This window comes from Hydrogenophaga sp. (genome assembly GCF_035481345.1).
In the GTDB taxonomy this organism is placed as follows: Bacteria; Pseudomonadota; Gammaproteobacteria; order Burkholderiales; family Burkholderiaceae_C; genus Hydrogenophaga.
Window position 1 is genome coordinate 1 of sequence record NZ_DATIGV010000005.1, and the last position, 55,008, is coordinate 55,008.

The 55,008-nt window shown below is 68.7% G+C and carries 54 protein-coding genes, 1 other RNA gene and 1 pseudogene (1 of these 56 only partly in view); 22 read left to right on the forward strand and 34 right to left on the reverse strand.

Annotation, left to right across the window (positions count from 1 at the left end; translation table 11 throughout):
- Positions 1–85 precede the first annotated feature (85 nt).
- Positions 86–523, forward strand: coding sequence for a hypothetical protein (locus tag VLG41_RS00170; protein ID WP_325347378.1), 438 nt, complete (start codon positions 86–88; stop codon positions 521–523).
- Between the two features lie 4 nt (positions 524–527).
- On the opposite strand, the gene VLG41_RS00175 is transcribed toward VLG41_RS00170, so the two are convergent.
- Positions 528–761, reverse strand: coding sequence for a hypothetical protein (locus VLG41_RS00175; protein WP_325347379.1), 234 nt, complete (start codon positions 759–761; stop codon positions 528–530).
- Positions 762–847: 86 nt separating this feature from the next.
- Positions 848–1,405 (reverse strand): NADPH-dependent FMN reductase, encoded by a 558-nt coding sequence (locus VLG41_RS00180; RefSeq protein WP_325347380.1) that lies wholly within the window; start codon positions 1,403–1,405, stop codon positions 848–850.
- A 188-nt stretch (positions 1,406–1,593) separates the two neighbouring features.
- Between VLG41_RS00180 and VLG41_RS00185 the strand changes: the two genes are divergently transcribed.
- From VLG41_RS00185 to VLG41_RS00195, 3 genes are read left to right on the forward strand one after another with little or no spacing between them, the layout of a single operon-like run.
- A complete protein-coding gene (locus tag VLG41_RS00185) occupies positions 1,594–1,704 on the forward strand; it encodes a DUF1272 domain-containing protein (protein WP_325347381.1) in 111 nt (36 codons plus the stop codon).
- Positions 1,705–1,717: 13 nt separating this feature from the next.
- Positions 1,718–2,113, forward strand: a complete 396-nt coding sequence (locus VLG41_RS00190) for a VOC family protein (protein ID WP_325347382.1) — start codon at positions 1,718–1,720, stop codon at positions 2,111–2,113.
- A gap of 24 nt (positions 2,114–2,137) precedes the next feature.
- On the forward strand, positions 2,138–2,803 hold the full coding sequence (locus VLG41_RS00195) for a LysE family translocator (protein ID WP_325347383.1): 666 nt from the start codon (positions 2,138–2,140) through the stop codon (positions 2,801–2,803).
- 71 nt (positions 2,804–2,874) lie between these two features.
- Here the strand turns inward: VLG41_RS00195 and crcB are convergent, their stop codons facing one another.
- From crcB to VLG41_RS00220, 5 genes are all read right to left on the reverse strand, one after another.
- Positions 2,875–3,240 carry a fluoride efflux transporter CrcB gene (crcB, locus tag VLG41_RS00200; protein WP_325347384.1) on the reverse strand — a complete coding sequence of 122 codons (366 nt, stop codon included), beginning with the start codon at positions 3,238–3,240 and terminating at the stop codon, positions 2,875–2,877.
- Positions 3,241–3,242: 2 nt separating this feature from the next.
- On the reverse strand, positions 3,243–4,235 hold the full coding sequence (locus tag VLG41_RS00205) for a recombination-associated protein RdgC (RefSeq protein WP_325347385.1): 993 nt from the start codon (positions 4,233–4,235) through the stop codon (positions 3,243–3,245).
- Positions 4,236–4,308: 73 nt separating this feature from the next.
- Positions 4,309–5,604: a TRAP transporter large permease subunit gene (locus VLG41_RS00210; RefSeq protein ID WP_325347386.1), complete on the reverse strand. Its 1,296-nt coding sequence runs from the start codon at positions 5,602–5,604 to the stop codon at positions 4,309–4,311.
- On the reverse strand, positions 5,597–6,100 hold the full coding sequence (locus VLG41_RS00215; RefSeq protein WP_325347387.1) for a TRAP transporter small permease: 504 nt from the start codon (positions 6,098–6,100) through the stop codon (positions 5,597–5,599). The genes VLG41_RS00210 and VLG41_RS00215 overlap by 8 nt, the downstream gene beginning before the upstream one ends.
- The gene (locus tag VLG41_RS00220; RefSeq protein WP_325347388.1) at positions 6,101–7,066 is read right to left on the reverse strand and encodes a TRAP transporter substrate-binding protein; all 966 of its coding nucleotides are present in this window, start codon (positions 7,064–7,066) and stop codon (positions 6,101–6,103) included.
- Between the two features lie 91 nt (positions 7,067–7,157).
- Here VLG41_RS00220 and VLG41_RS00225 point away from each other — a divergent pair, with 91 nt between their 5' ends.
- From VLG41_RS00225 to VLG41_RS00250, 6 genes are all read left to right on the forward strand, one after another.
- The gene (locus VLG41_RS00225; protein WP_325347389.1) at positions 7,158–8,129 is read left to right on the forward strand and encodes a LysR family transcriptional regulator; all 972 of its coding nucleotides are present in this window, start codon (positions 7,158–7,160) and stop codon (positions 8,127–8,129) included.
- Between the two features lie 131 nt (positions 8,130–8,260).
- Positions 8,261–9,061 carry a putative hydro-lyase gene (locus VLG41_RS00230; RefSeq protein WP_414652405.1) on the forward strand — a complete coding sequence of 267 codons (801 nt, stop codon included), beginning with the start codon at positions 8,261–8,263 and terminating at the stop codon, positions 9,059–9,061.
- Positions 9,062–9,063: 2 nt separating this feature from the next.
- Complete coding sequence (locus VLG41_RS00235; RefSeq protein ID WP_325347390.1) at positions 9,064–10,032, forward strand: TRAP transporter substrate-binding protein; 969 nt, start codon at positions 9,064–9,066, stop codon at positions 10,030–10,032.
- A 102-nt stretch (positions 10,033–10,134) separates the two neighbouring features.
- Positions 10,135–10,641 (forward strand): TRAP transporter small permease, encoded by a 507-nt coding sequence (locus VLG41_RS00240; RefSeq protein WP_325347391.1) that lies wholly within the window; start codon positions 10,135–10,137, stop codon positions 10,639–10,641.
- Positions 10,642–10,663: 22 nt separating this feature from the next.
- The gene (locus tag VLG41_RS00245) at positions 10,664–11,962 is read left to right on the forward strand and encodes a TRAP transporter large permease subunit (protein ID WP_325347392.1); all 1,299 of its coding nucleotides are present in this window, start codon (positions 10,664–10,666) and stop codon (positions 11,960–11,962) included.
- Positions 11,963–12,068: 106 nt separating this feature from the next.
- A complete protein-coding gene (locus VLG41_RS00250) occupies positions 12,069–15,659 on the forward strand; it encodes a hydantoinase B/oxoprolinase family protein (RefSeq protein WP_325347393.1) in 3,591 nt (1,196 codons plus the stop codon).
- Between the two features lie 65 nt (positions 15,660–15,724).
- Here VLG41_RS00250 and VLG41_RS00255 read toward each other — a convergent pair whose 3' ends face one another.
- From VLG41_RS00255 to gyrA, 10 genes are all read right to left on the reverse strand, one after another.
- Positions 15,725–16,180, reverse strand: coding sequence for a VirK family protein (locus VLG41_RS00255; RefSeq protein WP_325347394.1), 456 nt, complete (start codon positions 16,178–16,180; stop codon positions 15,725–15,727).
- Positions 16,181–16,318: 138 nt separating this feature from the next.
- Entirely contained in the window at positions 16,319–17,464 is a 1,146-nt protein-coding gene (gene lapB, locus VLG41_RS00260; RefSeq protein ID WP_325347395.1) for a lipopolysaccharide assembly protein LapB, read from the reverse strand.
- Complete coding sequence (locus VLG41_RS00265; protein WP_325347396.1) at positions 17,454–17,750, reverse strand: LapA family protein; 297 nt, start codon at positions 17,748–17,750, stop codon at positions 17,454–17,456. Before VLG41_RS00265 ends, lapB begins: the two co-directional genes overlap by 11 nt.
- A 44-nt stretch (positions 17,751–17,794) precedes the next feature.
- Complete coding sequence (locus VLG41_RS00270) at positions 17,795–18,118, reverse strand: integration host factor subunit beta (RefSeq protein ID WP_009517676.1); 324 nt, start codon at positions 18,116–18,118, stop codon at positions 17,795–17,797.
- 12 nt (positions 18,119–18,130) lie between these two features.
- Complete coding sequence (gene rpsA, locus VLG41_RS00275) at positions 18,131–19,816, reverse strand: 30S ribosomal protein S1 (RefSeq protein WP_325347397.1); 1,686 nt, start codon at positions 19,814–19,816, stop codon at positions 18,131–18,133.
- Between the two features lie 181 nt (positions 19,817–19,997).
- Positions 19,998–22,124, reverse strand: a complete 2,127-nt coding sequence (locus tag VLG41_RS00280) for a bifunctional 3-phosphoshikimate 1-carboxyvinyltransferase/cytidylate kinase (RefSeq protein ID WP_325347398.1) — start codon at positions 22,122–22,124, stop codon at positions 19,998–20,000.
- A 14-nt stretch (positions 22,125–22,138) separates the two neighbouring features.
- Positions 22,139–23,017 carry a prephenate dehydrogenase gene (locus VLG41_RS00285; protein ID WP_325347399.1) on the reverse strand — a complete coding sequence of 293 codons (879 nt, stop codon included), beginning with the start codon at positions 23,015–23,017 and terminating at the stop codon, positions 22,139–22,141.
- Complete coding sequence (gene pheA, locus VLG41_RS00290) at positions 23,017–24,117, reverse strand: prephenate dehydratase (RefSeq protein WP_325347400.1); 1,101 nt, start codon at positions 24,115–24,117, stop codon at positions 23,017–23,019. Before pheA ends, VLG41_RS00285 begins: the two co-directional genes overlap by 1 nt.
- A gap of 5 nt (positions 24,118–24,122) precedes the next feature.
- Complete coding sequence (gene serC / locus VLG41_RS00295; RefSeq protein WP_325347401.1) at positions 24,123–25,214, reverse strand: 3-phosphoserine/phosphohydroxythreonine transaminase; 1,092 nt, start codon at positions 25,212–25,214, stop codon at positions 24,123–24,125.
- Positions 25,214–27,850: a DNA gyrase subunit A gene (gyrA, locus tag VLG41_RS00300; RefSeq protein ID WP_325347402.1), complete on the reverse strand. Its 2,637-nt coding sequence runs from the start codon at positions 27,848–27,850 to the stop codon at positions 25,214–25,216. Before gyrA ends, serC begins: the two co-directional genes overlap by 1 nt.
- A 262-nt stretch (positions 27,851–28,112) precedes the next feature.
- Here gyrA and ompA point away from each other — a divergent pair, with 262 nt between their 5' ends.
- The 4 genes from ompA (at position 28,113) to ssrA (ending at position 30,639) form a co-directional block, all read left to right on the forward strand.
- Positions 28,113–28,760: an outer membrane protein OmpA gene (gene ompA, locus VLG41_RS00305; protein ID WP_325347403.1), complete on the forward strand. Its 648-nt coding sequence runs from the start codon at positions 28,113–28,115 to the stop codon at positions 28,758–28,760.
- Between the two features lie 68 nt (positions 28,761–28,828).
- Positions 28,829–29,536, forward strand: a complete 708-nt coding sequence (gene ubiG / locus VLG41_RS00310) for a bifunctional 2-polyprenyl-6-hydroxyphenol methylase/3-demethylubiquinol 3-O-methyltransferase UbiG (RefSeq protein WP_325347404.1) — start codon at positions 28,829–28,831, stop codon at positions 29,534–29,536.
- Between the two features lie 6 nt (positions 29,537–29,542).
- Positions 29,543–30,214, forward strand: coding sequence for an HAD-IA family hydrolase (locus VLG41_RS00315; protein ID WP_325347428.1), 672 nt, complete (start codon positions 29,543–29,545; stop codon positions 30,212–30,214).
- Positions 30,215–30,228: 14 nt separating this feature from the next.
- Positions 30,229–30,639, forward strand: a transfer-messenger RNA (tmRNA) gene (ssrA, locus tag VLG41_RS00320).
- Here the strand turns inward: ssrA and VLG41_RS00325 are convergent.
- From VLG41_RS00325 to VLG41_RS00335, 3 genes are all read right to left on the reverse strand, one after another.
- A complete protein-coding gene (locus VLG41_RS00325; protein WP_325347405.1) occupies positions 30,618–31,265 on the reverse strand; it encodes a DUF2062 domain-containing protein in 648 nt (215 codons plus the stop codon). The two genes, ssrA and VLG41_RS00325, sit on opposite strands and share 22 nt — an antisense overlap.
- A gap of 62 nt (positions 31,266–31,327) precedes the next feature.
- The gene (locus VLG41_RS00330) at positions 31,328–32,062 is read right to left on the reverse strand and encodes a hypothetical protein (protein WP_325347406.1); all 735 of its coding nucleotides are present in this window, start codon (positions 32,060–32,062) and stop codon (positions 31,328–31,330) included.
- Between the two features lie 210 nt (positions 32,063–32,272).
- A complete protein-coding gene (locus VLG41_RS00335; protein ID WP_325347407.1) occupies positions 32,273–33,100 on the reverse strand; it encodes an alpha/beta hydrolase in 828 nt (275 codons plus the stop codon).
- A gap of 61 nt (positions 33,101–33,161) precedes the next feature.
- Here VLG41_RS00335 and VLG41_RS00340 point away from each other — a divergent pair.
- The 6 genes and pseudogenes from VLG41_RS00340 to ntrC form a co-directional block, all read left to right on the forward strand.
- Positions 33,162–33,794, forward strand: a pseudogene (locus VLG41_RS00340) (EI24 domain-containing protein); the annotation flags it as partial.
- Positions 33,795–34,019: 225 nt separating this feature from the next.
- The gene (locus VLG41_RS00345; protein WP_325347429.1) at positions 34,020–34,835 is read left to right on the forward strand and encodes a competence/damage-inducible protein A; all 816 of its coding nucleotides are present in this window, start codon (positions 34,020–34,022) and stop codon (positions 34,833–34,835) included.
- Positions 34,836–35,004: 169 nt separating this feature from the next.
- On the forward strand, positions 35,005–36,420 hold the full coding sequence (gene glnA / locus VLG41_RS00350) for a type I glutamate--ammonia ligase (protein ID WP_325347408.1): 1,416 nt from the start codon (positions 35,005–35,007) through the stop codon (positions 36,418–36,420).
- 175 nt (positions 36,421–36,595) lie between these two features.
- Positions 36,596–37,081, forward strand: a complete 486-nt coding sequence (locus VLG41_RS00355) for a hypothetical protein (RefSeq protein ID WP_325347430.1) — start codon at positions 36,596–36,598, stop codon at positions 37,079–37,081.
- 60 nt (positions 37,082–37,141) lie between these two features.
- Positions 37,142–38,275: a nitrogen regulation protein NR(II) gene (glnL, locus tag VLG41_RS00360; protein WP_325347409.1), complete on the forward strand. Its 1,134-nt coding sequence runs from the start codon at positions 37,142–37,144 to the stop codon at positions 38,273–38,275.
- 43 nt (positions 38,276–38,318) lie between these two features.
- Positions 38,319–39,878, forward strand: a complete 1,560-nt coding sequence (ntrC, locus tag VLG41_RS00365; protein ID WP_325347410.1) for a nitrogen regulation protein NR(I) — start codon at positions 38,319–38,321, stop codon at positions 39,876–39,878.
- 15 nt (positions 39,879–39,893) lie between these two features.
- Here the strand turns inward: ntrC and xth are convergent, their stop codons facing one another.
- Genes xth through VLG41_RS00400 form a run of 7 tightly spaced genes read right to left on the reverse strand, consistent with a single transcriptional unit; the run spans position 39,894 to position 45,749 of the window.
- A complete protein-coding gene (xth, locus tag VLG41_RS00370; RefSeq protein ID WP_325347411.1) occupies positions 39,894–40,670 on the reverse strand; it encodes an exodeoxyribonuclease III in 777 nt (258 codons plus the stop codon).
- Between the two features lie 8 nt (positions 40,671–40,678).
- Positions 40,679–41,170 carry a dihydrofolate reductase gene (locus VLG41_RS00375; RefSeq protein WP_325347412.1) on the reverse strand — a complete coding sequence of 164 codons (492 nt, stop codon included), beginning with the start codon at positions 41,168–41,170 and terminating at the stop codon, positions 40,679–40,681.
- Positions 41,171–41,175: 5 nt separating this feature from the next.
- Complete coding sequence (locus VLG41_RS00380) at positions 41,176–42,084, reverse strand: DMT family transporter (protein ID WP_325347413.1); 909 nt, start codon at positions 42,082–42,084, stop codon at positions 41,176–41,178.
- Between the two features lie 7 nt (positions 42,085–42,091).
- Positions 42,092–42,907 (reverse strand): thymidylate synthase, encoded by an 816-nt coding sequence (locus VLG41_RS00385; RefSeq protein ID WP_325347414.1) that lies wholly within the window; start codon positions 42,905–42,907, stop codon positions 42,092–42,094.
- Positions 42,908–42,961: 54 nt separating this feature from the next.
- Positions 42,962–43,888, reverse strand: coding sequence for a lytic transglycosylase domain-containing protein (locus VLG41_RS00390; RefSeq protein WP_325347415.1), 927 nt, complete (start codon positions 43,886–43,888; stop codon positions 42,962–42,964).
- Positions 43,885–45,306 carry an FAD-binding oxidoreductase gene (locus VLG41_RS00395; protein ID WP_325347416.1) on the reverse strand — a complete coding sequence of 474 codons (1,422 nt, stop codon included), beginning with the start codon at positions 45,304–45,306 and terminating at the stop codon, positions 43,885–43,887. The genes VLG41_RS00390 and VLG41_RS00395 overlap by 4 nt, the downstream gene beginning before the upstream one ends.
- Positions 45,303–45,749, reverse strand: coding sequence for a DUF2069 domain-containing protein (locus VLG41_RS00400; protein ID WP_325347417.1), 447 nt, complete (start codon positions 45,747–45,749; stop codon positions 45,303–45,305). Before VLG41_RS00400 ends, VLG41_RS00395 begins: the two co-directional genes overlap by 4 nt.
- Positions 45,750–45,787: 38 nt before the next feature.
- On the opposite strand from VLG41_RS00400, the gene VLG41_RS00405 reads away from it, so the two are divergent.
- Complete coding sequence (locus VLG41_RS00405) at positions 45,788–47,029, forward strand: YihY family inner membrane protein (RefSeq protein WP_325347418.1); 1,242 nt, start codon at positions 45,788–45,790, stop codon at positions 47,027–47,029.
- 6 nt (positions 47,030–47,035) lie between these two features.
- On the opposite strand, the gene VLG41_RS00410 is transcribed toward VLG41_RS00405, so the two are convergent.
- From VLG41_RS00410 to VLG41_RS00435, 6 genes are all read right to left on the reverse strand, one after another.
- The gene (locus VLG41_RS00410; RefSeq protein WP_325347419.1) at positions 47,036–48,124 is read right to left on the reverse strand and encodes a M48 family metalloprotease; all 1,089 of its coding nucleotides are present in this window, start codon (positions 48,122–48,124) and stop codon (positions 47,036–47,038) included.
- On the reverse strand, positions 48,121–48,582 hold the full coding sequence (locus VLG41_RS00415) for a hypothetical protein (protein ID WP_325347420.1): 462 nt from the start codon (positions 48,580–48,582) through the stop codon (positions 48,121–48,123). Before VLG41_RS00415 ends, VLG41_RS00410 begins: the two co-directional genes overlap by 4 nt.
- 14 nt (positions 48,583–48,596) lie before the next feature.
- On the reverse strand, positions 48,597–50,246 hold the full coding sequence (locus tag VLG41_RS00420; protein ID WP_325347421.1) for a hypothetical protein: 1,650 nt from the start codon (positions 50,244–50,246) through the stop codon (positions 48,597–48,599).
- A gap of 204 nt (positions 50,247–50,450) precedes the next feature.
- The gene (locus VLG41_RS00425; protein ID WP_325347422.1) at positions 50,451–51,728 is read right to left on the reverse strand and encodes a cytochrome P450; all 1,278 of its coding nucleotides are present in this window, start codon (positions 51,726–51,728) and stop codon (positions 50,451–50,453) included.
- A complete protein-coding gene (locus VLG41_RS00430; RefSeq protein ID WP_325347423.1) occupies positions 51,725–52,543 on the reverse strand; it encodes an alpha/beta hydrolase in 819 nt (272 codons plus the stop codon). The genes VLG41_RS00425 and VLG41_RS00430 overlap by 4 nt, the downstream gene beginning before the upstream one ends.
- Before the next feature lies 1 nt (position 52,544).
- Positions 52,545–53,855: an O-acetylhomoserine aminocarboxypropyltransferase gene (locus VLG41_RS00435; protein WP_325347424.1), complete on the reverse strand. Its 1,311-nt coding sequence runs from the start codon at positions 53,853–53,855 to the stop codon at positions 52,545–52,547.
- Positions 53,856–53,946: 91 nt separating this feature from the next.
- Between VLG41_RS00435 and VLG41_RS00440 the strand changes: the two genes are divergently transcribed.
- The gene (locus tag VLG41_RS00440; protein ID WP_325347425.1) at positions 53,947–54,426 is read left to right on the forward strand and encodes a CBS domain-containing protein; all 480 of its coding nucleotides are present in this window, start codon (positions 53,947–53,949) and stop codon (positions 54,424–54,426) included.
- A 100-nt stretch (positions 54,427–54,526) separates the two neighbouring features.
- On the opposite strand, the gene VLG41_RS00445 is transcribed toward VLG41_RS00440, so the two are convergent.
- Positions 54,527–55,008: the 3' portion of a polyhydroxyalkanoate depolymerase gene (locus tag VLG41_RS00445; RefSeq protein WP_325347426.1), read on the reverse strand. 730 nt of this gene lie beyond the right edge of the window; only the last 482 of its 1,212 coding nucleotides appear in the window; its start codon lies beyond the right edge, outside the window; its stop codon occupies positions 54,527–54,529.

Sequence of the window (55,008 nt, forward strand, 5' to 3'; positions counted from 1 at the left end):
GAGGCGCCCGGGAACACCGATTGCAGGGCATGGGACCCATGCGCCCGGCCTCCGCCGGGCGGCGGGGTCGTGCAGGAGATTGCCCATGCCATCGAAAGACCAGAAAGCGAAAGAGGACGTGCGCCTGTCCGGCGAGGCCCGTTCGCCGAAGGACAAGGTGCCCACCTACCAGGAGGCCCTGGACGAGGCGCTGGAGAACACCTTCCCCGCCAGCGACCCGGTGGCGGCCAGCGCGGCGGCACAACCGCGCGAGCCGCACGCCACGCCCCGTGACGACAGCGACTGGGCCCTGGAGCCCGGTGCCGGTGATCCGGTGAAGGCCGCGGCGTCCGATGCGCCTGCCGCCTCGACGCGCGAACCCCAAAGCGACGAAGCGCGCCGCCTGCGCCAGCAGTCGCGCGACGCCCTCGACAACGTGCGCGAAGGCCATGAGCGCGCGATCGACGATTCGCCGGCCCGTCCCTCGCCCGATCGGGTGAGGGCGCCAGGCAAGGGCTCGGCCGGACGCTCGAAATCGCGTTGAGGGATCAGGTCCGGTCCTGCAGTTCGGTCACGCCCGACTCGCGGGCGCAGTGGGCGCAGCAGAAGATGCGCTCGCCGTCCTGGACGCCGTGGCCGATGATGCGGCACTGGCAGTGGGCGCAGGTGGGCGCGCAGGCGTGGATGGCGCACTCGAAGCTGTCCACCGTGACGGTCTTGTCCTGCGTGACGATCTGGAAAGATCGGTCGTAGTTGTTGCCGCAAACGTCGCATCGGGCCATGGGGTTCTCCTGAAAGGCTTGTCGATCGCCTCAGCGGCAATCGACATACCCAACCCTGCGCGAGTGCCCGGCGGTGATCGCCTGCTTCAGGAAGACTGGTGCGCAGCGACGAAGTCCGCGAAGGCCTTCATGTACTTGCGCAGGAACTCTTCGGTGCTCGCGTCGGTGCAGGCGCCGTCCTCGGTGAACAGGCCCTTCTTGAACTGCAGGTAGACCTCGGGCTGCAGCAGTTGGGGCACGTCCAGGTAGTTGAGCACGGCGCGCAGGTGGGCCTGCCCCAGGGCCGTGCCGATGGCGCCCACCGAGGCCCCGACCACGCCCGCCGGCTTGCGCGCGAAGGCGTTCTTTCCGTACGGCCGCGAGCCCCAGTCGATGGCGTTCTTGAGCACGCCCGGGATGGAGCGGTTGTACTCGGGCGTCAGGAAGAGCAGGGCGTCCACGTCGGCGACGGCCTGCTTGAAGGCCGTGGCCACGGGCGGAAAGTTCGCGTCCAGGTCGTAGCTGTAGAAGGGCAGGTCCTTGATGGGGATCTCGGTCATGGCGAGCTCGGCCGGTGCGAGCTTGACCAGGGCCTTGGCGAGCTGGCGGTTGATGGACGCGCTGGCGATGCTGCCGATGATGTAGCCGATCTTGTGCTGGGCCATTGGGTTTCTCCTGTGGTGTGCCGGGACGGGCCATTGTTGGCCGATGGACAAACCCGACCGGACGATGGGGGCACGGGGCGTTCCCGATTCCCTCATCCGCGCGTGGTCGCCGTGCGGTCGCGGCGATGCTTCTTGCTCGCAGACCTCCTACACTGGCCGCTCCGTCCGCGACCTGCCGAGGCCCACCCATGCGCCAACTGCGCCCCCACTGCGAGTGCTGCAACACCGACCTGCCGCCCGATGCCCGCAAAGCCCGCATCGGCTCTTTCAAGCCGCAGGGCTGCGCGGCGTCGGCCTGAACGGGATCGCGCCATGTTCTCCCACATCCACCTGGGTGTCAGCGACTTCGACCGTGCGTTGGCGTTCTACCGCCAGCTGATGCCCGTGCTCGGCGTGCGCGAGCGCTTCTGCGAGCCCGAGCGCCCCTGGGCGGGCTGGCAGTCCGAGCCGGGGCCACGCCCGCTGTTCCTCATTGGCCGGCCACACGACGCGCAAGCCCACGCCGTCGGCAATGGGCAGATGGCGGCCTTCCTGGCTGACAGTCGCGACACCGTGGACCGTGCGCACGCCGTGGCGCTGGCCAGTGGCGGCCGCTGCGAAGGCCCGCCGGGCCCGCGCCCCGAGTACCACGCCCACTACTATGGCGCCTACTTCCGTGACACGGAGGGCAACAAGCTCTGCGTGGTCTGCCATCAACCACCCGCCTGAACGCCACCCCTCAAGGAGACGCCCATGCCCGACTTCCTTCCCCCCTTGCCGCTGCTGCTGGCCTTCGTCGCCGCCGCGCTGGTGCTGGCCATCACGCCCGGGCCGGCCGTGCTCTACATCGTCACCCGCACGCTGTCGCAAGGCCGCACCGCCGGGCTGGCCTCGGTGGCCGGCGTGGCGCTGGGCAACCTGATGAACGCGGCGGTGGCCTCGCTGGGCCTGGCGGTGGTGCTGCTGGCGTCGGAGCTGGCGTTCGCGCTGATCCGTTACGCGGGCGCGGCCTACCTGGTGTGGCTGGGTGTGCAGGCGCTGCGCGCGCCACGCGCCAGCGCCACGCCGGACGCGCCCACCGCCGTGGCGGCGTGGCGCGTGTTCCGCGAGGGCGCGGTCGTGGCCTTGCTCAACCCCAAGACCACGCTGTTCTTTGCGGCCTTCCTGCCGCAGTTCATCGACCCGGCGCGGGGTGCTACCGCGCAGGCGCTGAGCCTGAGCGCGCTGTTCGTGGGCATCGCCGCCTGCAGCGACATCGCCTACGTGCTGCTGTCGCGCGCCGTGGCGCGCCGCTGGCGGCCGGGCCGCGCGGGCGTGCGCTGGGGGCGCTACGCCACGGCGGGGATCTATTTCAGCCTGGGTGCCTTGGCGGCGTGGACACCATCGTCGACGTCGAAGGCACCGCGGGTTTCACCGTGACACCCGAAGGCGGGCGGCACGCACGAGACCCACTTCGACGGTCGGGCGAAGTGAGCCCGGCCCCGGACGCCTCAGCCCAGCGTCTTGAGCCCCAGCCAGGTGAGCAGCAGCGAACCGAGCAGGTGCAGTGAGGCCACGCCCAGGGCCAGCGCCAGGCGCCCCTGCTGCAGCAGCGTGATCACCTCGACGGAGAAGGTGGAGAAGGTGGTGAGCGCCCCCAGCAGGCCGGTGACGATGGCCAGGCGCCACACCGGGTCGAGGTGCGGGTTGGCGTGGAACACCGCGACGGCCAGGCCGATGGCGTAGGCGCCGATCCAGTTGGCCGCCAGCGTGCCCCAGGGCAGCAGGCTGTGCGGCTGGCTCAGCCACAGGCCCAGGCGCCAGCGCAGCAAGGCGCCGATGCAGGCGCCCAGGCTGATGGCGAGCACCGAGGCCATGTTCAGAACGGTGCGCCTGCGTCGGCGTTGGCCGCGCTGGCATCAGGCACCGGTGCGGCGCCGGTCGGCGCGGGTTCGTGGCCGGGCACCTGGCCCGGCTGCAGTTCGCCACCCAGCGCGGCGATCAGGGCGTCCAGCACGCCGCGCAGTTCGCCGGTGCCGATGGCGACGTTGCTGTCGAAGGTTTCGTCGTCGTTCGACGGGCGGTCCTCGAACACGCCTTCCAGGAAGTTGATCTTCTTGAGCGCCATGCTTTCGGTGAGCGTGAAGCCGACGCGGCCTTCCCAATTGAGCGCCAGGCGAACGGGCAGCTTGCCTTCGGCGATGTGGCGGCGCACCTCGTCATTGAAGAGGTGGTGGCGCGTGAACTTCACCACCGACTTCTCTTCGTCGCTGGAGCGCAGCTCGCAGTCGCGCTCCACGGCCAGGCCCTCGGGCCATTCTTCGGCGTCGGTGACGCTGAGCCATTGGGTCATGGCGGTCTGGGGCGTCACCTGGGTGTTGAAGAGCGTGACCACCAGGCCGTCGAAGGCGCGCACGAGCGCGGTGATGAGGTCGTCGACCTTGCCCTGGCTGCTGGCGTCGGTGGCCAGCCAGCCGCGCTCGGGATCGATCCAGACCCACAGGCTCTGCTGGCGCGCGAAGGCCTGGGGCAGCAGCGAGAGCAGGGCGTCCTCGCGCAGGGTCTTGGTTTCCTTCTTGCCGGGCTTGCGGCCGGTGGTGGCCTCGATGTGGTCGGCGGCTTCCTGTGCCTTGCGGCGCACCACGGCGCCGGGCACGGACTTGGTCTCGATCTGCAGCTTGAGGATGCGCTGCCCGGCGATGGCTTCCACCAGCGGGCCATGGGCTTCGCCGCGCGGCTCCACCCAGCCGACGGATTTGTCCTGCGTGGCGGGGCAGGGCACGAAACGCGCGGCGTCGAGGGCCTTCTCCATCGCATCGAGGCTGGGCGCCCAGCCGGGGCCGATGCGGTAGAGCGTGAGGTTCTTGAACACGAAAGGGATCTCCGGAAAAACAAACCCCGCTCGCTTTCAGGGCGGCGGGGTGGTCATCTTAGCGGGGTCGTGCCTACATCTTTGACGGCATCCAGGTGACGAGCCCGGGGAACCAATAGAGCATCAGCACCGCGATCACCATGATGAGGAAGTACGGCAGGCAGGCCACCGCGATCCAGGTGATCTCGCGCCGCGTCATGCCTTGCAGCACGAAGAGGTTGAAGCCCACGGGCGGGGTGATCTGCGCCATCTCCACCACGATGACGATGAAGACGCCGAACCAGATGAGGTCGATGCCGGCGGCGGTGACGGTGGGCAGGATCACGCCCATGGTGAGCACGATCATGGAGATGCCGTCGAGGAAGCAGCCGAGCACGATGTAGAACACGGCCAGGGCGATGAGCAGCATGCCTGGCGTGAGGCCCAGGCCGCCGACCCACTCGGCCAGGTGGCGCGGCAGGCCGATGTAGCCCATGGACAGCGTGAGGAAGGCCGCGCCCGCGAGGATCAGCGCGATCATGCAGTACAGGCGCGTGGCGCCCAGCAGCGAGTCGCGAAAGCTCGCCCAGTTGAGCGAACCCTGCGAGGCCGACAGGATGAGCGCGCCCACCACGCCGATGGCCGCCGCCTCAGTGGCGGTGGCGATGCCGCTGTAGATGGCGCCAATGACGCTGCCGATGAGCAGCACCACCGGAATGAGGTGGCGCGCCTCGCGCAGCTTCTCGCCGAAGCTCAGGCTGGCGTCGGCGCTGGGCACCTTGGCGGGGTTCATCAGCGCCCACACCATGATCGAGCCACTGAACAGGGCCGCGAGCAGGATGCCCGGGATGACGCCCGCGACGAAGAGCTTGGCGATGGAGACCTCGGCCGCGACGCCGTAGACGATCATGATGATGGAGGGCGGGATCAGCAGGCCCAGGGTGCTGGCGCCGCCGAGCGAACCCACGATCTTCTCGGGCGGGTAGCCGCGGCGCGTGAGCTCGGGGATGGTCATCTTGCCGATGGTGGCGCAGGTGGCCGCCGACGAACCCGACACCGCCGCGAAGATGGTGCTGCCCAGGATGTTGGTGTGCAGCAGCCGCCCCGGCAGCGCGTTCACCCAGGGCGCCAGGCCCTTGAACATGCTCTCCGAGAGCTTGGTGCGAAAGAGGATCTCGCCCATCCACACGAAGAGCGGCAGCGCGGTGAGCGTCCAGCTGCTGGCCGAGCCCCAGATGGTGAGCGCCATGGCGTCGCCCGCGGGGCGCGAGGAGAACAGCTCCATGCCGATCCAGGCCACGCCGGCGAGCGTGAGCCCGATCCACACGCCGCTGCCCAGCAGCGCGAACAGCGCCACGATGAGCAGCGTGGTGACGACGAACTCATTCATGGCGCGTGTCCCCTTCGGCGCGCACGCGCTGGCCGCGCCACTCGAGCGCCCATTCGTCGAGCAGCGCGATCAGCAGCACCGTGCAGCCGATGCCCATGAGGATCTGCGGTATCCACAGTGGGGTGGCGTCGGCGGCGGTGGAGATGTCGTGAAAGGTGTGGGACTGCCACACCAGCCGCCACGAGAACCAGGCCAGCGCACCCGACATGAGCACGGCCACCGACAGCGCCCACAGCTCCAGGCCGCGCCGCGCGCCGCCGGTGAGTTTGCCGATGATCAGCGTGACGCGGATGTGCTCGTTGTGCTTGAGCGTGTGGGCCAGCGCCAGGAAACCGGCGCCGGCCATGGCGTAGCCCGCGTAGGCGTCGGTGCCCGGCACGTAGAAGCCGACCAGGCGGCTCACGATGGACAGCAGCACCATCGCAAGCACGCCGATCATGAAGAGCGCGGCCAGCCAGCCCGCGCCGAGGTACAGAACATCAAGTGATTTGCGCATTCACTTCCTGTACGCGTCGATCAGTTGCTGCCCTTCGGGGCCGGCCTTGCCCAGCCATTCCTGCAGCATGGTGGCGCCCACCTTCTGCAGGTCGGCCTTGAGCGCGGCCGAGGGCGGCTCCACCGCCATGCCATTGGTCTTGAGCGTGGCCAGCGTGTCGGTGTTGACCTTCTCGGAGGCGGCCCAGCCGCGCGCTTCGGCGTCAGCGGCGGCTTTCATGAGGCCGTCCTGCGTGGCCTTGTCCAAGGCATCGAAGGCGCGCTTGTTGGCGATGACCGCGTTCTTGGGCAGCCAGGCCTGCACGTCGTAGTAGAACTTCAGGTGCTCGTAGAGCTTGCTGTCCACGCCGGTGGCACCCGAGGTCATGTTGTTCTCGACCACGCCGGTGGCCAGGGCCTGCGAGAGCTCGGCGGCCTGCACGGTGACGGGCTGCGCGCCCACCAGTTCGGCGATGCGCGAGGTGGCCGGGCTGTAGGCGCGCCACTTGCTGCCTTTCAGATCGGCCGCGCTGGCCACGGGCTTCTTGCTGTACAGGCCCTGCGGCGGCCAGGCCACGGCGTAGAGCAGCACCATGCCCTGTTCGGCCAGCTTCTTCTGCAGGATGGGCTTCTGCGCCGCGTAGAGCTTCTTCGATTCGGCGTAGCTGGTGGCCAGGAAGGGAATGCCGTCCACGCCGAACACCTGCCATTCGTTCTGGAAGTTGGCCAGCAGCACCTCGCCGGCCTGCGCCTGGCCGCCTTGCACCGCGCGCTTGATCTCGGGCGCCTTGAAGAGCGAGGCGCCGGGGTGCACCGTGATCTTGAGCTTGCCACCCGTGGCCTTCTCGACGTCACTGGCGAAGCTGGCAAGATTCACCGAGTGGAAATTGGTGGCCGGGTAGGCGGCGGGCAGGTCCCAGGCGGTCTGGGCCTGGGCACCGGCGCTCAGTGCGAAGGCCGCGCTGGCCAGGGCAAGCTTGAATTTCATGGTCGCTCCAGAAGGTTGAAGTAATGACGAAGACGGGCAGCATAGTTGCAAAAGCCGGGCCAGGCCCGTCCGTATTTCCCCGGAGGCCGGCATGAACCTGCGCTTCGTGGAAGCCTTCTATTGGGTGGCCACGCTCAAGAGCGTGACGCGCGCCGCCGAGAAGCTCTTCCTCACGCAGTCGGCCATGTCCAGCCGCATCGCCGCGCTGGAGGAAGAGTTGGGCGTGCTGCTGCTGGACCGGCGCGACAAGCAGTTCCGCCTGACCATGGCCGGCACGCGGTTCCTGGTCTATGCCCAGCGCCTGCTGGAGCTGCAGCGCGAGGCCAAGGCCGAGATGGGTTCGGGCGATGCGTTGGCGGTGTCGCTGCGCATCGGCGCCATCGAATCGGTGCTGCACTCCTGGCTGATCCCGTGGATGGAGCAACTGCGCACCGAGAACCCGGCGCTGGAGCTGGAGCTGTCGGTGGAGACCACGCCGGTGCTGATCGAGCAGATGCGCCGCGGTACGCAGGACCTGGTGTTCACGGCGCTGCCGGCCACCACCGATGGGGTGCGCTCGCGCGCGCTGCCATCGATGGAGATGGTGTTCGTGGGCAGCGCGAGCCTGCACCGGCGACGGCGCTACACGCTGCAGGAGTTGGCCGAGCTGGAGCTGCTGACCTTCCAGCGCGGCTCGCTGCCGCACGTGGCCCTGCTGGAGCTGTTTCGCGCGGCGCGGGTGGAGCCCCGGCGCGTGCACACCATCTCGTCGGTGTCGGCCATGCTGCAGATGGCGCAGGGCGGCTTCGGTGTGGCCACGCTGCCGCGCGAGGCGGTGCGCCACCTGTTCGTGGTGGCCGATCTGCGCGAGCTGCCTTGCGACGCGCGCCTGCAGCCCCTGCCCATCCACGCGAGCTACCGAAGCGACCCGTCCGCGCAGGCGGTAGAGACGGTGATGCGCTCCGCGCAGGCCTTCGTCGAGGCCTGGAGCGGGGCCAGCGAAGGCACCGCATTGGGGCGGCCGCGCACAAGAACGCCGCAGAAACCGCCCCAGGCAAAGGCATCGAAAAAATCGATGAGCTGAGCAAGAAAATTTGCGTTTGTGGCGCCGCGACGCACTGACCACAATCCGGCCCCAATGTGACAAGCCCGTCACAAACGCAAGGACCGGAGGCAGACGAAGTGGGATTCCTGGACGACCTGGCCACGCGACGCATCGACGCCGATGCGCAGGCCCTGGCGCGGCGCGTGCGCGGCACCATCCGCCGCGGCGAGTGGACGCGCCACACCAGTGGCCTGGCCGATCAACTGGTGCAAGGCAATGTGGTGATCCTGCCTCAGGCGTTGGCGGATGACTTCCTGCTGTTCTGCCAGCGCAACCCCAAACCCTGCCCCCTGCTGGCGGTCGGGCGAGCCGGCGATCCCGGCCTGCCCGGCCTGGGCGAGGGAATCGACATTCGCAGCGACCTGCCGCGCTACCGCGTGTGGCGCGACGGAGAACTGGTCGACGAACCCACGGACATCACCGCTCTGTGGCGCGAGGACCTCGTCACCTTCGTGATCGGCTGCTCGTTCTCGTTCGAGCAGGCGCTGATGGACGCCGGCATGCGCCTGCGCCACGTGGACGAAGGCCGCAACGTGGCCATGTACCGCACAAGCCTGGCCACCACGCCGGCAGGCCCCTTCGCCGGCCCCATGGTGGTGAGCATGCGCCCGCTCAAGGCGGCCGACGCGGTGCGTGCGGTGGAGATCACCTCGCGTTTCCCGGACGTGCACGGCGCGCCCGTGCACGTGGGCGACCCCGCGGCCATCGGCATCGAAGATCTGTCTCGACCCGACTACGGCGACGCCGTGGACGTGCTGCCCGACGAAGTGCCCGTGTTCTGGGCCTGCGGCGTCACGCCCCAGGCGGCGATCACCCAGGCCCGCCCCGCGTTCTGCATCACGCACGCCCCCGGCGCGATGCTGATCACCGACCTTCTCAACCAGCAACTCGCAAGCACACAAGGAGCGTGAGCATGATGAAACCGATGATCGGCCTTGCCGCCCTGGCCTTGGCCGGCGCAGCCCAGGCGCAAACCAAGTGGGACCTGCCCAGCGGCTACGGTGCCAACACCTTTCAGGTGCAGAACCTGCAGCAGTTCGCCAACGACGTGGACAAGGCCACGGGCGGAAAGCTCAAGATCACCCTGCACGCGGGCGGATCGCTCTACAAGGCCAACGAGATCAAGCGCGCGGTGCAGACCGCGCAGACGCCGATCGGCGAGTTCATCCTCTCCGGTGCGGCCAACGAGAACCCGCTGTTCGGCGTGGACTCGGTGCCCTTCCTGGCCACCGGGTACGCGGACGCGCGCCGCCTGTACAACGCCGCGCGCGGCGCGCAGGAAAAGCTGCTGGCGCAGCAGGGCCTGAAGGTGCTGTTCTCGGTGCCTTGGCCAGGCCAGTCGCTGTACTCGATCAAGCCCGTGAACTACGCGGCCGATCTGGCGGGCACCAAGATGCGCGCGTACAACCCGGCCACCACGCGCATCGCGCAACTGCTCAAGGCGCAGCCGGTGACGATCCAGCTCGCCGAGTTGCCGCAGGCCCTGGCCACGGGCGCAGTGCAGAACTTCCTCACCTCCAGCGCCAGCGGGGTGGAGAGCAAGCTGCACGAGCAGGTGAAGCACTTCTACCCGGTGTCGGCCTGGCTGCCGCGCAACGTGACGGTGGTCAACCTCAAGGACTTCAACGCCCTGGACAAGGCCACGCAGGACGCGCTGACCAAGGCCGCGGCCGAGGCCGAGACCCGCGGCTGGGCCCTGAGCGAGAAGCTGGACAGCGAGTACATCGGCCAACTCAAGGCGGCCGGCATGTCGATCAACCAGCCCAACGACGACGTGAAGAAGGCCCTGGCGGCCATCGGCGAGACCATGACCGCCGAGTGGATCAAGGCCGCGGGCCCCGAAGGCCAGGCCATCGTCGACGCGTACCGCAAGCAGCCGTAAACCGATCGCCGCGCACGGCGGGGCCCGGCCCACGCAGGCCGCCTCGCCCCGCCGATCGCGCTTCCTTTCCCTTGTCTTGTCGAACCGATGCCGGAGGGCACGATGGATGCGTTCGTCCGTACCGTTCACCGCTGGCTGCTCGCGCTCTCTTGCGTGGGCATGCTCGCGGCCTTCATCACCGTCTCGCTGGGCATCCTGGCGCGTCTGCTGCGCTGGGACATCCCCGGCCTGGACGCCTACGCCGGCTACGCCATCGCGGCCTCGCTGTTCCTGGCGCTGCCGGCCACGCTGCTGCGCGGCGAGCACATCCGCGTGACCCTGGTGCTGGAGCGCCTGCCCCAGCGGGGCCGCGCCGCGCTGGAGTGGTGGTGCCTGCTCGCGGGTACGGCGCTCTCGCTGTACCTGAGCTGGTACGCGGCGCGCCTGGTGTGGGTGTCTCACCTCACGCACGACGTGTCGCCCGCGGCCGACGTGACGCCGCTGTGGATTCCGCAGACCGCCATGGCCCTGGGCTGCCTGGGCCTCACGCTGGCTTTTGTGCAGGCGGTGCTGCACCGCTGGCGCGGCGCCGACCTGCTGGCGCCGGGCACGGCCGCCCGCACCGAGTGAACCCCTTGAAGGAGCCGGACCCATGGAAGCCCTGATCGCCTTGACCCTCATCGTGCTCTTGTTCGCCGTGCTCGGCTCGGGCCTGTGGATCGGCCTGTCGCTGCTGGGCGTGGCCCTGGTGGGCATGGAGCTGTTCACCCAGCGGCCGGTGGGCGACAGCATGGCGCTCACGGTGTGGGGCTCCACCTCGAGCTGGACCCTGACCGCGCTGCCGCTGTTCCTGTGGATGGGTGAGATCCTGTTCCGCAGCAAGCTGTCCAACGACATGTTCAAGGGACTGGCGCCCTGGCTCAACTGGCTGCCCGGGCGGCTGCTGCACACCAACGTGGTGGGCTGCACCATCTTCGCGGCGATCTCGGGTTCCTCGGCGGCCACCTGCGCCACCATCGGCAAGATCACGCTGCCCGAGTTGAAAAAGCGCGGCTACCCGGACGCGCAAGCCATCGGCACCCTGGCGGGCGCGGGCACGCTGGGCCTGTTGATCCCCCCTTCGATCATCATGATCGTCTACGGTGTGGCGGCCAACGTGTCCATCGCCAAGCTGTTCCTGGCGGGTGTGGTCCCGGGGCTGATGCTGGCCGCGCTGTTCAGCGGCTACATCGTGGTGTGGTCGCTGCTCAACCGCGATCGCCTGCCGGGCAAGGAGCCCCAGACCACGCTGCGCGAGAAGCTGCACGCCTCGCGACACCTGATCCCGGTGGTCGCGCTGATCGCCCTGGTGCTGGGCGGCATCTACAGCGGCATCGCCACCGCCACCGAAGCGGCGGCGCTGGGCGTGGCCGGCTCGCTGGTGCTGGCGCGCCTTGAGGGTTCGCTGAACTGGGCGAGTTTTCGCGAGGGCCTGGTGGCCGCCTGCCGCACCTACTGCATGATCGGCCTGATCCTCGCGGGCGCCGCCTTCCTCACGCTGGCCATGGGCTTCATCGGCCTGCCGCGCCAGGTGGCCGAGTTCATCGGCGCCCTGCAGCTCTCGCCCTTCGCGCTCATGCTGCTGCTGGTGGTCTTCTTCATCGTGCTGGGCTGCTTCCTGGACGGCATCTCCATGGTGGTGCTGACCATCGCCGTGCTGCTGCCCACGGTGCAGGCGGCCGGCTTCGACCTGATCTGGTTCGGCATCTTCATCGTGCTGGTGGTGGAGATGGCGCAGATCACGCCGCCGGTGGGCTTCAACCTCTTCGTGCTGCAGGGCCTGACGCAGCGCGAGGTGACCTGGATCGCGCGCACGGCGCTGCCGCTGTTCGTGCTGATGATGGCCGCCGTGCTGCTGACTTACGTGGTGCCCGGGCTGGCCTTGTGGCTGCCCTCGCGCATGCAGGGCTGACGCCCGCACGGGCACTCGACTCGCTACGATCCGCGGGAACCCTCCCCCCACGGGGACCCGGCTTTTCCCTTCATTCCTTCCTTCACGGCGCACGCGCCCGACCGACATGACCCCGACGCAAGACCCCCGCTGGCAGTTCTGGATCGACCGTGGTGGCACCTTCACCGACATCGTGGCCAAGCGCCCCGACGGCACGCTGACCACGCACAAGCTGCTTTCCGAAAACCCCGAGCAATACCGTGATGCGGCGGTGGCGGGCATCCGCCACCTGCTGGGCCTGAAGGCCGGCGAGGCCGTGACGCCCCGGCAGGTGGCCTGCGTGAAGATGGGCACCACGGTGGCCACCAACGCCTTGCTCGAACGCAAGGGCGAGCCCACGCTGCTGGTGACCACGCGCGGCTTTCGCGACGCGCTGCGCATCGCCTACCAGAACCGCCCGCGCCTGTTCGACCGCAACATCGTGCTGCCCGAGCTCTTGTACAGCCGCGTGATCGAGGCGCAGGAGCGCGTGGCCGCGCACGGCGAGGTGATCGAGGCGCTGGACGAGGCGCACCTGCGCGAGCGCCTGTGGGCCGCGTTCGACGCCGGCCTGCGCAGCGTGGCCATCGTCTTCATGCACGGCTACCGCTACAGCGCGCACGAGGCGGCGGCGGCGCGTCTGGCGAAGGAGATCGGCTTCACGCAGGTGAGCACCTCGCACGAGACCAGCCCGATGATGAAGTTCGTGAGCCGGGGCGACACCACGGTGGTGGACGCCTACCTCTCGCCCATCCTGCGCCGCTACGTGGACCAGGTGGCCGGCGAGATGCCCGGCGTGCCGCTGTTCTTCATGCAGAGCAGCGGCGGCCTGACCGACGCGCACCGCTTCCAGGGCAAGGACGCGATCCTCTCGGGGCCGGCGGGGGGCATCGTGGGCATGGCGCGCACGGCGACCTTGGCCGGGCATGAGAAGGTGATCGGCTTCGACATGGGGGGCACGTCCACCGACGTGTCGCACTACGCGGGCGCCTTCGAGCGCGAGTTCGAGACCCAGGTGGCCGGTGTGCGCATGCGCGCGCCCATGATGAGCATCCACACCGTCGCGGCGGGAGGCGGCTCCATCCTCAGCTTCGACGGCTCGCGCTTTCGCGTGGGCCCCGAGAGCGCGGGTGCCAACCCGGGGCCGGCGAGCTACCGGCGCGGCGGCCCGCTGGCCGTGACCGACGCGAACGTGATGCTGGGCAAGATCCAGCCGGCGTTCTTCCCCAAGGTCTTCGGCCCGCAGGCCAACGAGGCCCTAAGCGCCGAGGCCGTGCGCGCGAAGTTCGATGAACTCGCGCAGCAGACCGGCCGCAGCGCCGAAGACGTGGCCGAGGGCTTCATCCGGATCGCCGTGCAGCAGATGGCCAACGCGATCAAGAAGATCTCGGTGGCGCGCGGCTACGACGTGACGCGCTACACCCTGCAGTGCTTTGGCGGCGCGGGCGGCCAGCACGCCTGCCTGGTGGCCGACGCGCTGGGCATGGGCCGCGTGTTCGTGCACCCGCTGGCCGGTGTGCTCAGCGCCTATGGCATGGGCCTGGCCGACCAGAACGTGATCAAGGAACAGGCGGTGGAGCGCGTGCTGCAGGCCGACGCGCTGGATGACATCGCGGCGCAGCTCGACGCCCTGGCGCAGGCCGCGGGCGAGGAGTTGCGCGCCCAGCAGGTGAGCGAGGGCGAGCTGCAACTGCACCGCCGCGTGCACGTGCGCTACGAGGGCAGCGACGCCGCGCTGATCGTGCCGTTCGGCGACATCGCGGCGATCGAAGCGGCGTTCGAGGCCGCGTACCGCCAGCGGTTCGCGTTCCTGATGCCGGGCAAGCGCCTCATCGCCGAGGCGGTGTCGGTGGAGGCCGTGGTGGCGGGCGACGCGCCGGCCGAGCCGCGCCACGCCCTGCACGAGCCGCGCGAGGTGCCGCGCCGCGACACGGTGCGCGTGTACGCCGAAGGCCAGTGGCTGGACGCCGCGCTGGTGGTGCGCGAGGACCTGCGCCCCGGCGACGTGATTCCCGGCCCGGCCATCATCGCCGAGAAGAACGCCACCACCGTGGTGGAGCCGGGCTGGGAGGCCCAGCTCACCGCGCTGGACCACCTGGTGCTGGAGCGCCGCGTGCCGCGCGCCACGCGCCACGCCGTGGGCACCACGGTGGACCCGGTGCTGCTGGAGGTGTTCAACAACCTGTTCATGAACATCGCCGAGCAGATGGGCCTGCAACTGCAGAACACCGCCTACTCGGTGAACATCAAGGAACGGCTCGATTTCTCCTGCGCGCTGTTCGATGCCGAGGGCAACCTCATCGCCAACGCGCCGCACATGCCGGTGCACCTGGGCTCCATGGGCGAGAGCATCAAGACCGTGATCCGCAAGAACGCGGGCCGCATGCAGCCGGGCGACGTGTACGTGCTCAACGACCCGTACCACGGCGGCACGCACCTGCCCGACGTGACGGTGATCACGCCGGTGTACGTGGGGGCGTCCAGCGAGCCGACCTTCTACGTGGGATCGCGTGGCCACCACGCCGACATCGGCGGCATCACGCCCGGCTCCATGCCGCCGTTTTCCACGCGCATCGAGGAAGAGGGCGTGCAGATCGACAACGTGAAGCTGGTGGAGGGCGGGCGCTTGCGCGAGGCCGAGATGATCGCGCTGCTGCAGAGCGGCGAGTACCCCTCGAGGAACCCGCAGCAGAACATGGCCGACCTGAAGGCCCAGATCGCCGCCAACGAGAAGGGCGTGCAGGAATTGCGCCGGATGGTGGAGCAGTTCGGCCTGGACGTGGTGCAGGCCTACATGCGCCACGTGCAGGACAACGCCGAGGAGTCGGTGCGCCGCGTGATCACGCGCCTGAAGGATGGCGCGTTCACGCTGCCGCTGGACAATGGTGCGCAGATCCAGGTGGCGGTGCGCGTGAACGCCGCCGAGCGCAGCGCGCAGATCGACTTCACCGGCACCAGCCCGCAGCAGACCAACAACTTCAACGCGCCCACGGCGGTGTGCATGGCGGCGGTGCTCTACGTGTTCCGCACGCTGGTGGACGACGACATCCCGCTCAACGCGGGCTGCCTCAAGCCGATCGAGGTGATCATCCCGCCGGGCTGCATGCTCAACCCCAACCCGCCGGCCTCGGTGGTGGCGGGCAACGTGGAGACGTCCACCTGCATCACCAACGCGCTGTACGGTGCGCTGGGCGCGATGGCGGCGAGCCAGTGCACGATGAACAACTTCACCTTCGGCAACACACGGCACCAGTACTACGAGACGATCTCGGGCGGCTCCGGTGCGGGCGAGGGTTTCGACGGCACGGCGGTGGTGCAGACGCACATGACCAACTCGCGCATGACGGACCCGGAGGTGCTGGAGTTCCGTTTCCCGGTGCGGCTGGAGAGCTACGAGATCCGCAAGGGCTCGGGCGGCGCGGGGCGCTGGCGCGGCGGCGACGGCGGCGTGAGGCGCGTGCGCTTCCTGGAGCCGATGACGGCGAGCATCCTGTCCAACGGCCGGGTGCATCCGTCGTTCGGCATGGCGGGCGGGCAGCCGGGAGCGCTGGGCATCAACCGCGTGGTGCGTGGCGACGGGCGCACCGAGGAGCTGAAGCACATCGGCCAGGCGGAGATGGCCGCGGGCGACCTCTTCGAGATCCATACTCCCGGCGGCGGGGGGTACGGCGCGGCCTGAATCCGGCTCGGGCGCGCGCCGTGCGGCCGCGGCGAGCGAACCCGGGCGTGGCGCGCTGGAGGTGCTCAGCGCGTGTCCCGTTCGCCCCGTACGGTGATCGAACCGTCATCGAGCCGGCAGCGCAGCACGGTAGGCGGCGCGAGCGGCTCATAGGTGCTGGGGTTCAGGCGTCTCAGCCAGAGCTCGGCGCTGCCGTTCGGATAGAGCCGCAGCCGGGCGTACTGCAGCGACATGGCACCGCTGCTGTCTTCGAAGAGATGGGTCTCCGACGTGGCGATGAACTGTGGCGTCAGGTTGTAGGTGGCTAAGCTCGAGAGGGCGATGACCGCAGGGCCCCCACGACCGGCGGGATCGACGCATCCGGCGAGATCGATCACGACGCGGGGCGTCTCCCCTTCGAGCAGCTTCTCATGCAGCTTGGCGTAGCTCCAACCAACCCCCGCCGGAGCCGCTGCCGCACCGAACACCATGAGAGACGCCGCCACCGAGACACAGCGCCGTGCGCGAGTTCTGCCAGTCATGATCCTTGCTCCCTTCAAACCTTGAGGGGACCATGCCCCTGCCGAGGCGGCGGATTCTAGGGAGATTGCGGGCTGCGCGGAAAGGCATGCAGCGCCCTTGAGAGCAAGGTCATGGCGGCATCGTTTGCCGCAGGCGTGTCAGAGCTCTTCCACCCGCCGCGCCGGGTAGCTGTCCCACGCTTGGCAGCCGGGGCACTGCCAGAAGTGCTGGCGGGCCTCGAAGCCGCAGGCCGCGCAGCGGTAGCGCTTGAGGGGGCCGCTGGCCTGATCGAGCGCGCGCTGCACGCTGGCCTGGGCCTGGGGATCGGACAGGGTTTCGCCCGCGAGCCATTGGCTCGCGATGACCAGCGAGGGTTCGGCCTCGAGGTGGCGCAGGTACATGCCCCGCGCGCCGTCGGGCTGCGGTGCCAGGCGGGCGAGGGCTTCGGTCACGTCGATCGAGGGCGCGCGGGCCTGGGCGTTGCCTAGCGTGCGCAGCACGGGATCGGTGCGGCCGGTCGTCTGCGCGAGTTCGGCCATGGCGCGCGCGGCCAGGGGCAGGGCGGCCGGCGCTTGTTCGGCCAGCGCGAGCAGGTCGTCCAGCGCGCCCGCAGCGTCGCCCTGCTGGCTGCGCAGGGCGGATCGGGCCATCCAGCCGCGCGCCAGCGTGGGCACGCGCCGCACGGCTTCGTCGAGCAGTGCGCGCACGCGCTCGGGCTGGCCCTCGCGGTGCGCCAGCTCGGCGAGTTCGCACAGGTAGTGCGCGATGCGCGTGGTGAAAGCGCCTTGCTCCACCGCGTCGAGCTTGTCGGCGATGGAACGCGCCCGGGCCCAGTCGCGCGAGCGCTCGTAGATGCCGAGCAAGGCCAGGCGCGCCTCGTTCTCGAAGCTGGTGCCCTCCAGCTTGCTCAGGGCCGATTCGGCGCGGTCGAGCAGGCCGGCCTTGAGGAAATCAAGCGCCAGCGCGTGTTGCGCGCGCTCGCGTTCCTTGCGGTTGATGTCGGCGCGCGAGAGCAGGTGCTCGTGCACGCGCACGGCGCGGTCGTAGTCGCCGCGGCGGCGGAACAGGTTGCCCAGGGCGAAATGCAGCTCGGTGGTGTCGGGATCGCCCTGCACGGCCTCGATGAAGGCGTCGATGGCCTGGTCCTGCTGTTCGTTGAGCAGGTGGTTGAGTCCGCGGAAGTAGGCCTTGGGTGCCTGCCGGCCTTCGATGCGCCACTGGCGCAGGTCGAGGCGCGAGGCGACCCAGCCCAGCGCGAACGCCAGCGGCAGCCCCCAGAGCAGCCAGGTCAGGTCAAAGTCCATGCCGGCGATCGACGGGGTCTTGCGGCATGAGCGTGGTCTCGTTGCCGAACAGGGTGGTGTTGCCGCCGCGCTGGCGGTGCCGGCGCGCGCGCAGCCACAGCGGCAGCATCACGATGACGCCGAGGAACACGCCGATGAGCAGCACCAGCAGCAGCACCAGCACCAGTGGTGCCTCCCAGCTGTGTCCGAAGAACAGCTTGAGCGTGATGCTGTCCTGGTTGTTCAGCGCGAAGGCGAAGAGAACAAAAAAAATGGCCGCGTTGAGCAGCCACATGAGGTACTTCAAAACATCCCCTCAAGTGGTGGGGGACGATTGTAGCGAGGGGGTCTTCAGCCGGTGCGCTGCTTGTCCTCATGCTGCTGCATGAGAGCGGTGCGCTCGTCGACCTGCTCGCGCAGGGCCTTGCCGGGCTTGAAGTGAGGGACGCGCTTCTCGGGAATCATCACGCTCTCGCCCGAACGCGGGTTGCGTCCGATGCGAGGCGAGCGACGATTGACCGAGAAACTGCCGAAGCCCCGGATCTCGATGCGGTGACCCTTCACCAGGGCATCGCCCATGGCGTCGAGAATCGCCTTGACGGCGAACTCGGCATCACGGTGGGTGAGCTGGCCGAATCGGGCGGCCAGGGCTTCGACAAGATCGCTGCGGGTCATCGAGGGCGGAGATCAGCGGCCGTTGCCGTTGTTGTCCAGCTTGGCGCGCAGCAGGGCGCCCAGGCTCGTGGTGCCGGCGTTGCCCGAGCTCTGGCTCAGGTTGGCCATGGCTTCCTGCGCGTCGGCGTTGTCCTTGGCCTTGATCGACAGCTGGATGTTGCGCGTCTTGCGGTCCACGTTGACGACCACGGCGGAGACTTCGTCGCCTTCCTTGAGCACATTGCGCGCGTCTTCCACGCGGTCGCGGCTGATCTCGGAGGCGCGCAGGTAGCCCAGCACGTCTTCGCCGAGGTCGATCTCGGCGCCCTTGGCGTCCACGGTCTTGACCTTGCCGGTCACCACGGAGCCCTTGTCGTTGACCGACACGAAGGTGGTGAACGGGTCGCCGTCGAGCTGCTTGATGCCCAGGCTGATGCGCTCGCGCTCGACGTCGATGGCAAGCACCACGGCCTCGACTTCCTGGCCCTTCTTGTAGTTGCGCACGGCTTGTTCGCCGGCTTCGTTCCAGGACAGGTCGGACAGGTGCACCAGGCCGTCGATGCCGGCGGCGAGGCCGACGAACACGCCGAAGTCGGTGATGGACTTGATCGGGCCCTTGACGCGGTCACCGCGCTTGGTTGCTTCAGCGAACTCGTGCCAGGGGTTGGCGCGGCACTGCTTCATGCCCAGGGAGATGCGGCGCTTGTCTTCGTCGATGTCGAGGACCATGACCTCGACCTCGTCGCCCAGCGACACCAGCTTGGACGGGGCCACGTTCTTGTTGGTCCAGTCCATCTCGGACACGTGCACCAGGCCTTCGATGCCGGGCTCGAGTTCCACGAACGCGCCGTAGTCGGCGATGTTGGTGACCTTGCCGAACATGCGGGTGCCCTGCGGGTAGCGGCGGCTCACGCCCAGCCACGGGTCGTCGCCCATCTGCTTGAGGCCCAGCGAGACGCGTTGCTTCTCGGTGTCGAACTTGAGGATCTTGGCCGTGATTTCCTGGCCGGCCTGCACCACCTCGCTGGGGTGGCGCACGCGACGCCAGGCCATGTCGGTGATGTGCAGCAGGCCGTCGATGCCGCCGAGGTCCACGAACGCACCGTATTCGGTGATGTTCTTGACCACGCCGTTGACGATGGCGCCTTCCTTGAGCGTTTCCATCAGCTTGGCGCGCTCTTCGCCCATGGAGGCTTCCACCACGGCGCGGCGGCTCAGCACCACGTTGTTGCGCTTGCGGTCGAGCTTGATGACCTTGAATTCCAGGGTCTTGTTCTCGTAGGGGGTGAGGTCCTTGGTGGGACGGCTGTCGACCAGCGAGCCCGGCAGGAAGGCGCTGATGCCGTTGACCATGACCTTGAGGCCGCCCTTGACCTTGCTGGTGGTGGTGCCGGTGACGAATTCGCCCGATTCGAGGGCTTTCTCGAGGGCCATCCACGAGGCCAGGCGCTTGGCCTTGTCGCGCGAGAGCAGGGTGTCGCCGAAGCCGTTCTCGACGGAGTCGATGGCCACGGAGACGAAGTCGCCGACCTGCACTTCGAGTTCGCCCTGGTCGTTCTTGAATTCGGACAGCGGGACGTAGGCTTCCGACTTCAGACCGGCGTTGACCACCACGTGGTTGTGTTCGATGCGAACGACCTCGGCGGTGATGACTTCGCCCGCGCGCATTTCGGCGCGTTTGAGGGACTCTTCAAAGAGGGCGGCAAAAGATTCAGACATGGAGATTTCCTGAAACCGCTTGGCGTGTCGGCGCGGGAGTGCCCGGCAAGGGCGGCGCGGGTGACGACGGGTGGGCGGCGTGACGTTGTGCCGTGCGAAACACGGCGGGTTGGTTGACGATCCCTGGGACCTGCGGACGGGGAACATCCGGCGGGGTCTTCGGGGCCTGCGGGTGGCTTTCTCAGCGAGCCGGGAAAGCCTGTTGGCCGTGCCAGCGCTTCAACACGAATTGCACCGATTGCTCGATGTCCAGTTCGGAGTTGTCCAGCAGCACCGCGTCTTCGGCCGGCTTCAGAGGGGCGTGCGCGCGGTTCATGTCGCGTGCGTCGCGTGCCTCAAGGTCGGCCAGAAGGTCGTCGAGTATAGCCGGGATTCCCTTTGAAATCAACTGCTTATGGCGACGCTGGGCGCGCTGTCCGGCGCTGGCGGTGAGGTAGATCTTGAGCGGCGCGGCCGGGAAGATGACCGTGCCCATGTCGCGCCCGTCGGCGACCAGGCCGGGGAGGCGGCGCATCTGCAGTTGCAGGTCGACCAGGGCGGTGCGCACCTGGGGCACGGCCGACACGCGCGAGGCGGCCATGCCGGCAGTTTCGGCGCGCAGGGCCTCGGTCACGTCCTCGCCGTCGAGCCAGGTCTTGCCGGGGGTGAAGCGCACGTCCAGCCCGGCGGCCAGGCGGCCCATGCGCTCGGCGTGGGCGGGCTCGCGCAGCTCGGCTTCGGTGGTGGACAGGCCCTCGCGCTCGGCCGCCAGGCCGACCAGGCGGTACAGGGCGCCGGAGTCGAGCAGGTGGTAGCCCAGGCGCGAGGCCAGTTCGGCCGCGAGCGTGCCCTTGCCCGAAGCGGTGGGGCCGTCGATGCAGAGGACGGGGATGCGCTCGGCCGGCGTGTGGCAGACGCTGAAGAGGGTTTCGAAGTAGTCGGGGAAGGTCTTGCCCACGCACTTCGGGTCTTCGATGCGCACGGGCAGGCCCGCCGGGTTGAAGGCGGCCAGCGAGAAGCACATGGCGACCCGGTGGTCGTCGTAGGTGTGGATGCTGGCCTTTGCCCATCCATGCGCCCCCACGCTCCCCACTTCGTGTGGTTCGCTGCCCCCCTGGGGGACTGCCCCGCCTTGGGGCGGCCCGGCGGCGGGGCGGCCGGGCGGCGTGACGCGGATGAAGTCCGCGCCTTCCTCGATGGTGGCACCGAGCTTGCGGCCTTCGATGGCCATGGCGGCGATGCGGTCGGTTTCCTTCACGCGCCAGCTCGCGATGTTGCGCAGCGTGGTGGTGCCGTCGGCGTAGAGCGCCATCACGGCCAGCGTCATGGCCGCGTCGGGGATGTGGTTGCAGTCGAGGTCGATGGCCTTGAGCGGCCAGGCGCCGCGGCGCACGCGCAGGGCCTTGCCTTCGTCCACGACCTCGGCGCCCATGAGGCGGGCCGCCTCGACGAATCGGATGTCGCCCTGGATGGAGTCCAGGCCCACGCCCTCGATGACGACGCCGTCGGTGCCAGGCGTGGCCGGCGCGATGGCGCCGAGCGCGATGAAGTAGCTGGCCGAGGAGGCGTCGGCCTCGACGGCGATGCGCCCGGGCGAGGCGTAGCGGCTGCCGCGCGGGATGGTGAAGCGTTGCCAGCCTTCGCGGCGCACGCTCACGCCGAAGCGTTGCAGCAGGTTGAGCGTGATTTCGATGTAGGGCTTGGAGATCAGTTCGGTGGTCACCTCGATGACCACGTCCGTGTCCTGTGCCACCAGCGGCAGCGCAAGCAGCAGCGCGGTGAGGAACTGGCTGGAGACGTCGCCGCGCACGCGGATGGGCTCGCTCAGGTGCAGCGGGTGGGACACGCCGTCGCCCAGGCGCAGCGGGGGATAGCCCTCGTTCTGCAGGCACTGCACCGGGCAGCCGAGCTGGCGCAGCGCGTCCACCAGGTCGCCGATGGGGCGTTCGTGCATGCGCGCCACGCCGGAGAGTTCAAAGCGCGCACCCTGGGCCGTGGCCATGAGCGCCAGCGCGGCCGTGAGCGGGCGCATGGCGGTGCCGGCGTTGCCCAGAAACAGCGCCCCGTCGCGCACCGGCAGCCGCCCGCCCAGGCCCTGCACCCGCACGCTGGCCGGGCCGGTCTCATCGATGCTGCAGCCGAGCTGGCGCAGGGCCGCGAGCATGACGCGCGTATCGTCGGAGTCGAGCAGGTCCTCGACCAGGGTGGGGCCTTCGCTCAGCGCGGCCAGCAGCAGCACGCGGTTGGAGATGCTCTTGGAGCCCGGCAGTCGCACGCGGCCGCCAGCGCTGCCCAGGGAGGGGATGTCGAGGCTGGGGATGTCGAACATGCGCGGTCGGCGGCTCAGCCCTGGGGCTTGATGGCCGTCATGCGCCAGTTCGCGCGCGCTTCGCTGGCCTGGTCGATCAGGGTTTCGAGCGCGTCGGGGTCGTTGTTCTTGATCGCCGATTCCAACTCCTGCAGCGCGCGCAGGAAGTGGCGCGACTGCGTGATCAGCTCTTCCTTGTTGGAGAGCAGGATGTCGCGCCAGACGGCCGCGTCGCTGGCGGCGATGCGGGTGAAGTCACGAAAGCCCGGGCCGGCGAGGGCGAGGAAGTCGTTGCCCTCGGGCTGCTTCTGGATGGCGCCCATGAGCGCGAAGGCCAGCAGGTGCGGCAGGTGGCTGATGGCGGCGTAGGCGGCGTCGTGGCCCTCGGGCGTCATGCGCTTGACCTGGCAACCCAGCGCGCGCCAGACCTTCTCGGCCTTGTCCACGTGCGCGGGCATGGTGCGCTCGATGGGGGTGAGAATGACCTGGCGCCCGGTGTAGAGGTCGGGGTCGGCGTGGTCCACGCCCGCGAGTTCCTTGCCGGCGATGGGGTGGGCGGGCACGAACACGCCCACCTGGTCGCGCAGCACGCGGCGCGCGGCGTCGATGACCTCGCGCTTGGTGGAACCCACGTCCATGATGAGCACGTCGTTGCGCACCAGGTGGCGGATGGCCTTGAAGGTGGCTTCGGTGGCGGCCACCGGCACGGCCAGCAGCACGAGATCAGCGCCCGAGACGGCGAGCAGCGCGGACGGGGCTTCGACGTCGATGACGCCGAGTTGGCGGGCGCGTTCGGTGGTGGAGGGCGACTTGCTGTAGCCCACCACGCGCTTGACCAGTCCGGCGCGCTTGAGCGCGAGCGCGAAGGAGCCGCCCATGAGGCCGCAGCCGATCAGTCCGAGTTGCTCAAACATCATTCGGTCACCGGGTAGGCGCCCAGCACCTTGTAGAAGGCGCACAGGCGTTGCAGTTCGTCGAGCGCGGCCGCGACGTGCGGTTGCGAGGGGTGGCCGGCGAGATCGATGTAGAAGTAGTACTCCCATTGACCGGACTTGGCGGGGCGCGATTCGAAGCGCGTCATGGACACGCCATGCTGCTTCAATGGCACCAGCAGATCGTGCACGGCACCGGGGCGGTTGGGCACCGAGACCACGAGGCTGGTGCAGTCGCGCCCGCTGGCGGGCGGCATGGCCAGGGTCTGCGGCAGGCAGATGATGGCGAAGCGCGTGCGGTTGTAGGCCTCGTCCTGCACGGCGTGCGCGACGATGTGCAGGCCGAACTGCGCGGCGGCGCGCTCGCTGGCCAGGGCCGCGAAGCGCGGGTCTTCGGCGGCCAGGCGAGCGCCCTCGGCATTGCTGGAGACGGCACGCCGCTCCGCGTTGGGCAGGTGCTGCGACAGCCAGCCCTGGCACTGTGCGAGCGCCTGGGGATGGGCCATGACGACCTCGATGCCATCGAGCGAGGCGCCACGGCACAGCAGGTTGTGGCGCACCAGCAGGCTCACCTCGCCCACCACGTGCACGGGGGAGCGCAGGAACAGGTCGAGCGAGCGCGCGACCACCCCCTCGGTGGTGTTCTCGACGCCGACCACACCGAACTGGGCGGTGCCCGCGGCGGTGGCGTGGAAGACCTCGTCGAAGCTGGCGCAATGGATGAGGTTGGCGGCGCTGCCGAAGAACTCGACCGCGGCTTGTTCGCAGAAAGTGCCCTGCGGCCCCAGCACGGCCACGCGCTGGGGCGTTTCCAGCGCCAGGCAGGCGGACATGATCTCGCGCCAGATGGAGGCCACGTGCTGGTTGAGCAGCGGGCCGGGGTTGGCGGTCTGGATCTTCTCGATGACCTGGGCCACGCGGTCGGGCCGGAAGAAGGGCGATCCTTCCTTGCGCTTGAGCTCGCCCACCTGCTCGGCCACCAGCGCGCGCTGGTTGAGCAGGCTCAGCAGCTGCTGGTCGATTGCGTCGATCTGAACGCGCAGCTCGCCCAGCGCTTCGGTTTGTTGCGGGGTGGATGCCATGGGGGTCAGGCCATTTCCTTTTCGAAGTCGCGCAGGTAGCTCACCAGGGCCTGCACACCCTCGATGGGAATGGCGTTGTACAGGCTGGCGCGCATGCCGCCCACCGACTTGTGCCCCTTGAGCTGCAGCAGGCCACGGGCCTGGGCACCGGCCAGGAAGGCCTCGTTGCGCGACTCGTCCTTCAGGAAAAACGGGATGTTCATGCGCGAACGGCACTCGGGCGCGACGCGGTTCTCATAGAAGGGCGACTGGTCCAGGAAGTCGTAGAGCAGCTTCGCCTTGGCGATGTTGCGGGCCTCCATGGCGGCCACGCCGCCCTGGCGCTTGAGCCACTGGAAGGTGAGGCCCGCCATGTAGATCGCGTAGGTGGGCGGTGTGTTGTACATCGACGCGTTGTCGGCCACGGTCTTGTAGTCGAAGGCGCTCGGGCAGATGGGCAGGGCATGGCCGAGCAGGTCCTCGCGCACCACCACGAGCGTGAGCCCGGCGGGGCCGAGGTTCTTCTGCGCGCCGCCGAAGGCCAGGCCCACGCGCGACCAATCGACCGGACGCGAGGCCACGTGCGAGGAGAAGTCGATCACCAGCGGGGCCTGGCTGCCCAGGGCCTTCAGATCGGGCAATTCCTGGAATTCGATGCCATGGATGGTCTCGTTGCTGCAGACGTGCACGTACTGCGCGTCGGGCGAGAGCCGCCAACTGGCCGGTGCAGGCAAGGTGGTGTGGTGGCTGTCGGCGTTGCTGGCCGCCAGGCGCGCGCTCGCATAGCGACTGGCCTCCTTGAGCGACTTCTGGCTCCAGCTGCCGGTGACGACGACATCGACCACGCCGCCGCGCGAGAGGTTCATCGGCACGATGGCGTTCTCGGCCAGGCCGCCGCCCTGCATGAACAGGATCTTGAACTGCGGGGGTACCGCCAGCAGCTCGCGCAGATCGGCTTCGGCCTGCGCCGCGATCTCGCCGAAGGCCTTGCCGCGGTGGCTCATCTCCATCACGCTCATTCCGCTGCCGTGCCAGTCGAGCATCTCGCGCGCGGCGATCTCGAGCACCTCGGCCGGCATCGCGGCCGGGCCGGCGGAGAAGTTGTAGGGCCGCGCCATCACGCGGCCGGTGCGGGCTCGCCGCCGTCGGGCTCGCCGCCCTCGGGGGCGTTGGCGTCGTTCTCGACGATGCGCTGCAGGCCGGAGAGCTCGTCACCGTCGTCGAGCGAGATCAGCGTCACCCCCTGCGTGGCACGGCCCATCTCGCGGATCTCGGCCACGCGGGTGCGCACCAGCACACCCTTGTCGGTGATCAGCATGATCTGGTCGTCGGTGTGCACCAGCGTGGCGGCCACGACCTTGCCATTGCGCTCGCTCTGCTGGATGGCGATCATGCCCTTGGTGCCGCGGCCGTGGCGCGTGTACTCGCCAATGGGCGTGCGCTTGCCGTAGCCGTTGACGGTGGCCGTCAGCACGCTCTGGGTCTCGTCTTCGGCGACCAGCATGGCGATCACGCTCTGGCCGTCTTCCAGCATCATGCCGCGCACGCCGCGCGCGTTGCGGCCCATGGGGCGCACGTCGTTCTCGTCGAAGCGCACGGCTTTGCCGCCGTCGGAGAACAGCATCACGTCGTGGTGGCTGTCGGTGAGCGCGGCGCCAATGAGGTAGTCGCCCTCGTCCAGGTCGACGGCGATGATGCCGGCCTTGCGCGGGTTGCTGAATTCGTCGAGCGCGGTTTTCTTGACCGTGCCGCCCGCCGTGGCCATGAACACGTAGTGGTCGGCCGGGAAGCTGCGGAACTCGCCCGTGAGCGCCAGCACCACGTTGATCTTCTCGCCCTCGGCCAGCGGGAACATGTTCACGATCGGCTTGCCGCGCGAGCCGCGCGAACCGCTGGGCACCTCCCAGACCTTGAGCCAGTACAGGCGGCCGCGGTTGGAGAAGCACAGGATCCAGTCGTGCGTGTTGGCGATGAAGAGTTGGTCGACCCAGTCGTCTTCCTTGGTGGCCGTCGCCTGCTTGCCACGGCCACCTCGCTTCTGCGAGCGGTACTCGTTGAGCGGCTGGCTCTTGATATAGCCCGAGTGGCTCAGCGTGACGACCATGTCGGTCGGCGTGATGAGGTCCTCGGTGGCGAGGTCTTGCGCGTTGTGTTCGATCTCGCTGCGGCGCGCGCCCAGCTTCGTCTGACCGAACTCCTGGCGCACCGCGATCAGCTCTTCGCTGATGATGGTGGACACGCGCTCGGGGCGGGCCAGGATGTCGAGCAGGTCGTCGATCTCGGCCATCACGTCCTTGTACTCGGCGACGATCTTGTCCTGCTCGAGGCCGGTGAGGCGCTGCAGGCGCATCTGCAGGATTTCCTGGGCCTGCGTTTCCGAGAGGCGGTACAGGCCGTCGCCTTGCATGCCGTAGTGGCGGTCCAGTCCGTCGGGGCGGTAGTCGTCGGCGTTCACGGTACCGCCATCGGCCTTGGCGCGCGTGAGCATCTCGCGCACGAGCTGGCTGTCCCAGCTGCGGTTCATCAGCTCCGACTTGGCCACCGGCGGCGTGGGCGACTCGCGGATGATGCGGATGAACTCGTCGATGTTGGCCAGCGCCACGGCCAGGCCTTCCAGCACGTGGCCGCGTTCGCGCGCCTTGCGCAGGTTGAAGATGGTGCGCCGCGTGACCACCTCGCGCCGGTGCTCCAGAAAGACCGTGATCAGGTCCTTCAGGTTGCACAGGCGCGGCTGGCCATCGACCAGCGCCACCATGTTGATGCCGAAGGTGTCCTGCAGCTGCGTCTGCTTGTACAGGTTGTTGAGCACCACCTCGGGCACTTCGCCGCGCTTGAGTTCGATCACCACCCGCATGCCCGACTTGTCGGACTCGTCCTGGATGTGGCTGATGCCCTCGATCTTCTTTTCGTGCACGAGCTCGGCCATGCGCTCCTGCAGCGTCTTCTTGTTGACCTGGTAGGGCAGCTCGTCAACGATGATGGCCTGGCGCTGGCCTTTGTCGATGTCCTCGAAGTGGCACTTGGCGCGCATCACCACGCGGCCGCGGCCGGTGCGATAGCCGTCCTTGACGCCCTGCACGCCGTAGATGATTCCGGCGGTGGGGAAGTCGGGCGCCGGGATGATCTCCATGAGTTCGTCGATCGACGCCTCGGGGTTCTTGAGCATGTGCAGGCAGGCGTCCACCACCTCGTTGAGGTTGTGCGGCGGAATGTTGGTGGCCATGCCCACGGCGATGCCGGCGCTGCCATTGACCAGCAGGTTCGGCAGGCGCGTCGGCAGCACCAGGGGTTCCTTTTCGCTGCCGTCGTAGTTGGGGCCGTAGTCGACCGTTTCCTTGTCGATATCGGCCAGCATCTCGTGGGCGATCTTCGACAGGCGAATTTCGGTGTAGCGCATGGCCGCGGCGTTGTCGCCGTCCACCGAGCCGAAGTTGCCCTGACCGTCCACCAGCATGTGGCGCAGGGAGAAGTCCTGGGCCATGCGCACGATGGTGTCGTACACCGCTGAGTCGCCGTGCGGGTGGTACTTACCGATCACATCGCCGACGATACGGGCCGACTTCTTGTAGGGCCGGTTCCAGTCGTTGTTGAGCTCGTGCATCGCGTAGAGCACGCGCCGGTGCACCGGCTTGAGGCCGTCGCGCGCGTCGGGCAGGGCGCGGCCCACGATCACGCTCATCGCGTAGTCGAGGTAGCTCCGGCGCATCTCCTCTTCCAGACTGATGGGCAGGGTTTCTTTGGCGAATGAGGTCATGGAAGAATGGCGCTGAGGGTGACTCTGCAATGCAACAGAAGATTTTAATCGGCGCGGTCGGCATGACCGCCCGGGGCTTCATGTTGTACGTCGGCAACGGATGTCGCATCGGGGTCGTAGGCGTTGTCTGATCTTGGACCCCCGGGATTGGCACGATGATCCTTGTGGCACAATGCCTCGAGCGTTTTGGAGTGCTCACATCCAGGCGCCGCTAATCTAATTACGTCACGCAGGTCGTCTGCGGCTTACCTAGAGGAAAACCATGAAGAAACTCAACCGAGTGGCAATGCTGTTTGCAACCGCCGCCATGGCAACGGCTGCTGGCGCCCAGACCATCGACAACTGGCGCAATGGCTCCAGCGAACTGGTCTGGAAGAACGGCACCAACGAGCTCTGCTGGCGTGACGCCTCCTGGACGCCCGCGACCGCTGCCAAAGGTTGCGATGGCGCGATCGTTCCCGCCGCTGCACCGGCCCCGGCTCCCGCTCCGGCCCCGGCTCCCGCCGCTGCTCCGGCGCCGGCCCCGGCTCCCGCTGCCGCTCCTGTGGCTGCCGCCACCAAGGTGACCTACGCCGCCGACGCTTTCTTCGATTTCGACAAAGCCGTGCTCAAGCCCGAAGGCCGCGCCAAGCTGGACGACCTGGCTGGCAAGGTGCAAGGCATCAACCTCGAGGTGGTGATCGCCGTCGGCCACACCGACTCGACCGGTGCCGCCGCCTACAACCAGTCCCTCTCGGTTCGCCGCGCCGAAGCCGTCAAGGCCTATCTGGTGAGCAAGGGCATTGAAAGCAACCGCATCTACACCGAAGGCAAGGGCCTGACCCAGCCGGTGGCCGACAACGCCACCCGCGAAGGTCGCTCGAAGAACCGTCGCGTGGAAGTCGAAGTGGTCGGTACCCGCAAGAACTGATCGTCTCGGTTTCACTCAAAAAACCGCGCCTCGGCGCGGTTTTTTGTTGTCCTCTTGATAATCGCCCAATGACTGCGCAAATCAATGCCGACCCGGCCGAACTGGCCAAGTTTTCCGATCTCGCCCATCGCTGGTGGGATCCCGATGGCGAATTCCGGCCCCTGCATCAGATCAATCCGCTGCGAATGGCGTGGATCGATGGCATTGCCGGCCTGCCGGGCAAACGGGTGCTCGACGTTGGCTGTGGCGGGGGTGTTCTCTCGGACGGCATGGCGCGGCTGGGCGCCGATGTGCTCGGCATCGACCTCGCCTCGAAGGCGCTGCGAGTGGCCCAGTTGCATGCGCTGGAAGCCGGGACCACGGGGGTGCGCTACCAGGAGATCAGCGTGGAGGATCTGGCGCGCGAAGAGCCCGAAGGGTTCGACGTGGTGACCTGCATGGAGATGCTGGAGCATGTGCCCGATCCGTCGTCGGTGGTCCGCGCCTGTGCCGCGCTGGTCAAGCCGGGTGGTCATGTTTTCTTTTCCACGCTCAACCGCAACCCCAAGGCCTTCCTGTTTGCCATTCTGGGGGCCGAGTACGTGCTGGGTCTGCTGCCCCGTGGCACGCATGAGTACGCCCGCTTCATCCGGCCCAGCGAACTGGCCGCCCATTGCCGCGCAGCGGGGCTGGACCTGCAGCACACGCGCGGCATGGAATACAACCCGCTCACGCGGCGCTACTGGCTCAGTGGCGACACCAGCGTGAACTATCTGTTTGGCACGCGGAAGGTCTGAGCCGTGATGCGGCGTTTCAGCGGCCTGCAGGCCGTCCTGTTCGACCTTGACGGTACCTTGCTCGACAGCGCGCCGGACCTGGGCAGTGCGGCCGAGAGCCTGCGTCTGGCGCGCGGTCTGCCGCCACTGCCTTTGGCCTTGTACCGGGCGCACGCGGGCTCGGGCGCGCGCGGCATGCTGCGCGTGGCCTTCGACATGGCGCCCGATCACCAGGACTATGCCGTTCTGCGCGAGGCGTTCATCGATGCGTATGAGGCGCGCATGCTGGAGCTCACGCAGCCCTTCGAGGGCGTGCTGGCCCTGGTGGACGCGTTGAACGGTTCGCGCATGCCTTGGGGCGTGGTGACGAACAAGGCCGAGCGCCTGACGCACCCGCTTGCACGGGCTTTGTCGCTGTTCGATTCCGCTGGCGCGATCGTGTGCGGCGACACCACGCCCCACTCGAAGCCTCACCCGGCGCCCTTGCTGGAGGCGGCTCGGCGCCTGGGCGTGAATCCCACGCGCTGCCTGTACGTGGGCGACGATGAGCGCGACATCCAGGCAGGGCGCGCCGCAGGCATGCAGACAGTGGCCGCGCGCTACGGCTACCTCGGTCCGGGAGCCGATGTGGCCAGTTGGGGCGCTGACGCGCTGATCGATGCGCCCTTGGACGTCTTGAATCTCATCGATCTGCCCTAAAATCCGTCTTTCCTGGGGCTGCACCGGTTTCGACGTGGGTTCGGACGCGCAGCAGGGCATGCCGAGGTTCTGTCACCTCGTAAATCCGCAGAAACAAACCAACTGCCAATACTGAAGCAGCAAACGACCGTTCTTTCGCCCTCGCGGCCTAAGCATGAGTCGTTCGGGGATTAACCTCCCCGATCCTTGCAACAGCTCGTCGATGGGCTGAGCCGAAGGTCGCAAGACCTGAAGCCGCAAGGTCATTCACATCGACTGGTCCCGCGCCGGGCAGCTTGGCGCGGGATGAGATCCAAGGCTGCTGGCTGACCGGGTAGCGTGCCACTGCGCGATCCGGTCGGTGAGATTCAAAACAGACGGCTACGCATGTAGAACTGCTCGAAGAAGGCTTGCGGACGGGGGTTCAATTCCCCCCAGCTCCACCATCATTTCCACCGGCGGGCCGCCGACCCGCTGGTGTTCTCTGTGCCAGGCGCCGTCGGCGGTGCCAGCGCACGCGCAGGTGCCACACGGCATTGATCAGCGCATACACCGTGAGCCCACACGAGACGGCCAGAATGAGCAGGCCCGTGAACAGCGGCTTGCCGACCTGACCGATCTGCTTCAGCCAGCGCTGGAGTCGATCCATTACGCCCAGAGATGCCGGCACCTGCTCGGGCGTGGCGGTCAGTTCTTCCACCAGCCGCTGCTCGTCAAGGCCCTGGCCGTGCGGTGCGGCGTCCTCACCCAGCACCACCTTGCCCAGCCGGTAGGCTGCGTAGTAGACCGGCCCGAACGTGACCGGGTTGGTGACGAAGGTGCTGGCCATGGCAGCCGGCAGATTGGCGCGCAGCACCACCGCCGCCACGCCCGCCGCGGGCATCTGCGCGATGGGGATCAGCAGGCCGAAGAACACGCCGAGCGCCACACCCATGGCCACGCCTCTGCGGCTGAGGTGCCACAGGCGGGGATGCGCCATGAAGGGCGCCAGCCAGCGCAGCCATCGCTGACTGCGGATCGTGTCGGGGGTTGGCAGACGGGCCTTGAGCCGCTGCAGGAAGCCTTGGGTCACGGGGGGAGGGCCAAACCGGGCATTGTGTTCCGGAGAGACCCGCTATCCGGCCCCGAGTTCGCTCAGAGCAGGTCGCCCTTGCGGCTGTCCAGCGGCATCAGGAACGAGTTGTTGTCCTGCCACTGCGAGTGGTAGTCGCTGCTGCGCGCATCGGGCGCGCTGTTGGGCCAACTGGACAGCGGGTTGAAGTCGCTGTGCGAGCGTGTGCTGCGCTGGCGATTGAGCGCGCTGCGCAAGTTGCTTTGCGCGGCAATGATGGCGCGCTCTTCCATCTCGCGTTCCCGCATGGCGCGGTTGAGTTCGGATTCGCCCAGGAACTCGGCACGGATCTCGGCCACGGTGGGCAGGCTGTTGGAGCGCACCACCCAATAGGGCAGGCCGATCTGGCTCAGCAGCGAGTGCTTGAGAGCGCGGGTGCTGCGGGGGATGCCGGCCGGACCCGGCACGTCGAGACAACCGATGACGCGTCCGTCGGACTTGCACACGGTGAAGGTGCAGTACACGCCGCCCAGCAGCCGGTACCACTCCATGCCTTCTTCTCGCTGGCGGGGCAGCGTGAAGCGCGTCACCGGCAGCTTGATCATGACGTGGTGGTCGTAGAAGGCGCGCGACAACCAGTGCCAGACGCGGGCTTCCTCGCTGTTGGCCAGGGGGCGGCCCGCCAGCGGCCAGTGCTTGGGCAGGCGGCGCTTCTGCCGCGCCTGCCGCTCCGCCCAGAGCCGATGCAGCAGCGCGCCCACGGCCAGCAGGGCGGGCACGAGAGCGGCGATCAGCCAGGGATGGGTCCAGGTGCTCATGCGGTCGGGAAGGGCGTGACCAAGATGTATCAAAGTGTATAGATTCGGCCGCCTTGCCGATTGCACGTCCGGACCAAAGCGGCTCGGCTCGTGATTTCGTTGGGGATTTGGGCGCCCGTTTGTGGTCGGCGGGCCGCGCCCGGCACACGGCGTGCCTGATTGTGAGGGGGTGGGTGGGGGCGTTCGTCCATCAGATGGGGTAGCGCGGGCTCATGTCGTGATGGAAGACCGGAACCAGCGGGCGAGTGCCTCCGTCAATTCGTGAGGTTTGTCACGGTGCGGGCTGTGCCCGCAGTCGTCGAAGGTCAGTATGTCGGCATGCGGCGCCCGCTCCCGCACACGGTGTAACTGTTGCAGCGTGCCGTATTCGTCTTGTTGCCCTTGCACCAGCAGGAGCGGGGCGCGGATGTCGGCGCACGCGTCCAGGATGTCGAAATCGCGGAAGGCCGGGCTGAGCCAGACGTCGTTCCATTGCCAGAAGGCGTTGTCGACGTCGCGGTGGTACCGGGCCAGACGCTGGCGCAAGCCCCTGGGGTCGTCGAACGTGGCCTGGTACTGGTCGCGCGCCTGGGCGATGGAACGGATCGACACATCCTCGACGAAGGCGTGTGGGGCGATGGCCACGCAGCCTGCCACGGGATGCCGGCTCGCATGGAGCAGCGCAATGGTGGCGCCATCGGAATGCCCCATGAGCAGGGGCTCGCGGATGCCCAGTCGGGACAGCAGCAGCGGCAGCACCTCGAAGGCCTCGCGGTGCATGTAGTCGGGCTCGTGGCGTCCGACGTGCCAGAAGCCCTCCTGGCGCGGTGCGCCACGCACGTCGGCCACGGGGTCGGACTGGCCGTAGCCTCGGCGCGAGAACAGCCAGCCGGCGCGCCCGCTGGCCTGGCATAGCGTTTCGGGCCAGAAGAGGCCCCGTTGGGTCCACATGGCCACGCTGCCCAGGCCTTCGTGCAGGAAAACCAGCGGGGCGAGGGTGGGGTCTCCGGGAATCTGTGCGACTTCCAGCCGCACGCCATGAACATCGATGCGATCCATGGGCGACATCCTAGCGGCCGGGGTGTCGGCGCTTGCGGGTATTCTTCGCGCCATGCGAGCGATGTTCGATGCCTTCTGGCGCGCGGTGGCGTACTGCATGCACCCGCGCGTGATCGCGCTGTCCTTCCTGCCCCTGGTGCTGATGGTGGCGCTGTCCTTCGCCCTGGGTTATTTCTTCTGGGACGGCGCGGTGGCCTCCGTCATGGCCTGGTTCGAGGCTTTCCACCTCGTGCAGGCCTTTCTCGGCTGGCTCGAGGGCCTGGGCCTGGGCTCGCTGCGCGCCGTGTTCGCGCCCCTGATCGTGCTGGTGCTCGCCACGCCGGTCATCGTGCTGCTGTGCCTGCTGCTGGTGGCGGCGTTCATGACGCCAGCCATGGTCGACCTGGTGGGCCAGCGCCGCTTCCCGCAGTTGGAGAAGCGGCGCGGCGGCTCCTTCATCGTGAGCGTGTTGTGGTCGCTGGGCTCCACGCTGCTGGCGGTGGTGGTGCTGGTGCTGTCCATGCCGCTGTGGCTGGTGCCGCCCCTGGTGCTCATCCTGCCGCCTCTCATCTGGGGCTGGCTCACCTACCGCGTGTTCGCCTTCGACGCACTGGCCACGCACGCCAGCGCCGACGAGCGTCGCCAGATCATGCGCGAGCACCGCAGCACGCTGCTGGTGATGGGCGTGCTGTGCGGCTACCTGGGTGCCGCGCCCAGCCTCTTGTGGGCCTCCGGCGCCATGTTCATTGCACTGGCGCCGCTGCTGGTGCCGGTGGCGATCTGGGTCTACACCCTGGTGTTCGCGTTCGCTTCACTGTGGTTCGCGCACTATGCGCTGGCGGTGCTGGAGCGCCTGCGCGCCGTGGTACCGGTCGAGGTGCTGGCCGTCGAGCCGACGCTGCAGCCGCCGGCCCCGCCCGCCCCCGATCCCACCCGCGCCATGAGCACCGGCTTCGGATTGATCATCGTGGGCGACGAGATCCTGTCGGGCAAGCGGCAGGACAAGCACCTGCCCAAGGTGGCCGAACTGCTGGCCGAGCGCGGGCTGTCCCTGGCCTGGGCGCAGGTGGTGGGCGACGATCGCACGCGCATCACCGCCGCGTTGCAGGCGGCGTTCGCCGGCAGCGAGCCGGTGTTCTGCTGCGGCGGCATCGGCGCCACGCCCGACGACCACACCCGCCAGTGCGCGGCCGCCGCCCTGGGCGTCGAACTCGCCCTGCACCCCGAGGCCGCGCGGCTGATCGAGGAGCGCATGCGCGACGTGGCGGCCGAGCAGGGCGTGCCCTTCGAGCCCGAGCGGCCGGACAACGTGCACCGCTACAACATGGGCGTGTTCCCGGTCGGGGCCACCCTGATCCCCAACCCCTACAACAAGATTCCGGGCTTCAGTTGCCAAGGGCCGGGCGGTGCCGAGGTGCACTTCGTGCCCGGCTTCCCCGTGATGGCCTGGCCCATGCTGGCCTGGGTGCTCGATCAGCGCTACACCCACCTGCACCAGGAAGGCGCCTGGCGCGAACACTCGGTGATCGTGATGGGTGCCATGGAAGCCGCGCTCACGCCGCTGATGGAGCAGATCGAAGCCGCGCACGCGGTCAAGGTGTTCAGCCTGCCCAGTGTCGACCACCCCACGTACGGCCGGCACATTGAGCTGGGCGTCAAGGGCGCGGCGCAAGCTGTCGAGCCGGCGTTTGCCGAATTGCTGGCCGGCCTGCGCACGCAGGGTGCCGAAATGGGCCCCGAATTGGTGCGCCCGTGAGATTCCTGAATATGGTGCGCGAATGCACCACTGTGGTGCCTAATATGCCGTCTGGGCCGTGCCAAGGCGGTGCGCGCCGGCCGGCGGCCCGGCCCGCATGGCATGGAAACTGCATGCCAGTACCCCGTACGACCTTTTCAACCCACCCTTCCAGACACAGGAGCAATTGATGGCCAAGACCGTCGCAGACGTGATGCAGATGGTGAAGGACAACGAAGTCAAATTCGTCGACTTCCGTTTCACCGACACCCGCGGCAAGGAGCAACACGTCACCGTGCCGATTTCGGCGTTCGGCGAGGACAAATTCACCTCGGGCCACGCCTTCGACGGCTCCTCCATCGCCGGCTGGAAGGGCATCGAGGCCTCGGACATGCAGCTCATGCCCGACCCGAACACCGCCAACATCGACCCCTTCTTCGAAGAAACCACGCTGTTCCTGCAGTGCGACGTGGTCGAGCCCAGCGACGGCAAGGCCTATGACCGCGACCCGCGTTCCATCGCCAAGCGCGCCGAGGCCTACCTGAAGGCCTCCGGCCTGGGCGACACCGCCTTCTTCGGACCCGAGCCCGAGTTCTTCATCTTCGACGGCGTGCGCTGGAGCAACGAGCCCGGCCGCGTGATGTTCGAGATCGAGGAGTACGAAGCCCCCTGGAACAGCGGCGCCAAGCTCGAAGGCGGCAACCGCGGCCACCGTCCCACGGTCAAGGGCGGCTACTTCCCCGTGCCCCCGGTCGACAGCACGCAGGACATGCGCGCCGAGATGTCCCTGATCCTCGAGTCGCTGGGCATCCCCGTCGAGGTGTTCCACCACGAAGTGGCGGGCGCCGGGCAGAACGAGATCGGCACCAAGTTCAGCACGCTCGTCGAGCGCGCCGACTGGACCCAGGTCCTGAAGTACGTGGTCTGGAACGTGGCCAATGCCTATGGCAAGACCGCCACCTTCATGCCCAAGCCCTACGCCGGCGACAACGGCTCGGGCATGCACGTGCACCAGTCGATCTGGAAAGACGGCAAGAACCTGTTCGCCGGTGACGGCTACGCCGGCCTGAGCGACTTCGCCCTGTTCTACATCGGCGGCATCATCAAGCACGCCCGCGCGCTCAACGCCATCACCAACCCCGGCACCAACAGCTACAAGCGCCTGGTGCCCGGCTTCGAAGCCCCGGTGAAGCTGGCCTACAGCTCGCGCAACCGCTCGGCCTCCATCCGCATTCCCTACGTGGCCAACCCCAAGGGCCGCCGTATCGAGGCGCGTTTCCCCGATCCTTCGGCCAACCCCTACCTGTGCTTCTCGGCCCTGATGATGGCCGGCCTGGACGGCGTGGAGAACAAGATCCACCCGGGCGAAGCCGCCACGAAGGACCTGTACCACCTGCCGCCCGAGGAGGACAAACTGGTCCCCACCGTGTGCCACAGCCTGGACCAGGCCCTGGACTACCTCGACAAGGACCGCGCCTTCCTGACCAAGGGCGGCGTGTTCACCGACTCCATGCTCGACGCCTACATCGAACTCAAGATGGGCGAGGTGACCCGCTTCCGCATGGCGCCGCACCCGGTCGAGTACGACATGTACTACAGCCTGTGATCGCCGGCCCGCGCAGGCGGGCCTGCCGATACAGCAGGGACGGCTCCGGCCGTCCCTTTTTTTTGGGCGCACGTCGATGCGGGGTCGCCCGTGGCACTTTCGTCAGGCAATTGCGTCATACTGCCCCGCGCTGAATGTTGCTGGAGGTCCCGTGTCCGTTTCCCCGTCTCGCCCGATGTCCTGCCTGCCGCTGGCGCTGGCGGCCCTGATGGCCGTGCCGGCCCTGGCCCAGGATGCCATCTACCGCTGCGGCAACGAGTACACGAACAACCCCGCCGTGGCCAAGCAGCGCGGCTGCACGCCGCTGCAGGGTGGCAACGTCACCGTCATCGAAGGCACGCGCCCCAGCCCCACCGCCGCGCCGCGCAGCAACGGCGCCAGCAACACCGCGCCGCGTGTCGACAGCGCCGCGCAGCGCGCCCGCGACGCGGACGCCCGGGCCATCCTCGAGACCGAACTGCGCCGGGCCGAAGAGCGGCTGGCCGAGGCGCAGAAGGCCTACGCGAACGGCGAACCCGAGAAGCAAGGCATCGAGGGGCGCAACCACCAGCGCTACCTTGACCGCGTGGCCGAACTCAAGGCCGCCGTCGGCCGGGCCGAGAACGACGTGGCCGGCATCCGCCGCGAGTTGCAGCGCCTGGGCCCCGCCACCACCAACTGAGGTCCCCGCCGCGCGCCGTCAACCGCCGGCACTGCACGGGCGGCATTCAACTGCCGCACAATGGGCGGCTTGAAAAAGCCCGACGCCTCCTCCCTCTTCAATCTCGTTGCCCGGCGCGGTGCCGCCCGCAAGGAGCCCGCGGTGAGCCCGCGCTTCCAGGCGCTCGACCTGCTGGCCACGCTGGTCGCGGTGGTCGATCACCAGGGCAAGGTGCTGTACGCCAATGCCGTGCTGGAAGACGCCCTGGGCATGTCCAGGCGCAGCATCACCGGTGCGAACCTGCAGGATGTCTTCACCGAGCCCGTGCTGCTCGACAACGCGCTGCAAGGCGCGCGCGACAACGAGTTCGCGGCCCTGCGCTACGACGCCCACCTGCGCCGCCTGAACCACGATTCGCTGCCCGTGCACGTGGTGGTGGCCCAGAACGAGAACGCGGGCGAGGTGGTGGTGGAGATGCTGCCGCAGGAGCAGCAGACCCGCCAGGAGCGCGAGGCGCGCCTGCTCGATCAGGCCCAGGCCAACAAGGAGCTGATCCGCAACCTGGCGCACGAGATCAAGAACCCCCTGGGCGGTATCCGCGGCGCGGCGCAGCTGCTGCAGATGGAGCTGCAGGCCAAGGAGCTGATCGAGTACACGCAGGTCATCATCCACGAGGCCGACCGCCTGCAGTCGCTGGTCGATCGGCTGCTGGCGCCGCACCGGCGCCCGCACGTGGTGGGCGACGTCAACATCCACGAGGTCTGCGAGCGCGTGCGCTCGCTCATCCTGGCCGAGTTCCCCAAGGGGCTGAAGGTGGTCCGCGACTACGACACCTCCATCCCCGAATTTCGTGGCGACCGTGAGCAATTGATACAGGCGGTGCTCAACATCACCCACAACGCGGCGCAGGCGCTGGCCGAGCGCATCGAGGCGGGCGACGCGCGCATCACCTTGCGCACGCGCGTGGGCCGCCAGCTCACTTTCGGCAAGCAGCGCTACCGGCTGGCACTGGAATTGCATGTCATCGACAACGGGCCCGGTGTGCCGGACTCGATCAAGGACCGCATCTTCTTCCCGCTGGTGTCGGGTCGCGACGGTGGCTCCGGCCTGGGGCTCACGCTGGCGCAGACCTTCGTGCAACAGCACCATGGCCTGATCGAGTGCGAGAGCGTGCCGGGGGAGACGGACTTCAAGATCCTGATCCCGCTGCCCTGACCGATAGCAACCACGCACGCGCGACTGAAGGGACCCCTGATACATGAAGCCGATCTGGATAGTGGATGACGACCAGTCCATCCGCTTCGTTCTCGAGAAGGCTTTGCTCCGCGAGAACCTGCCCACCCGCAGTTTCACGAGCGCGCCCGAGGTGCTCAAGGCGCTGAACGAACCGAACGATGCCGATGGTCCGCAGATCCTGGTGAGCGACATCCGCATGCCCGGCGGGTCCGGCCTGGACCTGCTCGAGAAGGTCAAGGAGCGTTTCCCCACGCTGCCGGTCATCATCATGACGGCCTTCTCCGACCTCGACAGCGCGGTCGCGGCCTTCCAGGGCGGCGCCTTCGAGTACCTGCCCAAGCCTTTCGATCTCACCAAGGCGGTCGAGCTGATCCGCCGCGCGGTGGACGAGAGCCAGCGCGAGGAGGTGTCGGAAGAGCGGCTGAGTGCCGCGCCCGAGATGCTGGGCCAGGCCCCGGCCATGCAGGACGTGTTCCGCGCCATCGGCCGTCTCAGCCAGAGCCAGGTCACCGTGCTCATCACGGGCGAGTCGGGCTCGGGCAAGGAGCTGGTGGCGCGCGCGCTGCACAAGCACTCGCCGCGCGCGGACGGCCCCTTCGTCGCGATCAACACGGCCGCCATTCCCAAGGACTTGCTGGAGAGCGAGCTGTTCGGCCACGAGCGCGGCGCCTTCACCGGCGCACAGACCATGCGCCGCGGACGCTTCGAACAGGCCGACGGCGGCACGCTGTTCCTCGACGAGATCGGCGACATGCCCTTCGACTTGCAGACGCGCCTGCTGCGCGTGCTGTCCGATGGGCACTTCTACCGCGTGGGGGGCCACAGCGCCGTGCGCGCCAACGTGCGCGTCATCGCGGCCACGCACCAGAACCTCGAGCAGCGCGTCAAGGAAGGCGTGTTCCGCGAAGACCTCTTTCACCGCCTCAACGTGATCCGCCTGCGCCTGCCCGCGCTGCGCGAGCGCCGCGAGGACGTGCCCATGCTCACGCGCTTCTTCCTCCAGCAAAGCGCCAAGCAGTTGGGCGTGGAGCCCAAGCGCATCGCCGAGTCCGCGCTCAAGCTGTTGGGCGGCTTCGACTTCCCCGGCAACGTGCGCCAGCTCGAAAACCTCTGCCACTGGCTGACCGTGATGGCGCCGGCGCAGGTGATCGAGGTGAAGGACCTGCCGCCCGAGGTGCTCAATGCCGTGGGCATGGCCGAGGCAACTGGTGCAGCGAGCGCTGCGGCGGCGCCCCTGCGCGTGCCGGAGCCGGTGGTCACGATGAGCGAGCCCGTTGTTGCCGCGCCGGCGGTGGTGGTGCCCAGTGCTTCACCGCTGGCAATGCCCATGGCCGCGCCGGTGGCGGCAGCGGTGCCGGAAAGCTCGGCGGCCGCCTGGGAAGCCGGCCTGCAGGCCGAGGCCATGGCCCTGCTGGAAACCGGCCGCACCGACGTGTGGGACGTGCTCACGCGCCGCTTCGAGACCCGGCTCATCCAGACCGCGCTGGCCAATACGCGCGGCCGGCGCATCGAGGCGGCTCACAAGCTGGGCATCGGCCGCAACACCATCACCCGCAAGATCCAGGAACTCGGGATGGAGTGAGCGTGGCGGTGGGGCTCAACCGAGGGTGAGCACCACCGGCGCGTGGTCGCTGGGCTGCGGGTTCTTGCGCGGCAGTCGGTCGATCTGGCAGGCCGTCACCGCGCCGCGCAGCGCCTCGCTCACGAGGATGTGGTCGATGCGCAGGCCGCGGTTCTTCTGGAAGCCGAGCATGCGGTAGTCCCACCACGAATAGCTCTTCTCGGGCTGTTCGAACATCCGGTAGGCGTCGATCAGGCCCAGCTGGAGCAGGGCCTGGAAATGCTGGCGCTCTTCCACCGTGTGGTGGATCGTGTCCTTCAGGCCCACGGGGTCGAAGGAGTCGCGGTCTTCGGGCGCCACGTTGAAGTCACCCAGCAGCACCAGGCGCTGGTGCACCTTCAGTTCTTCCTGCAGCCAGCGGTGCAGCGCCTCCAGCCAGCGCATCTTGTAGGCGAACTTCTCGGTGCCGGGCGCCTGGCCATTGACGAAGTAGCAGTTGACCAGGCGCAAGGGGCCGTCCGGCGTGTCCAGCGTGCCCGCGATCACGCGCGACTGGTCGTCGGCGTGCTGCGGAATGTTGCGCACCACGTCCGTCACCGGCGTGCGGCTGAGGATCGCCACGCCGTTGTACGTCTTCTGTCCGAACACCGCCGCGTGGTACCCGGCTTCCTTCAAGGCGTCGAACGGAAACTTCTCGTCCACGAGCTTGAGTTCCTGCAGGCCCAGGGCGTCGACGGGGTTGGCGGCCAGCCAGTCCAGCACCTGGGGCAGGCGAACGGAGAGGGAGTTGATGTTCCAGGTGGCGAGTTTCATCGGCATGCTCATCCCTTGGGGTCGTAGGTCACGAAGGCGAAGGGCAGGCCGCTTGCCGCGGTGTGCGCTTCGCGCGCCGTCTCGGCCCATTCGGGGCCCAGCGCCGGCATGAAGGCATCGCCCTCGAAGTCGCGCGCGATCTCCGTCACCACCACGCGCTGCGCCTGCGGCAGCGCCTGGCGGTAGACCTCGGCGCCGCCGATCACCCAGACCTCGGCCGCGTCGGCGCACAGCGCCAGGGCCTCGTCGATCGAGCCCGCGCGGCTGGCGCCCTCGGCACGCCATTGCGGGTCGCGCGTCAGCACGAGGTTGCGCCGCCCCGGCAGGGGCCGAAAGCGCGGCGGCAGCGAGTCCCAGGTTTTGCGGCCCATGACGACCGGGCAGCCCATGGTCAGGCGCTTGAAGTGCGCCAGGTCTTCGGGCAGATGCCAGGGCAGGGCGTTGTCCTTGCCGATCACGCCGTTGGCGGCGCGCGCGTAGATCAGGTTCAGTCGGGGCATGGCCCTCATTGTGCCGGCGTGCGCGCCACCGCCGCCGCGCTGGCGCGCGCGGGCCACAGCACGCTGGCGATGGCGACCATGACGAAGACGATGGCCAGCCAGTCCTGCCAGTGCGGGATCTCCCCCACGATGAAGGTGGCCGAGAGCGTGCCCACGAGCGGGATCGCCATCACGCTCATGGCGCTGGTGGCCGGCGGCAGGTGCCGCGCGAGGCCGAACCAGATGAGCTGGGCCACGCCGTAGTTGATGAGCGCGCCGTAGGCCAGCGCCAGCCACATCGGCAGACTGAAGCGCGCCGGGTCCGGCACGGGCTCGAGCGCGACGGCCAACAGCCACAGCACCAGGCTGCCCAGCAACAGCATCCACACCGTCACCACCATGGGAGAGAGCTCAAAGCGCGCGCGGCGGAACATCAGCGTGCCCAGGCCCCAGCTCAGGGCCGCGCCCAGCATCCAGGCGATGCCCACGGGTCGTCCGCTCAGGCTGCTGAGCTCGTGCCACAGCAGCAGCCCGATGGCGATGGCGGCCGACACCACGGCCAGGCGCACGCGCGGCGTGGTGCGCTCACCGAAAAAAGCCGCGCCCAGCAGCACCGTGAAGATCGGCATGGTGAAGCCCACGATGGCCGCGCGGCCCGAGGCCAGTTCCTGCACGCCGAAGATCGACAGGGTGTGCCAGCCCAGCACGTTGGGCAGGCCCAGCCAGGCGATGGTGGCCCACTCCGCGCCGCTCGGGCGCATGCGCTCGCCCTGCCGCTGCACGTAGACGAAGAGCCAGACAGCGCCCAGCAGCATGGTGCTGGCGCGGAAATAGAGCGGCGTGAGCTCCTGCAGGGAGAGCTTCATCATGGGCCAGTTCACGCCCCACATGAGCGTGAGGCCCACCAGGGCCCAGAGTTGTCGGCGGCTGAGCATCGCGCGCTCAGACCGCGACGGGTGCCTTGATCGCCGCGTGGTGCTGGTAGTCCAGGATCTCGAAGTCCTCGGGCTCGTAGTCGAAGATCGAGGCCGGGCGGCGCTTGATGCGCAGCGTGGGGTAGGGGAAGGGCGTGCGCGAGAGCTGCTCCTGCACCTGCTCGCGGTGGTTGCTGTAGATGTGGCAGTCGCCACCCGTCCAGATGAACTCGCCGACGTCCAGGTCGCACTGCTGCGCCAGCATGTGCGTGAGCAGGGCGTAACTGGCGATGTTGAACGGCACGCCGAGGAAGATGTCGGCGCTGCGCTGGTAGAGCTGGCAGCTGAGCTTGCCTTCGGCCACGTAGAACTGGAAGAAGGCGTGGCAGGGCATCAGCGCCATCTGGTGCAGGTCGGCCACGTTCCAGGCGCTCACGATGATGCGCCGCGAATCCGGGTTGGTCTTGAGCTGCTTCACCACCTCGGCGATCTGGTCGATGTGGCGGCCGTCGGGCGCGGGCCAGTTGCGCCATTGCACGCCGTACACGGGGCCCAGGTCGCCGTCCTCGCGCGCCCATTCGTCCCAGATGGTGCAGCCGCGCTCCTGCAGCCACTTCACGTTGCTGTCGCCGCGCAGGAACCACAGCAGCTCCACGATGATGGCCTTGGTGAAGACCTTCTTGGTGGTCACCAGCGGGAAGCCCTCGTTCAGGTCGAAGCGCATCTGATGCCCGAACACGCTGACCGTGCCCGTGCCCGTGCGGTCGGTCTTGGGCACGCCCGTGGTGAACACGTGGCGCATGAAGTCTTCGTACTGGGAGCGGACGGGGCGGGGAGAGGTCATGGCGGTGGCGCGAAGGGTTGCGCCGGCATTGTGCACCGGCGCGCGCCGGTGGCCTCAGCGTTGCGCCGATACCGGCAGCAGCAGCAGGGGCGAAGGCGCCGTGAGCGTGGCGTCGAACGGGTGTTCGGTGAGCGCGTAGAAGCGCTGAATGCGGCGCACGTAATCGCGCGTTTCCGCGAAGGGGGGAATGCCGCCGTGGCGGTCCACGGCGCCTTCGCCCGCGTTGTAGGCGGCCACGGCCAGCGGCACCTGGCCGCGGAAGTACGACAGCAGCCAGCGCAGGTAGGACATGCCGCCGCGGATGTTCTGCTCGGCGTCGAACGGCTGGCTCACCGCGAAGCGCGCCGCCGTTTCGGGGATGAGCTGCATCAACCCCTGCGCGTTCTTGTCGGACACGGCGTGCACGTTGAAGTTGGATTCGGCGCGGATGACCGCATAGACCAGCCCGGGTTCTAGCCCGAAGCGCGGCGCGAGCTTGTACACGATCTTCATGATGCGCTGCCGCTCGGCCGTGTCCACGTGAGCGCGGTAGGCGGTGGACATCGCCAGCTTGTCCTCGGCCAGGCGCTTCTCCTCAGCCTGCGCGGCAGCGATCCGCGCCTCGCGCTCCTCCGCCTCGCGCACGCAGTCGGGCTTGTCGGCGGGCACGCCCAGGCGCTTGAACATGGCCTCGGCCTTGTCGTCGCCCAGCAGCGCCGCGCGCGCGAACCAGTGGGCGGCCAGTGCGTCGCTGCGCGGCACGCCGCGGCCGTTGGCGTGGATCCAGCCCAGGTTGTACGCCGACACCGCGTCGCCTGCGAGCGCGGCCTGGCAGTACAGGCCCATGGCCGCCACCGTATCGCGGGGCACGCCCTCGCCATGCTCCAGGGCGATGGCGCGCTCGCGCCAGGTCTGGCGCTGGGCCACGTCGGCCGCCTGCGCCGCATTCGCGAGCAGGCCCAAGGCCAGCAAGGCGCAGTGCAGAGGCGTCAAGGGATTCATGGGGCGAGAATTCGGCCGGGATTGAGGCGGTTGTCGGGGTCAAGTGCCCGCTTGATGCGGCGCATCAGCGCGAGCGCGACCGGGTCCTTGAAGTGCGTGAGGTGTTCCGCCTTGAGGCTGCCCACGCCGTGCTCGGCGCTGATCGAGCCATCGTAGCGAGCCACGGTGTCGAACACCAGTTGGTTGACCCGCGTTTCCTCCATCTGGAGGAATTTTTTGGCATCTCCGCCGGCCGGTGCCTGGACGTTGTAATGAAGGTTGCCGTCGCCCAGGTGTCCGAAGTTGACCAGGCGCACGCCCGGGATCTCGCGCTGCAGCAAGGCGTCGGCCTCGTCGCAGAAGGCGGGGATGCGCGACACCGGGATGCTGATGTCGTGCTTGATGTTCAGGCCTTCCTGCGCCTGCGCGAGCGGGATGCTCTCGCGGATGTGCCACAGCGCGTGCGCTTGCGCGATGGACTCGGCCACCACCGCGTCGCTCACCAGGCCCTGCTCGATGGCGGCTTCCAGCAGGCCTTCGAACTGCGCGCGCGCGTGGTCTTCGCTTTCGCTGTCGCTGTTTTCCAGCAGAACGCAGTACGGGGACTCCTGCCACAGCGGCACACGCAGCTGCGGCATGTGCCGGTCCACCAGCGACAGCGCGAACTGCCCCATCACCTCGAAGCCGGTGAGCCCGGCGGCGAGGCGCCGCTGGGACAGCCCGAGCAGGTCCACCGCCGCCTGCAGCGTGGGCACGGCCGCCCAGGCCGTGAGCGTGGCGGCCGGCTGCGGGTAGAGCTTGAGCGTGGCCGCGGTGATGACGCCCAGGGTGCCCTCGCTGCCCACGAAGAGATCGCGCAGGTCGTAGCCGGTGTTGTCCTTGCGCAGGCCCGTCAGGCCGTTCCACACCTCGCCCTCGGGCGTCACCACTTCCAGGCCCAGGCACAGATCGCGCGCGTTGCCGTAGCGCAGCACCTGGGTGCCGCCCGCGTTGGTGGCCAGGTTGCCGCCGATGGTGCAACTGCCCTCGGCGGCCAGGCTCAGCGGGAACAGCAGGCCCTCGGCCTCGGCCACCTGCTGCACGGCCTGCAGCACGCAGCCGGCTTCCACCGTCATGGTCAGGTTGGCGCGGTCGATGGCGCGCACGGCGTTCAGGCGCTGCAGGCTCAGCACCACCTGCTGGCCGGAATCGTCGGGCACCGAGCCCACCACCAGACCGGTGTTGCCGCCCTGGGGCACCAGGCTCGCGCCGTGCGCGGCGCAGGCGCGCACCACGGCGGCCACCTCGGCGGTGCTGCCCGGGCGCGCCACGGCCAGGGATCGGCCGTGCGCGCGCTGGCGCCAGTCGCGCTCGTAGGCGGCCAGGTCGTGGGTGTCTCGGGTGAGCACGTGGGCGGCGCCCACGGCCTCGCGCAGAGCGCTCAGCAGGTCCTTGTTCATCGCTTGTCGGCCAGCGCGCGTTCGGCGGCCTCGTTGGCGGCGGCCACGTCGGCCGCCACGGCCTCGGGGCCGGCGGCGCGCAGGCGCAGGCGCACGTGCAGCGCGCAGGCCACGAACAGCAGCACGCACAGCAGGGTCTGCACGGCGGCCAGGGTGGTGGACAGGGCGCTTTCGCCGCTGGTGGCGCGCACCACGCCCTCGGTGAAGTACAGCCACACCAGCAGGCTCAGCCAGCGGTAGGTGTACATGCGGTTCTTGAGCAGGCCGGCCAGCGGCAGGGTCAGCGGCAGCACCTTCAGCGCCCACCAGGAGCCGCCCTCACGCAGTGGCGCCAGCCACAGTTCCCAGGCCAGGCCCAGCACGATCAGGCCGACGAGACAGGCCACCGCGAGGCGGCGGGTGAGGGCCACGCGCGCGGCCGTGGCGGAAGCTGGGGAAGACATGGCGGCCCGACGAAAAAGGAGGCTGGCATGATACCGGGATGACCCTGTCCGAGCGGCTCGACACCCTGCGCGAACTGGCGCGCGACGCCTGGCACGCCGCGCTGCGTTTTCCGTGGCGCAACACCGCCATCACCCTGCGCGAGCGCTTCCGCGAGGACCGCCTCGGCATCACCGCCAGCAGCCTCACCTTCACCACCACCATCTCGCTGGTGCCGCTGTTCACCGTGGCCCTGGCCATCTTCAGCGCCTTTCCCATGTTCGAGCGGCTGCAGCGCACCCTGCAACGCAACCTGGTCGAAAGCCTGGTGCCCGAGAGCATCGCGCGCCCGGTGCTGATGTACCTCAACCAGTTCGTGGCCAAGGCCACGCAGATGGGCTGGGCCGGCGCGCTGGCGCTGCTGGTCACGGCCTTCGCGCTCATCCTCACCATCGACCGCAAGCTCAACGACATCTGGCGCGTGCGCCAGCCGCGCCCGGTGACACAGCGCATCCTGGTGTACTGGGCGGTGCTCACGCTGGGGCCGCTGCTGCTGACGGCCAGCACGGCGGCCACCACCTACGCCGTGGGCAGCGCGCGCAGCGTGGCGGCGCTGCCGGCACCCCTGGGTTTCCTGTTCGATTCGCTGCAACTGATGGTGGTGGTGGGTGGTCTGGCGGCGCTGTACCGCTACGTGCCCAACACCCGCGTGCGCTGGAGCCACGCGCTGGTGGGCGGCTTCTTCGCCGCCGTGGCGCTGGAGCTGGCCAAGGAACTGCTGGCCTGGTACCTCAAGCAGGTGCCCACCTTCTCCGTGCTGTACGGCACCTTCGCCACGGCGCCCATCCTGCTGGTCTGGATCTACCTGGCCTGGGTGATCGTGCTGCTGGGCGCGGTGATCGCGGCCTACCTGCCCAGCCTGCTCAAGGGCGTGGCGCGGCGGGGCGATTCACCGGGCTGGAGCTTTCAGCTGGCGCTGGAGGTGCTGGCGCAGCTCAGCGCCGCGCGCGCCGATGCGCCGCGCGGACAAAGCCTGGAGGCCTTGGCCGCCTCGCTGCGCGTGGAGGCGCTGCAACTGGAAGAGCCGGTGGCGGCGCTGGTCGCGCTCGACTGGCTGGGGCGGCTGGACGAGGAGGGCGAGCGCTACGTGCTGCTCATCGACCCCGAGCGCACGGCGCTGGGGCCTTTGATGGAGCGCCTGCTGCTGGCGCGCCAGGGCCCCACGGCGCGGCTGTGGGACCAGAGCCGCTGGGCCGGGATGACGGTGGCGGAGGCCTTGCCGGAGCCGATGATGCTGCGCTGAACGCGCTTACCGAGCGGGTGGCGGCAGCCGCGTGGCCGCCTTCACGCCACCGGCGGTGAGTTCGGCCAGGATCTCGCGGAACAGGGCCTCGCGCTGGCCGGTTGAGGGGTGCCGGTCCACGGGGCGCTCCACGATGGCGGCGACCTCGGCCAGGTTGTTGGTGTTCAGGTGCGACTGTTCGGCCTGCTCCGCAGACAGGGCCGGTGGCAGGCTGGCCAGGAAATCGCGCACCGCGCTGAACAGGCGGGCGTCGTCGTTGAGCATGCGCTGCGTGAGCCGCACCGCGCAGGCGTCGGACTGCAGCTCCTGATGCACCTTGTGGCGTTCGAACTGCAGCTTGCCGCTCACGATCAGCTTGAGCACCTCGGTGGAGCCCTGGGCGATGTTGGTGAGCTGGTTGAGCAGTTCGCTCACCCCCATGGTGAGCGAGAGGGTGTCGACGATCCGTGCCTGCAAGGCGCGGGTCTCATGGCGCTGCAGGATGTGCGCGACCTCATGCGAAGTGGCCAGGTGCGCCATGTTGAACTTGCGTGAGTCCTTCAGCAGGTTGCTGTCGATGAAGATGAGGCCACCTGGCAGCGCAAGGGCATTGCCGTCGTTGGAGGCGCGCACGAACACCTGGAACTTGTAGGGGTGGGCTTCGCCGATCGCGTCGACGGCGCGCGCCAGCAGGCCATCGGCGATGGCGTAGAGCTTCGGGTCGTCGGCGCGTTCGATCAGCACGCCGCTGTCGCGCATCACGCCCAGGTAGTGCTCTCCATAGGCCACTTCCAGCGGCATGGGCAGCCAGTTCATGCGCACCGCGGCCGTGCGCACGGCCTCCGGTACCTTGTGCTTCGACGCACTCTGACCCTGCAAGCTGCCGAACAGCCCTTTGACGCCCTCGGTGAAGCCCACGCGCGTGAGCTCGAGGAAGTTGCTGCTGAGTTCGAAGGGGGCCACCAGGCTGGTGCATTTGCCATCGCCGTCAATGGACGACAGCGCGATGGTCTTGCGGCCCACCTGGATGCGGTCGGTGGGCTTGGCCTGGCCGATAGCGCCAGCGGTGGCCAGCAGCGAGAGACAGGCGATCAGGAGCAGGACGAGGCGTTTCATTGGACCCCCGCGAGTTGTCTGGCCTGGGCGATGCGCGCGTCGCGCGCGGTGTAGGCGCCGTGCTGGTGGAAGAGGGCGGCCTCCAGCATGGCGCGCTCGGTCGTCTGCGGCTGGGCCGCGAGCGCGTCGAGTTCGCGCGCGGCGTCGGCGTTCTGTCTCAGTTGCACGATCTCCGCAGTGACTTGCGCCGTCTCGGGCCCGGTGCCGGTCTTGAGCGGCGAGCCCGCCGTGAATTTGGCGCTGGTGGCCATGCGCAGCACCGCGGCCATCGAGCGGCAGCGGTCGCTCGCCAGTCCCTTGATGCCCATGCTCTCCACCAGGGCCTTCAACAGGGGCATGCCCTCCTTGCTGGCGTTGATGGCCTTGGCGGGATCACAGGCGGGCTGGGCCTGGGCCAGGGCCTGGGGCGAGCACAGGGCGAGGGCGAGGGCGAGCAGGGGCGATGGGCAGCGCGGCATCACAGGCTCCTGGGTCAGTGCATGAAGATGTGGACCACGGCGTAGGCCACCACGCCGATGTAGATGAGCTTGGGCACCAGGTACAGGCCCAGGTGCACCAGCGTGCCGGCGTCGTCTGCCACGCCATTGCCCAGGTTCCGGAGCGCCTTGACCAGCGAGTCCTTGGGCGGCTGGCTGCCGTGCGAGGCAACCGCGACGCTGGTGGTGACGAAGCCATCGATGAACATGCCGATCAATACCGGCACGGGCGACACCCAGATGGCCACCCGGCTGAAGAACTCGGCCGCCACCCACAGGCCGACCACCGTGAGCAGCAGCATGGCCACCAGCAGCAACAGCAGGGCTATCCAGGAGCTGTGCGACTGCAGCAGCATGCCGCCGATCTCGGCGCCTGCGCCGCTGCGTGCGTCGAACCAGGCTTGCCAGCACCGGTGCGCGACCCAGCCAAACGACAGACCAAACAGGATGTCCACCAGGAAGCTCAGCAGCGAGCTCTTGGTCACGGGGCGGTCCGTCGCGGCCATGGCGTGCACTTCCGCGCCGGCGCGCACGCCCAGGGGAGTGACGAAACGGTCGCTCGCGTCGTACTCGCCCCCGAACACCACGACCTTGGCCAGGGGCCGCGTGTCCGACGCCGGATCCGGCAAGGCCTGGCAGTCGTCGCGCTCCGCGGGCCCATGTCGGGGTCCCTGGCACCAGCGCCACAGCGTGAGCTGGGACAGGGCGCGGTGGAACGGCGCAAAGCTGGCTTCGGCCGACGGGCAGTAGGCGGGCAGCCGGGGCGGCTTCCACAGGGCCTTGAACCATGCCACGAAGCCCGTTGGCCGGGCGCATCCGGTGAGCGGTTCGCGACTCAGGTCGGCGCCGATGCTGTCGAGCTGGGCGTGCAGCGTGTCGGGCGTGAGCAGGGCGCGCAGCAGCGCCTCGTCGGCAAGGAGGGACTTGCACAGCGATGTCGATCCGGAGCGGCCAGCGGGCACGGCCTGCGGTGGCGTCACCTCTTCCACGGCCGATCGCAGGTGCAAGGCCAGGCTGTGTCCGTCGTGGGCCATGGTGCTCGTGACGATGCCCAGCGTGGGCTGCAGGCGTGCGTCGGTGAAGGTCAGCCCCGCTTCGCACATCGTCTTCACCCACTGCGCCTTGGCCTCGCGCAAGGCGGGATCCCAGGCCGGAAACGGCAGGATCAGCCGCCAGATCGCCTTGTCCGCGCGCTGTTCCAGGAATCGGGAGAGCTGATCCTGGGCCGCTTTCTCCGCTGCGCTTTTCAGGCTGAGCGCGGTCGGCGAGACGTCGATGTCCAGTGCCAGCAGACGGGTCTCGGGATCGAGCCGATTCAACAGGGCTTGCAAGTCCTTCAGCAGGACGTCACGGGGCAGCGGGCGCAGACCCGAGTAGTCGAGTTCATGGCGTTCCCGGCTGATCAACACCGTGCTCAGCCTGGGCGGCTGGCTGGTGTCCACGGGCTGCGTCAGGTGCAGCGCAAGGTTGAAGCCCGCCAGCGTGGGCTCCTCCAGTGGCGTGATCAGGAGCTGGGCGAACGGCAGGTGCAGCAGGCTGGCCATGAACGCCGATACCAGCAGCAGGTGCAGCCACAGCGGGGTGTGGGCCGCATGCGCCGCTTCCTCCACGTCCTCCTCGCCGTCGTGCGGCGCCCAATCGTCCACCCTCGCCTCCCGGGCCCGTGCAGGGCCGTTGCCAGTGGGGCGGCCGTGTGATCACTCGTTGAAAGGTATCGGGCAACGGCCGGTATCGGCCCGAGATTGCAACATTCAGTTACTGTTCGTCAACGGCGAACGGGGGTATTTCCGCCGATCGGTTGCCAACAGGTCCGATCGCACCGCACGTGCGCCGAAGTGGTGCGCCGGGGTTCACCCCACCACGAACGGCGCCGCCAGAAACCCCCGAAAGCGCGCCCGGCCGCCCCGCGTGGGCGCGGCCGTGAGCCGGTAGCCCGGAAAGCGCCGCAGGAAGCGGCCGATGGCGATGCGCCCTTCCAGCCGCGCCAGGCTCAGCCCCGCGCACTGGTGGATGCCGAAGCCGAAGGCCAGGTGCTTGTTCGGTTCGCGCGCGATGTCCAGCGTTTCGGGATCGGCGAACTGCGCCGGGTCGCGGTTGGCCGCGCCGATGCACAGCGTGACCAGCGTGCCCGCCGGCAGGTCCACGCCGCCGATGCTCACGTCCTTCACCGCGCGGCGATTGCCGAGCTGGTTGGACGACTCATAGCGCAGGAACTCGTCCACCGCGCGGTCCAGCACGCTCACCTCGTCTTCGCCGCCCATGCGCTGCAGCAGTTGCTGGCGCACGGCGGGGTGCTCCTGCAGTGCCACCAGCGCGTTGCCGATGAGGTTGGTGGTGGTCTCGTGTCCCGCATTGAGCAGGAAGATGCAGTTCTGCAGCAGTTCCACCTCGCTCAGTTGCTCGCCGTCGGCCTCGCCCTGGATCAGGCGCGTGAGCACGTCGCGCTCCGGGTCGCCAGGCGCCTGGCGGCGCGCCGCCACCAGGGTGCGCAGGTAGTCGCACATTTCCGTCACGGCGCGGTGGCCGCGTTCGGCCTGCGCGGGGGTGATGGTGGGCTCCAGCGCGCCCAGGATGGCCAGTGACCAGTCGCGCAGCGGGCCCCGCTCGGCGTGCGGCACGCCCAGCAGGTTGCCGATGATCTCCACGGGAATGGCGGCGGCGAAGTCCTCGATCAGGTCGCCGCCCTCGTGCGCGGCGATGCCGTCGAGCAGGCGGTCCACCAGCTCCACCAGGCCGGCCTCCATGTCGGCGATGGCGCGGCGCGTGAGCGCACCCATGATCAGGCGGCGCACGCGCGTGTGCAGCGGCGGGTCGTTGAACACCAGGCTGGTGGTGTGGTGCTCGAACAGCGGCGTGCCCGCGCCGTACTTGGGCGCGAACTCCACGTGCTTGTCGGAACTGAACGAGGCCGCGTCGCGGTACACGGCGGCCAGGTCGGCCCAGCGCGTGAGGAACACCGAGCCGTCGGGCATGCGGCGCACCGGGTCGTTCTCGCGCAGCGCGCGGTAGACGGGGTAGGGGTTGGTGAAGAAGTCGGGCGGCAGGGCGCGCAGGTCGAAGGCCTGCGCGATGGCCTGGGCGCGGTCGGCCGCCAGGGGCGGGGTGATGTCGTCGGCGGTGATCGTCATGCTTGGAGGAAGTCGCGGATCGCGAACAGCGTCGCATCCGGGGTTTCGGTCATCTGGTGGTGGCCGACGGGCAGCGTCTCCACCTTGAAGGTCTTGCTCGCGCCCTTCGCGGTGTCGATGAGGGTCTTCGCGGCCTTGGCCTGCGTCATCTGGTCCTGCGCGCCCAGCACGAACAGCACGGGGCAGGTGAGGGCTTTCATCGCGGCCTCGCCGTTGGCGTAGGTGTCGCAGGCCACGAAGCCGCGGTGGAACACATTGGCCTTCGCGTTGCTTCGCAGCACGCGCCGGCCCAGCGCCAGGCTCGTGCCATACACCCAGGTGCCCGGCCCCAGCGAGGAGGGCGGCGCGGCCAGGGTGCTGCGGCTGAACACGTTGATCATCTTCAGCGCCTTCTCGGGCTCGTTCAGCGAGGCCTCGATCAGCGCGGGCGAGACCTTCATCGGGTAGGCCGTGCCCACCAGCACCGCGTGCGTGATGCGCTCCTTGAGGCGGCCCGCCGTCTCCAGCGCGATCAGCGAGCCCCAGCTGTGGCCCACCAGCGCGACGCGTTGCACACCGGCCGCGTCCAGCAGCGCGGCGATGAAGTCGGCCGCCTGCTCCACCGATGCCGGCGCCTCGCCCTGGCTGCGCGCGTGGCCTGGCAGGTCCACGGCGAGCACGTTGAAGCCGTGGTTGGCCAGGTAGCGGCTTTGCAGGGCCCAGACGCTGTGGTCATTGACCACGCCGTGGATGAAGACCACGGTGGGTTTGGCGGGGTCGAAGGCTTTGCCGCCGGTGTAGCAGTACGTCTTGGCGCCTTTGACTTGAAGCTCCATCTCAGGCCCCCGCTTTCTCGGCGGCCTTCAGCGCGCGCTTGAGGTCGTCGATCAGGTCGTCCGCGTCTTCCAGCCCGATGGAGAGGCGAATGGTGCCCGGCCCGATGCCCGCGCCCGCCAGCGCCTCGTCGCTCATGCGGAAGTGCGTGGTGCTGGCCGGGTGGATCACGAGCGAGCGGCAATCCCCCACGTTGGCCAGGTGGCTGAAGAGCTTGAGCGCCTCGATGAAAGCACGGCCCTGGGCGCGTGAGCCCTTGATGTCGAAGCTGAACACCGAGCCCGCGCCGCGCGCGCCGAAGCGCAGCAGCTTGCCGGCCAGCGCGTGGCTGGGGTGCGATTCGATGAGCGGGTGGCCCACGCGGCCCACCAGCGGGTGGCTGGCGAGGAAGCTCACCACCTTCTCGGTGTTGGCCATGTGCCGGTCCATGCGCAGCGACAGCGTCTCGATACCCTGCAGGATCAGCCAGGCGCTGTGCGGGCTCATGCAGGCGCCGAAGTCGCGCAGGCCCTCGCGGCGCGCGCGCAGCAGGAAGGCGCCCACCGTGGACTCCTCGGTGAACACCATGTTGTGAAAGCCTTCGTAGGGCGCGCTGAACTCGGGGAAGTGGCCGGCGGCGTCCCAGTCGAAACTGCCGCCATCGATCAACACCCCGCCGATGACCGTGCCGTGGCCACTGAGGAACTTGGTGGCCGAGTGGTAGACCAGGTCGGCGCCCAGCTCCAGGGGTTTGACCAGGTAAGGCGTTGTCAGGGTTGAATCCACCAGCAACGGCACCCGGGCCTCGTGCGCGATCTGCGCCACGGTGGGCATGTCCAGCACGTCCAGGCCCGGGTTGCCCACGGTCTCGCCGAACAGCAGGCGCGTGTTGGGGCGGATGGCCGCGCGCCAGCCGTCGATGTCGCCGGGCTTGACGAAGGTGGTCTCGATGCCGAAGCGGCGCATGGTGTAGTGCAGCAGGTTCTGGCTGCCGCCGTACAGGGCCGTGCTGGCCACGATGTGCGAGCCCGCCCCCATGAGCGTGGCCACCGCCAGGTGCAGCGCCGCCTGGCCGCTGGCGGTGGCGATGGCGCCGATGCCGCCTTCCAGCGCGGCCATGCGCTGCTCGAACACCGCGTTGGTGGGGTTGCTGATGCGGCTGTAGACGTGGCCGGCGCGCTCCAGGTTGAAGAGCGCGGCGGCGTGCTCGCTCGATTCGAAGACGAACGAGGTGGTGAGGTGGATGGGCACGGCTCGCGCGCCGGTGGCGGGGTCGGGCGCGGCGCCCGCGTGCAGCGCGAGCGTGTCGAAGCCGGGGTCGGCGTGGCCTGCCATGGGATCGGTCTCCTCTGTGTTTCTCGGGGGATTGTGGGCTATATTGGTCCCCCCGCCGCTCGCGCGGGCGACACATCCCGAGGAGACCATCATGAAAGTCAGCGACATCCTGCGCGTCAAGGGCGGCACGCTTTACACCGTCTCCCCCGACGAGCGACTCGAGGTGGCGGTGCAGACCATGGCGCAGTACGACATCGGCTCGCTGGCCGTGATGGAGCACGGCGAGCTGGTGGGCATGCTGACCTTTCGCGAGCTCATCGAAACCCTGGCCACCAACAACGGCCAGCTCGGCGGGCGCATCGTGCGCACGGTGATGGACGACCACCCCATGACCTGCACACCCGAGACCGAGCTCGAACAGGTGCGGCCCATGATGCTGGAGCGGCACACGCGCTACATGCCGGTGATGGACGCCCGCATGCTCATGGGCGTGATCAGCTTCTACGACGTGGCCAAGGCCGTGGTGGACAGCCAGAACTTCGAAAACAAGATGCTCAAGGCCTACATCCGCGACTGGCCCGAGGAAGAGACGCCGGCGGACCCGCCGCCGCAGCTCAAAGTCGCTCGCTGAGCGCAAAGCACACCAGCCCAGGGACACCACGGAACCGGCTTCGCCGGGCCGTCGGTGTCGCCCCCCTCGTGAGGGGGGACGCGCGCAGCGCGGCGGGGGGTTACCCCAAGCTCATGTGGATGTGTTCCCGCACGCGCGGGTAGATCTGTGAGTTCCAGCGCCGCCCGCTGAACACCCCGTAGTGCCCCACACCCGTCTGGATGTGGTGCGTCTTGCGGTAGGGCCGGATGCCGGTGCACAGGTCCTGCGCCGCCACCGTCTGGCCGATGGAGCAGATGTCGTCGCGCTCCCCTTCCACCGTCATCAGCGCCGTGCGGCGAATCGCCCCGGGGTTCACGCGCCGCCCGCGCCACGTCAGCTCCCCGCGCGCCAGGTCGAAGGTCTGGAACACCTTCTCCACCGTCTCCAGGTAGAACTCGGCCGGCAGGTCGTTCACGGCCAGGTACTCCTCGTAGAAGTCCTGAATGGTGCGGGCCTCGTCCACCCGGCCTTCCACCAGGTGCTCCGCCATGGTGCGGAAGGACTGCTGGTGCCGCTCCGGGTTCATGCTCATGAAGGCCGTGAGCTGCACGAAGCCCGGGT

Excerpts from the sequence above, each read along its gene's own strand:
- VLG41_RS00285 (WP_325347399.1), bottom strand. The coding sequence starts at position 23,017 with ATGTTTGAGCAACTCGGACTGATCGGCTGCGGCCTCATGGGCGGCTCC.
- serC (WP_325347401.1), bottom strand. The coding sequence starts at position 25,214 with ATGGCGCGGCCCTACAACTTCTCCGCCGGCCCGGCCGCGATGCCGGCC.
- VLG41_RS00415 (WP_325347420.1), bottom strand. The coding sequence starts at position 48,582 with ATGCCGCGCTGCCCATCGCCCCTGCTCGCCCTCGCCCTCGCCCTGTGC.
- VLG41_RS00390 (WP_325347415.1), bottom strand. The coding sequence starts at position 43,888 with ATGAATCCCTTGACGCCTCTGCACTGCGCCTTGCTGGCCTTGGGCCTG.
- ntrC (WP_325347410.1), top strand. The coding sequence starts at position 38,319 with ATGAAGCCGATCTGGATAGTGGATGACGACCAGTCCATCCGCTTCGTT.
- VLG41_RS00250 (WP_325347393.1), top strand. The coding sequence starts at position 12,069 with ATGACCCCGACGCAAGACCCCCGCTGGCAGTTCTGGATCGACCGTGGT.
- VLG41_RS00435 (WP_325347424.1), bottom strand. The coding sequence starts at position 53,855 with ATGGCAGGCCACGCCGACCCCGGCTTCGACACGCTCGCGCTGCACGCG.
- VLG41_RS00280 (WP_325347398.1), bottom strand. The coding sequence starts at position 22,124 with ATGTTCGACATCCCCAGCCTCGACATCCCCTCCCTGGGCAGCGCTGGC.
- VLG41_RS00210 (WP_325347386.1), bottom strand. The coding sequence starts at position 5,604 with ATGAATGAGTTCGTCGTCACCACGCTGCTCATCGTGGCGCTGTTCGCG.
- VLG41_RS00440 (WP_325347425.1), top strand. The coding sequence starts at position 53,947 with ATGAAAGTCAGCGACATCCTGCGCGTCAAGGGCGGCACGCTTTACACC.
- VLG41_RS00410 (WP_325347419.1), bottom strand. The coding sequence starts at position 48,124 with ATGAAACGCCTCGTCCTGCTCCTGATCGCCTGTCTCTCGCTGCTGGCC.
- lapB (WP_325347395.1), bottom strand. The coding sequence starts at position 17,464 with ATGGACTTTGACCTGACCTGGCTGCTCTGGGGGCTGCCGCTGGCGTTC.
- VLG41_RS00240 (WP_325347391.1), top strand. The coding sequence starts at position 10,135 with ATGGATGCGTTCGTCCGTACCGTTCACCGCTGGCTGCTCGCGCTCTCT.
- VLG41_RS00270 (WP_009517676.1), bottom strand. The coding sequence starts at position 18,118 with ATGACCCGCAGCGATCTTGTCGAAGCCCTGGCCGCCCGATTCGGCCAG.
- VLG41_RS00185 (WP_325347381.1), top strand. The coding sequence starts at position 1,594 with ATGCGCCAACTGCGCCCCCACTGCGAGTGCTGCAACACCGACCTGCCG.
- VLG41_RS00315 (WP_325347428.1), top strand. The coding sequence starts at position 29,543 with ATGCGGCGTTTCAGCGGCCTGCAGGCCGTCCTGTTCGACCTTGACGGT.
- xth (WP_325347411.1), bottom strand. The coding sequence starts at position 40,670 with ATGAAACTCGCCACCTGGAACATCAACTCCCTCTCCGTTCGCCTGCCC.
- VLG41_RS00405 (WP_325347418.1), top strand. The coding sequence starts at position 45,788 with ATGACCCTGTCCGAGCGGCTCGACACCCTGCGCGAACTGGCGCGCGAC.
- glnA (WP_325347408.1), top strand. The coding sequence starts at position 35,005 with ATGGCCAAGACCGTCGCAGACGTGATGCAGATGGTGAAGGACAACGAA.
- VLG41_RS00180 (WP_325347380.1), bottom strand. The coding sequence starts at position 1,405 with ATGGCCCAGCACAAGATCGGCTACATCATCGGCAGCATCGCCAGCGCG.
- VLG41_RS00245 (WP_325347392.1), top strand. The coding sequence starts at position 10,664 with ATGGAAGCCCTGATCGCCTTGACCCTCATCGTGCTCTTGTTCGCCGTG.
- VLG41_RS00335 (WP_325347407.1), bottom strand. The coding sequence starts at position 33,100 with ATGGATCGCATCGATGTTCATGGCGTGCGGCTGGAAGTCGCACAGATT.
- VLG41_RS00225 (WP_325347389.1), top strand. The coding sequence starts at position 7,158 with ATGAACCTGCGCTTCGTGGAAGCCTTCTATTGGGTGGCCACGCTCAAG.
- ubiG (WP_325347404.1), top strand. The coding sequence starts at position 28,829 with ATGACTGCGCAAATCAATGCCGACCCGGCCGAACTGGCCAAGTTTTCC.
- VLG41_RS00195 (WP_325347383.1), top strand. The coding sequence starts at position 2,138 with ATGCCCGACTTCCTTCCCCCCTTGCCGCTGCTGCTGGCCTTCGTCGCC.
- VLG41_RS00175 (WP_325347379.1), bottom strand. The coding sequence starts at position 761 with ATGGCCCGATGCGACGTTTGCGGCAACAACTACGACCGATCTTTCCAG.
- VLG41_RS00355 (WP_325347430.1), top strand. The coding sequence starts at position 36,596 with ATGTCCTGCCTGCCGCTGGCGCTGGCGGCCCTGATGGCCGTGCCGGCC.
- VLG41_RS00345 (WP_325347429.1), top strand. The coding sequence starts at position 34,020 with ATGAGCACCGGCTTCGGATTGATCATCGTGGGCGACGAGATCCTGTCG.
- VLG41_RS00400 (WP_325347417.1), bottom strand. The coding sequence starts at position 45,749 with ATGTCTTCCCCAGCTTCCGCCACGGCCGCGCGCGTGGCCCTCACCCGC.
- VLG41_RS00330 (WP_325347406.1), bottom strand. The coding sequence starts at position 32,062 with ATGAGCACCTGGACCCATCCCTGGCTGATCGCCGCTCTCGTGCCCGCC.
- gyrA (WP_325347402.1), bottom strand. The coding sequence starts at position 27,850 with ATGACCTCATTCGCCAAAGAAACCCTGCCCATCAGTCTGGAAGAGGAG.
- crcB (WP_325347384.1), bottom strand. The coding sequence starts at position 3,240 with ATGGCCTCGGTGCTCGCCATCAGCCTGGGCGCCTGCATCGGCGCCTTG.
- VLG41_RS00425 (WP_325347422.1), bottom strand. The coding sequence starts at position 51,728 with ATGACGATCACCGCCGACGACATCACCCCGCCCCTGGCGGCCGACCGC.
- VLG41_RS00385 (WP_325347414.1), bottom strand. The coding sequence starts at position 42,907 with ATGACCTCTCCCCGCCCCGTCCGCTCCCAGTACGAAGACTTCATGCGC.
- glnL (WP_325347409.1), top strand. The coding sequence starts at position 37,142 with ATGGGCGGCTTGAAAAAGCCCGACGCCTCCTCCCTCTTCAATCTCGTT.
- VLG41_RS00255 (WP_325347394.1), bottom strand. The coding sequence starts at position 16,180 with ATGACTGGCAGAACTCGCGCACGGCGCTGTGTCTCGGTGGCGGCGTCT.
- pheA (WP_325347400.1), bottom strand. The coding sequence starts at position 24,117 with ATGGCATCCACCCCGCAACAAACCGAAGCGCTGGGCGAGCTGCGCGTT.
- VLG41_RS00170 (WP_325347378.1), top strand. The coding sequence starts at position 86 with ATGCCATCGAAAGACCAGAAAGCGAAAGAGGACGTGCGCCTGTCCGGC.
- VLG41_RS00220 (WP_325347388.1), bottom strand. The coding sequence starts at position 7,066 with ATGAAATTCAAGCTTGCCCTGGCCAGCGCGGCCTTCGCACTGAGCGCC.
- ompA (WP_325347403.1), top strand. The coding sequence starts at position 28,113 with ATGAAGAAACTCAACCGAGTGGCAATGCTGTTTGCAACCGCCGCCATG.
- VLG41_RS00375 (WP_325347412.1), bottom strand. The coding sequence starts at position 41,170 with ATGCCCCGACTGAACCTGATCTACGCGCGCGCCGCCAACGGCGTGATC.
- VLG41_RS00380 (WP_325347413.1), bottom strand. The coding sequence starts at position 42,084 with ATGCTCAGCCGCCGACAACTCTGGGCCCTGGTGGGCCTCACGCTCATG.
- VLG41_RS00215 (WP_325347387.1), bottom strand. The coding sequence starts at position 6,100 with ATGCGCAAATCACTTGATGTTCTGTACCTCGGCGCGGGCTGGCTGGCC.
- rpsA (WP_325347397.1), bottom strand. The coding sequence starts at position 19,816 with ATGTCTGAATCTTTTGCCGCCCTCTTTGAAGAGTCCCTCAAACGCGCC.
- VLG41_RS00430 (WP_325347423.1), bottom strand. The coding sequence starts at position 52,543 with ATGGAGCTTCAAGTCAAAGGCGCCAAGACGTACTGCTACACCGGCGGC.
- VLG41_RS00190 (WP_325347382.1), top strand. The coding sequence starts at position 1,718 with ATGTTCTCCCACATCCACCTGGGTGTCAGCGACTTCGACCGTGCGTTG.
- VLG41_RS00395 (WP_325347416.1), bottom strand. The coding sequence starts at position 45,306 with ATGAACAAGGACCTGCTGAGCGCTCTGCGCGAGGCCGTGGGCGCCGCC.
- VLG41_RS00235 (WP_325347390.1), top strand. The coding sequence starts at position 9,064 with ATGATGAAACCGATGATCGGCCTTGCCGCCCTGGCCTTGGCCGGCGCA.